The sequence below is a fragment of the Streptomyces sp. NPDC051677 genome, assembly GCF_044453465.1.
In the GTDB taxonomy this organism is placed as follows: Bacteria; Actinomycetota; Actinomycetes; order Streptomycetales; family Streptomycetaceae; genus Streptomyces.
The window spans coordinates 1-56756 of the sequence record NZ_JBITCT010000058.1; the positions used below are offsets into that span (position 1 = coordinate 1).

General features: G+C 71.0%; 47 protein-coding genes, 3 tRNA genes and 2 pseudogenes (1 of these 52 running past the window's edge). 22 read left to right on the top strand and 30 right to left on the bottom strand.

Annotation, left to right across the window (positions count from 1 at the left end; all coding sequences use genetic code 11):
• Positions 1-142 precede the first annotated feature (142 nt).
• From ACIBAF_RS41850 to ACIBAF_RS41860, 3 genes are all read right to left on the bottom strand, one after another.
• Positions 143-937 (bottom strand): hypothetical protein, encoded by a 795-nt coding sequence (locus ACIBAF_RS41850; RefSeq protein ID WP_399470765.1) that lies wholly within the window; start codon positions 935-937, stop codon positions 143-145.
• 841 nt (positions 938-1778) lie between these two features.
• Positions 1779-3281, bottom strand: coding sequence for a recombinase family protein (locus tag ACIBAF_RS41855; RefSeq protein WP_399470767.1), 1503 nt, complete (start codon positions 3279-3281; stop codon positions 1779-1781).
• A gap of 170 nt (positions 3282-3451) precedes the next feature.
• Complete coding sequence (locus ACIBAF_RS41860) at positions 3452-3649, bottom strand: hypothetical protein (RefSeq protein WP_079661282.1); 198 nt, start codon at positions 3647-3649, stop codon at positions 3452-3454.
• A 249-nt stretch (positions 3650-3898) separates the two neighbouring features.
• On the opposite strand from ACIBAF_RS41860, the gene ACIBAF_RS41865 reads away from it, so the two are divergent.
• The 4 genes from ACIBAF_RS41865 (at position 3899) to ACIBAF_RS41880 (ending at position 8490) form a co-directional block, all read left to right on the top strand.
• The gene (locus ACIBAF_RS41865; RefSeq protein WP_399470769.1) at positions 3899-4465 is read left to right on the top strand and encodes a MarR family winged helix-turn-helix transcriptional regulator; all 567 of its coding nucleotides are present in this window, start codon (positions 3899-3901) and stop codon (positions 4463-4465) included.
• A 13-nt stretch (positions 4466-4478) separates the two neighbouring features.
• A complete protein-coding gene (locus ACIBAF_RS41870; RefSeq protein ID WP_399470771.1) occupies positions 4479-7040 on the top strand; it encodes an MFS transporter in 2562 nt (853 codons plus the stop codon).
• 79 nt (positions 7041-7119) lie between these two features.
• The gene (locus ACIBAF_RS41875; RefSeq protein WP_399470773.1) at positions 7120-7941 is read left to right on the top strand and encodes a YceI family protein; all 822 of its coding nucleotides are present in this window, start codon (positions 7120-7122) and stop codon (positions 7939-7941) included.
• A 78-nt stretch (positions 7942-8019) separates the two neighbouring features.
• Positions 8020-8490 (top strand): PPOX class F420-dependent oxidoreductase, encoded by a 471-nt coding sequence (locus ACIBAF_RS41880; RefSeq protein ID WP_399470775.1) that lies wholly within the window; start codon positions 8020-8022, stop codon positions 8488-8490.
• A 53-nt stretch (positions 8491-8543) separates the two neighbouring features.
• On the opposite strand, the gene ACIBAF_RS41885 is transcribed toward ACIBAF_RS41880, so the two are convergent.
• Positions 8544-9308, bottom strand: a complete 765-nt coding sequence (locus tag ACIBAF_RS41885) for a TetR/AcrR family transcriptional regulator (RefSeq protein WP_399470777.1) — start codon at positions 9306-9308, stop codon at positions 8544-8546.
• Between the two features lie 155 nt (positions 9309-9463).
• Here ACIBAF_RS41885 and ACIBAF_RS41890 point away from each other — a divergent pair, with 155 nt between their 5' ends.
• Both ACIBAF_RS41890 and helR read left to right on the top strand, forming a co-directional pair.
• Positions 9464-10717: a glycosyltransferase gene (locus ACIBAF_RS41890; RefSeq protein ID WP_399470779.1), complete on the top strand. Its 1254-nt coding sequence runs from the start codon at positions 9464-9466 to the stop codon at positions 10715-10717.
• 75 nt (positions 10718-10792) lie between these two features.
• Complete coding sequence (helR, locus tag ACIBAF_RS41895) at positions 10793-12979, top strand: RNA polymerase recycling motor ATPase HelR (protein ID WP_399470781.1); 2187 nt, start codon at positions 10793-10795, stop codon at positions 12977-12979.
• An 81-nt stretch (positions 12980-13060) separates the two neighbouring features.
• Here helR and ACIBAF_RS41900 read toward each other — a convergent pair whose 3' ends face one another.
• From ACIBAF_RS41900 to ACIBAF_RS41925, 6 genes are all read right to left on the bottom strand, one after another.
• Complete coding sequence (locus tag ACIBAF_RS41900; RefSeq protein ID WP_399470783.1) at positions 13061-15325, bottom strand: ArnT family glycosyltransferase; 2265 nt, start codon at positions 15323-15325, stop codon at positions 13061-13063.
• The gene (locus ACIBAF_RS41905) at positions 15322-16908 is read right to left on the bottom strand and encodes a glycosyltransferase (protein ID WP_399470785.1); all 1587 of its coding nucleotides are present in this window, start codon (positions 16906-16908) and stop codon (positions 15322-15324) included. The genes ACIBAF_RS41900 and ACIBAF_RS41905 overlap by 4 nt, the downstream gene beginning before the upstream one ends.
• Positions 16909-16922: 14 nt before the next feature.
• Positions 16923-18548, bottom strand: coding sequence for an ATP-binding protein (locus tag ACIBAF_RS41910; RefSeq protein ID WP_399470788.1), 1626 nt, complete (start codon positions 18546-18548; stop codon positions 16923-16925).
• Complete coding sequence (locus ACIBAF_RS41915; protein ID WP_399470790.1) at positions 18545-19285, bottom strand: response regulator transcription factor; 741 nt, start codon at positions 19283-19285, stop codon at positions 18545-18547. The genes ACIBAF_RS41910 and ACIBAF_RS41915 overlap by 4 nt, the downstream gene beginning before the upstream one ends.
• A 253-nt stretch (positions 19286-19538) precedes the next feature.
• Complete coding sequence (locus ACIBAF_RS41920) at positions 19539-20414, bottom strand: DUF2797 domain-containing protein (RefSeq protein ID WP_399470792.1); 876 nt, start codon at positions 20412-20414, stop codon at positions 19539-19541.
• Entirely contained in the window at positions 20338-20760 is a 423-nt protein-coding gene (locus tag ACIBAF_RS41925) for an HGxxPAAW family protein (protein WP_399470795.1), read from the bottom strand. Before ACIBAF_RS41925 ends, ACIBAF_RS41920 begins: the two co-directional genes overlap by 77 nt.
• A gap of 118 nt (positions 20761-20878) precedes the next feature.
• Between ACIBAF_RS41925 and ACIBAF_RS41930 the strand changes: the two genes are divergently transcribed.
• Together ACIBAF_RS41930 and ACIBAF_RS41935 are read left to right on the top strand one after the other, a co-directional pair.
• Complete coding sequence (locus tag ACIBAF_RS41930) at positions 20879-21361, top strand: MarR family winged helix-turn-helix transcriptional regulator (protein ID WP_399470797.1); 483 nt, start codon at positions 20879-20881, stop codon at positions 21359-21361.
• A gap of 128 nt (positions 21362-21489) precedes the next feature.
• Entirely contained in the window at positions 21490-22863 is a 1374-nt protein-coding gene (locus ACIBAF_RS41935; RefSeq protein ID WP_399470799.1) for a YncE family protein, read from the top strand.
• A 208-nt stretch (positions 22864-23071) separates the two neighbouring features.
• Here the strand turns inward: ACIBAF_RS41935 and ACIBAF_RS41940 are convergent, their stop codons facing one another.
• The 5 genes and pseudogenes from ACIBAF_RS41940 to ACIBAF_RS41960 form a co-directional block, all read right to left on the bottom strand.
• Positions 23072-23560: a hypothetical protein gene (locus ACIBAF_RS41940; protein WP_399470801.1), complete on the bottom strand. Its 489-nt coding sequence runs from the start codon at positions 23558-23560 to the stop codon at positions 23072-23074.
• The gene (locus ACIBAF_RS41945; RefSeq protein ID WP_399470803.1) at positions 23557-23940 is read right to left on the bottom strand and encodes a hypothetical protein; all 384 of its coding nucleotides are present in this window, start codon (positions 23938-23940) and stop codon (positions 23557-23559) included. Before ACIBAF_RS41945 ends, ACIBAF_RS41940 begins: the two co-directional genes overlap by 4 nt.
• A gap of 137 nt (positions 23941-24077) precedes the next feature.
• Positions 24078-24422 (bottom strand): annotated as a pseudogene (locus ACIBAF_RS41950) (DUF6221 family protein); the annotation flags it as partial.
• Between the two features lie 263 nt (positions 24423-24685).
• Positions 24686-25156 (bottom strand): NUDIX domain-containing protein, encoded by a 471-nt coding sequence (locus ACIBAF_RS41955; protein WP_399470805.1) that lies wholly within the window; start codon positions 25154-25156, stop codon positions 24686-24688.
• Positions 25157-25158: 2 nt separating this feature from the next.
• Positions 25159-25902: an XRE family transcriptional regulator gene (locus tag ACIBAF_RS41960; RefSeq protein ID WP_399470807.1), complete on the bottom strand. Its 744-nt coding sequence runs from the start codon at positions 25900-25902 to the stop codon at positions 25159-25161.
• 119 nt (positions 25903-26021) lie between these two features.
• On the opposite strand from ACIBAF_RS41960, the gene ACIBAF_RS41965 reads away from it, so the two are divergent.
• The 4 genes from ACIBAF_RS41965 to ACIBAF_RS41980 all read left to right on the top strand — a co-directional run bounded on the left by ACIBAF_RS41965 (position 26022) and on the right by ACIBAF_RS41980 (position 28045).
• Positions 26022-26252, top strand: a complete 231-nt coding sequence (locus ACIBAF_RS41965; protein WP_361707706.1) for a hypothetical protein — start codon at positions 26022-26024, stop codon at positions 26250-26252.
• Positions 26253-26500: 248 nt separating this feature from the next.
• A complete protein-coding gene (locus ACIBAF_RS41970; protein WP_399470809.1) occupies positions 26501-26944 on the top strand; it encodes a glycine-rich domain-containing protein in 444 nt (147 codons plus the stop codon).
• Between the two features lie 70 nt (positions 26945-27014).
• Positions 27015-27851 carry a protein kinase gene (locus tag ACIBAF_RS41975; RefSeq protein WP_399470811.1) on the top strand — a complete coding sequence of 279 codons (837 nt, stop codon included), beginning with the start codon at positions 27015-27017 and terminating at the stop codon, positions 27849-27851.
• Positions 27852-27880: 29 nt separating this feature from the next.
• A complete protein-coding gene (locus ACIBAF_RS41980; RefSeq protein ID WP_399470813.1) occupies positions 27881-28045 on the top strand; it encodes a hypothetical protein in 165 nt (54 codons plus the stop codon).
• Between the two features lie 134 nt (positions 28046-28179).
• Here the strand turns inward: ACIBAF_RS41980 and ACIBAF_RS41985 are convergent.
• Both ACIBAF_RS41985 and ACIBAF_RS41990 read right to left on the bottom strand, forming a co-directional pair.
• Positions 28180-28252, bottom strand: a tRNA-Arg gene (locus ACIBAF_RS41985).
• Between the two features lie 196 nt (positions 28253-28448).
• A tRNA-Ser gene (locus ACIBAF_RS41990) sits at positions 28449-28539 on the bottom strand.
• Positions 28540-28696: 157 nt separating this feature from the next.
• Between ACIBAF_RS41990 and ACIBAF_RS41995 the strand changes: the two genes are divergently transcribed.
• Both ACIBAF_RS41995 and ACIBAF_RS42000 read left to right on the top strand, forming a co-directional pair.
• Positions 28697-29203 carry an SSI family serine proteinase inhibitor gene (locus tag ACIBAF_RS41995; RefSeq protein ID WP_399470815.1) on the top strand — a complete coding sequence of 169 codons (507 nt, stop codon included), beginning with the start codon at positions 28697-28699 and terminating at the stop codon, positions 29201-29203.
• Positions 29204-29626: 423 nt separating this feature from the next.
• The gene (locus ACIBAF_RS42000; protein ID WP_399470817.1) at positions 29627-34507 is read left to right on the top strand and encodes a PAS domain-containing protein; all 4881 of its coding nucleotides are present in this window, start codon (positions 29627-29629) and stop codon (positions 34505-34507) included.
• Between the two features lie 48 nt (positions 34508-34555).
• Here ACIBAF_RS42000 and ACIBAF_RS42005 read toward each other — a convergent pair whose 3' ends face one another.
• Entirely contained in the window at positions 34556-35137 is a 582-nt protein-coding gene (locus ACIBAF_RS42005; RefSeq protein WP_399470819.1) for a TetR family transcriptional regulator, read from the bottom strand.
• 139 nt (positions 35138-35276) lie between these two features.
• Between ACIBAF_RS42005 and ACIBAF_RS42010 the strand changes: the two genes are divergently transcribed.
• The gene (locus tag ACIBAF_RS42010; RefSeq protein WP_399470821.1) at positions 35277-36797 is read left to right on the top strand and encodes an MFS transporter; all 1521 of its coding nucleotides are present in this window, start codon (positions 35277-35279) and stop codon (positions 36795-36797) included.
• A 217-nt stretch (positions 36798-37014) separates the two neighbouring features.
• On the opposite strand, the gene ACIBAF_RS42015 is transcribed toward ACIBAF_RS42010, so the two are convergent.
• From ACIBAF_RS42015 to ACIBAF_RS42040, 6 genes are all read right to left on the bottom strand, one after another.
• Complete coding sequence (locus tag ACIBAF_RS42015; RefSeq protein WP_399470855.1) at positions 37015-38670, bottom strand: long-chain fatty acid--CoA ligase; 1656 nt, start codon at positions 38668-38670, stop codon at positions 37015-37017.
• A gap of 219 nt (positions 38671-38889) precedes the next feature.
• A complete protein-coding gene (locus ACIBAF_RS42020) occupies positions 38890-39438 on the bottom strand; it encodes a SigE family RNA polymerase sigma factor (RefSeq protein ID WP_399470823.1) in 549 nt (182 codons plus the stop codon).
• Positions 39439-39776: 338 nt separating this feature from the next.
• Positions 39777-40946: a lipid-transfer protein gene (locus ACIBAF_RS42025; protein WP_399470825.1), complete on the bottom strand. Its 1170-nt coding sequence runs from the start codon at positions 40944-40946 to the stop codon at positions 39777-39779.
• Complete coding sequence (locus tag ACIBAF_RS42030; RefSeq protein ID WP_399470827.1) at positions 40943-41413, bottom strand: MaoC family dehydratase; 471 nt, start codon at positions 41411-41413, stop codon at positions 40943-40945. The genes ACIBAF_RS42025 and ACIBAF_RS42030 overlap by 4 nt, the downstream gene beginning before the upstream one ends.
• A complete protein-coding gene (locus tag ACIBAF_RS42035; RefSeq protein ID WP_399470829.1) occupies positions 41410-42342 on the bottom strand; it encodes a bifunctional MaoC family dehydratase N-terminal/OB-fold nucleic acid binding domain-containing protein in 933 nt (310 codons plus the stop codon). The genes ACIBAF_RS42030 and ACIBAF_RS42035 overlap by 4 nt, the downstream gene beginning before the upstream one ends.
• 279 nt (positions 42343-42621) lie before the next feature.
• On the bottom strand, positions 42622-42936 hold the full coding sequence (locus ACIBAF_RS42040) for a hypothetical protein (RefSeq protein WP_399470831.1): 315 nt from the start codon (positions 42934-42936) through the stop codon (positions 42622-42624).
• Between the two features lie 337 nt (positions 42937-43273).
• Between ACIBAF_RS42040 and ACIBAF_RS42045 the strand changes: the two genes are divergently transcribed.
• Positions 43274-44191 (top strand): bifunctional DNA primase/polymerase, encoded by a 918-nt coding sequence (locus ACIBAF_RS42045; protein WP_399470833.1) that lies wholly within the window; start codon positions 43274-43276, stop codon positions 44189-44191.
• Here the strand turns inward: ACIBAF_RS42045 and ACIBAF_RS42050 are convergent.
• Positions 44188-44805 (bottom strand): hypothetical protein, encoded by a 618-nt coding sequence (locus ACIBAF_RS42050; RefSeq protein ID WP_399470835.1) that lies wholly within the window; start codon positions 44803-44805, stop codon positions 44188-44190. The genes ACIBAF_RS42045 and ACIBAF_RS42050 overlap by 4 nt on opposite strands.
• A gap of 317 nt (positions 44806-45122) precedes the next feature.
• Positions 45123-45209, bottom strand: a tRNA-Ser gene (locus ACIBAF_RS42055).
• Between the two features lie 369 nt (positions 45210-45578).
• Here ACIBAF_RS42055 and ACIBAF_RS42060 point away from each other — a divergent pair.
• A complete protein-coding gene (locus tag ACIBAF_RS42060) occupies positions 45579-46181 on the top strand; it encodes a hypothetical protein (RefSeq protein ID WP_399470837.1) in 603 nt (200 codons plus the stop codon).
• A gap of 298 nt (positions 46182-46479) precedes the next feature.
• On the opposite strand, the gene ACIBAF_RS42065 is transcribed toward ACIBAF_RS42060, so the two are convergent.
• Positions 46480-47382, bottom strand: a complete 903-nt coding sequence (locus ACIBAF_RS42065) for a hypothetical protein (RefSeq protein ID WP_399470839.1) — start codon at positions 47380-47382, stop codon at positions 46480-46482.
• Between the two features lie 384 nt (positions 47383-47766).
• Here ACIBAF_RS42065 and ACIBAF_RS42070 point away from each other — a divergent pair.
• A pseudogene (locus ACIBAF_RS42070) lies at positions 47767-48048 on the top strand (site-specific integrase); the annotation flags it as partial.
• A 213-nt stretch (positions 48049-48261) separates the two neighbouring features.
• Here the strand turns inward: ACIBAF_RS42070 and ACIBAF_RS42075 are convergent.
• Positions 48262-49809, bottom strand: a complete 1548-nt coding sequence (locus tag ACIBAF_RS42075; protein ID WP_399470841.1) for a S1C family serine protease — start codon at positions 49807-49809, stop codon at positions 48262-48264.
• A 283-nt stretch (positions 49810-50092) separates the two neighbouring features.
• Here ACIBAF_RS42075 and ACIBAF_RS42080 point away from each other — a divergent pair, with 283 nt between their 5' ends.
• The 3 genes from ACIBAF_RS42080 (at position 50093) to ACIBAF_RS42090 (ending at position 53134) form a co-directional block, all read left to right on the top strand.
• The gene (locus ACIBAF_RS42080) at positions 50093-50929 is read left to right on the top strand and encodes a glycerophosphodiester phosphodiesterase (protein WP_399470843.1); all 837 of its coding nucleotides are present in this window, start codon (positions 50093-50095) and stop codon (positions 50927-50929) included.
• Positions 50930-51251: 322 nt separating this feature from the next.
• Positions 51252-51890 (top strand): ATP-binding protein, encoded by a 639-nt coding sequence (locus tag ACIBAF_RS42085; RefSeq protein ID WP_399470845.1) that lies wholly within the window; start codon positions 51252-51254, stop codon positions 51888-51890.
• 278 nt (positions 51891-52168) lie between these two features.
• Positions 52169-53134: a DUF5926 family protein gene (locus ACIBAF_RS42090; protein ID WP_399470847.1), complete on the top strand. Its 966-nt coding sequence runs from the start codon at positions 52169-52171 to the stop codon at positions 53132-53134.
• A 277-nt stretch (positions 53135-53411) separates the two neighbouring features.
• On the opposite strand, the gene ACIBAF_RS42095 is transcribed toward ACIBAF_RS42090, so the two are convergent.
• Both ACIBAF_RS42095 and ACIBAF_RS42100 read right to left on the bottom strand, forming a co-directional pair.
• Positions 53412-54113, bottom strand: coding sequence for a hypothetical protein (locus ACIBAF_RS42095; protein WP_399470849.1), 702 nt, complete (start codon positions 54111-54113; stop codon positions 53412-53414).
• Between the two features lie 56 nt (positions 54114-54169).
• Positions 54170-54835 carry a bifunctional DNA primase/polymerase gene (locus ACIBAF_RS42100; RefSeq protein ID WP_399470851.1) on the bottom strand — a complete coding sequence of 222 codons (666 nt, stop codon included), beginning with the start codon at positions 54833-54835 and terminating at the stop codon, positions 54170-54172.
• 524 nt (positions 54836-55359) lie between these two features.
• Between ACIBAF_RS42100 and ACIBAF_RS42105 the strand changes: the two genes are divergently transcribed.
• Positions 55360-56756, top strand: partial view of a SpoIIE family protein phosphatase gene (locus ACIBAF_RS42105; RefSeq protein WP_399470857.1) — the 5' portion only. It continues 139 nt past the right edge of the window; 1397 of the gene's 1536 nt are visible here — the first part of the coding sequence; its start codon is at positions 55360-55362; the stop codon falls past the right edge of the window.

Here is a 56756-nt window from a genome sequence, read left to right on the forward strand (position 1 = left end):
TTGACCCCGGACGCTGCCCGCCTGAAGCCGCACACGCAGCGGTAGCGGGCCGACGGCTCCCGCACCCAGCGCGCCGCCTGCACGTCGTACGCGCCGAACTCCACGTGAAGCCCCGGTAGCTCGGTAGGCGGCCAGGTGCCCATCACGTGCCTCCGTGGACGCGGTGGCGGTGAGGCCGCTCGCATCGGCAGGTGCCTGTGCCGCAGCCGTCGTCTTCGAAGGCGTGCTCGCCGCCCGCCATGGCGACGCTTTGCCGGGCGGCGGCTTGTCGCCTGTCGGAGGCGCTGCGCTCCTCAGCGATCAACCGAGTGAGGTCACCCTGAGCTTCCATCCGCTTCAGGTAGGCGGCGAGGTTCCGGATGCTTCCGCTGGCTTCGATCTTGGCGAGGATCTTCGTCGTCTCGTCCTCGGTGGCCCCCAGATCCCGTAGCAGCCGTTCCGCACGCGCGCGCGGAGAAGATGAGGTCTGAGGGGATGAGGAGAAGGGGGTAGCGGGGGCTACCCCAGAAGGAGCCGGGGCTACCCCTGAGTGAGCCGGGGCTACCCCTTCAGGGTCGCGAGGGGTAGCGGGGGCTCCCCCTTGATGGGGTAGCGGGGGCTCCTCCTTGCTAGGGGTAGCTGGGGCTACCCCTTCGACCTCGGGCACCCGGAAGGTCATACGACGGCCGGGTACGGCGTACAGGATCCGACCGTCCTTGCCCTTCTTGTCGATGGGTACGCGGAACTCCCACCCGGCCGCAGCGAGCCGCTTCAGCGCGTTCCGTACGACGGTGGTGTCCTTCGCCGCAGTCCACCGGCGCAGGTCCTCCAAGGGCGCGTAGCTCAGGCGTGTCGCGTCGTTGGCGTCGTCCGCGATCTCCAAGGCGACCGCCCGCTGAAGGCCTGAGATCTCCGGCCCGAGTGCTTCCCGGAGCGTGCGGCGCAGTTCGTAGCCCATCACCACCCGCCCCTACGGTCGGGTCCACACACGGGCACGGCCGCATACTCGGCGCGTACCGTGTTGGTGATGAGGTCGCGGACTGCGACGCCGGGGGCCGCCTGTCGGGGGCGGCCCTCTCGGCTGTTCAGGATCATGCCGCCTCACCTCCGCCCTGCTCGGCTGCGGCTACAGGAGGCAGGAGGTCGCGAAGGCGGCCGATCTGGTCGGCAGTCAGTGGCGGAGCGGCCTCGACTACCTGACGGATGTGCTCTGCAAGACGCATCGCGCGAAGGTCACGGCGCAGTTCAGGCAGCCGAGGGTCATCTGCCCCGTGCCACCGTTCGAGGATCGCGATCTTCCCCGCGAGCCGCCGATACGGCTCCGGTTCAACAGCCTTTATTTCACGGGGAGTCGTTTTCGCCATGAGGGCATGTCTCCGGGGGTCTGCCCGGTGAGGCTGACCCAACATGCCCTCGGCTTAGTCCGGGTGTCCGAGGTGCGTCCCGGGCGGCACCGCCGCTCCTCACGGCATCCGCATTCAGGTACTGATCGGAAGTCTATTCGACCGGCAGCCGTATAACTGCCTGGTGAGCATCATTCACCTGCGCCCACATGCTGGCGATGCGCGCATGCCGAGCCTCGACGGGCGCCGCCCCGCACTTGCAACGCCACGTGTACGTGTACACGTACCCGTATCCGTCGCCGTCCGCCTCTGTGTGAGGACGCCTGTAGTCGTCCTGGTCGACGTTGGGCCGTGGCGTCACGCAGAGGCCATCCGACGTCCAATCCGGGTTTCCCAGCGGCATCGTGACGTCGGCGAGATTCCGCCCGCAGCTCAGGTGATAGAGACGCAGCGTCTTCATCCCCTCCACCACTCAATGCGGTCCATAGCGTCCACCTTCCGGCCGCTGCCGATCTGGTGCACGCGCACTTCCCCCAGCACGGACGGTGTGAGCAGGAGTCGGGCGATCGAGCGACGGGAACTGATCGGTGCCGCCTCCCACCTTCGCCACACGTTCACGCCGGGCTGGATCAGGTCACTCAGCGCGGCGGGCAAGGTCAGGTTGCGTACCTCCTCTTCGAGCCGATCAATGTCCGCCTCAAGGCGTTCGAGGCCGCGGGCGATCATCCGCGCTTCAGCGAGTGAGGCAGGCTCCGCGGCCTCCATCACGTCCTTCTCCGCTCGCATCGCAGCTACTTCGGCACGGAGTCTGGCGGCCTTTTCGGAGTCGCCGGGGCTCGCGGCAAAGTCGCGATACACCTTGTCGCTCGCGAGGTAGGCGAGCATGGCACCGATGACGACCTCGTCTGTCTCGGCCTTGTCGATCTTGACGCAGGATCGAAGCGCGCATTGGTAGCGAGGTTTCCCGACGGCCTCCGGGGTGATCGCCTTGAGGATGTCGCCGCAGACACCGCACTTGATGATGCGGGAGATCTCGTGTTTCGCCTTGCCGTTGCGGATGATGGCGCGGCCGGGCGTCGTCAGGGTGCGCTGTACGACGTAGAAAGTCTCCTCATCGATGAGGCCGTCCCAGGTCCCTTCCGTCACCTGGTCCTGGTGTACTCGCTTCCCGGCATACGCCGCCCGAAGTGCCATGCTCCGGATGTGCGGGCCGGTGTACGGGGTACCGCTCTCGTTGAGGATCCCGCGTCGCTTGAAGTCCTCCGAGATGGCCAGGAGTGAATGCCCCTTGCGCAGGCGGACGAAGACCTCGCGCGGAATGTCGCACTTCGCGATCTGCCCGCTCGGCTGCTTCGAGTCGGGTACGAGTGTCTCGTCGGGCGACCACGTGACCAGCTTGCCGGTCTTCGCGTCGTACTCCCCCCGGAAACCGAACGGTGGGCGTCCGTGCGGCCGGCCCTTGGCGGCCTCTGCCGCAGCAGTGCGGCGCGTCCGGGCGGATGTCTTGAGAGCTTCCTGCTCGCTGTCGATGGCGGCCGACTGAAGCACCTTGCGGTCAGCAGGGCGGGCCGGGTTGTACAGGCGGTCATCGACTGTGACGAAGACCTGGACGCCCTTGTCTTCCAGCAGCTCAATGAGGATGGCCCACTCGGAGACTCGACGGGAGCCGCGCGAGTTCTCCCACAGCACCAGGACGTCCGCACCGAAGTCGCTCTCCCGTCCGGTCGGTCCGCTGCGCAGATCGGCGAGCAGCTGCTCGAAGTCGGCACGGCGCTTCGTGGCGAACTTCGAAGCGGACCTGTCGTTGTCCCCGTCGTACGGCTGGGCGAGCTCGATGTCGTGCTCGGCAGTAGCCGCGACGTTGTCGTCGTGCTGCTCCGTGACCGAACGGCGCTGCTTGGAGCGGTCGTCGGACACACGTAGGTACTCGCGCCCCAAGAGGGCGTGCGTCAGCGTCATGGCACAACAATGCCCAGGATCGGGACCCTTGACAAGGCGCGTGCGTCGACGCGTGGCGGGTCCCGCTGGGGATGCGCATCGAGACACGGGACGTGTCGGTGCGGTGGGAGTGAGAAGAGGTCGCGGGGCGCGGTGACGCCGCGGCGCCACCCGGCGTCACCGTGCGGTCGTTACTTCAGCGCCAGCCAGGCGACCGCGGCGACGATCACGACGGCGGCGATGACGCCGACGATCAGGCCGATGCGGGAGCCGGTCGGCGCGGGAGCCGGCTGGGCGGCCCGGGGGGCGCCCTCGTCGACGAACGCGCGGAACATCTGGGTGCTGCCGGCGGGGTCGTGGTTGCCCTGGGGGCCCTGGGTGTTAGCCATGGGCCGAGACACTAGCGAAAACGGGCGGGGCGGCCCAAGTGGGGGTCACCACACGAGCCCTGAAGGGGCCCCGACAACCCGGTGCCTCGACCGGCGACCGAGACACCCCCGCCCACTCCCCCATCTGCACATTTACCCTCGCAATACTTGCCTTTGCCAACTTTTTGCCGCCCTCACGCCGCTTTTATTTGCCTGTAGCAACCAACCGCTCCTATGGTTGCCCCAAGCAACAAAAACAGGAGGTGTGAGATGGCCGGGCAGGCGCAGTACGAGGAGTTGGCGCGTCAGCTCAGTGCCGTCGGGGCCGTGAAGCGGGACCTCGGGCGGATCCTGCCGCCCGACTGCTCCGCCGGCTCGGCCGCCGTACTGACGCTGCTGGGCCGGCACGGCGACATGCGCATGAGCAATCTCTCCGAGCTGCTCGCCGTCGACATGTCCGTGACCAGCCGGCACGCCGCGCATCTCGCCGACCGCGGATGGATCGAACGCTCCCCCGACCCGGCGGACAAACGCTCCCGCATCCTGCGCCTCACCCCCGAGGGGCACGCGATGCTCGCCGAGCTGTCCCGTCGGAGCGCCGACCTGCTGGCGCAGCGGCTGGGCGACTGGACCGACGCCGAGGTCGGCCAGCTCGTCGGACTGCTGACCCGGCTGCGCGCCAGCTTCGGCGACTGCCGGACGGTCCCGCACCGGCCGCAGCCCCCGCCCGCGCCCCCTCCGCCCGCACCCCCGCCTCCCGTTTCCGCCCCCGGTTCCGCCCCCGTCCCCGTGGGCGAACGGACACAGACCACCCGTACACCCGCTCAAGCAACGTAAGAGAAGGAAGCCCATGGCAACGACCACACCAGCCGGTGTGCGGGCTCACGCGAAGCACGGCGGAGGGTCCCACGGCTCTGCCGCGGACGCTCCGATGACGCACCGGCAGATCATGGAGGCGCTCTCCGGGCTGCTGCTCGGCATGTTCGTCGCGATCCTCTCCTCCACGATCGTCTCGAACGCCCTCCCGGAGATCATCGGCGACCTCGGCGGCGGCCAGTCCGCCTACACCTGGGTCGTGACCGCCACCCTGCTGGCGATGACGGCGACCACCCCCCTGTGGGGCAAGCTCGCCGACCTCTACAACAAGAAGGCGCTCGTCCAGATAGCGCTCGTCATCTATGTGCTGGGGTCGGCCGCGGCCGGGCTCTCGCAGAACTCCGGCATGCTGATCGCCTGCCGGGTCGTCCAGGGCGTCGGCGTGGGCGGGCTCTCCGCCCTCGCGCAGATCGTGATGGCCGCGATGATCTCCCCGCGTGAGCGCGGGCGCTACTCCGGTTACCTCGGCGCGACCTTCGCCGTCGCCACCGTCGGCGGTCCGCTGCTCGGCGGTGTCATCACCGACACGAGCTGGCTCGGCTGGCGCTGGTGCTTCTACGTCGGCGTGCCCTTCGCCGTCATCGCGCTGATCGTGCTGCAGAAGACCCTGCACCTGCCGGTCGTGAAGCGGGACGTCAAGGTCGACTGGGCCGGCGCGTTCTTCATCTCGGCCGCGGTCTCGCTGCTGCTGGTCTGGGTCACCTTCGCCGGTGACAAGTACGACTGGCTGTCCTGGCAGACGTACACGATGGTCGCCGGGTCCGTGGCCCTCGCGCTGGTCTTCGTGCTCGTCGAGTCGAAGGCCAAGGAGCCGATCATCCCGCTGCGGCTGTTCCGCAACCGCACCATCACCCTCTCCTCCATCGCCTCCATGTTCGTCGGCGTCGCGATGTTCTCCGGCACGGTGTTCTTCGCCCAGTACTTCCAGCTGGCCCGGGACAAGTCCCCGACCATGTCGGGCGTCATGACGATCCCGATGATCGGCGGTCTGTTCGTCTCCTCCACCGTCTCCGGGCAGTTCATCACCCGTACCGGCAAGTGGAAGGCCTGGCTGGTCAGCGGTGGTGTGCTCATCACGGCCGGCCTCGGACTGCTGGGCACGATCCGCTACGACACGGACTACTGGAAGACCGCGATCTTCATGGCGCTGCTGGGTCTCGGCGTCGGCATGATGATGCAGAACCTGGTGCTGTCCACGCAGAACCAGGTGGACCCGAGCGACCTCGGCTCGGCCAGCTCGACCGTGACCTTCTTCCGGTCCCTCGGCGGTGCGATGGGCGTCTCGGCGCTGGGCGCCGTCATGGCCAACCGCATCACCGACTACGCCAAGGACGGCATCGCCGACCTCGGCCCCAAGTACGCCTCCCTCGCGTCCGGTTCGAGCTCCGACTCCATTCCGGACATGGACAAGCTGCCCGCGCCGCTGCGCACGGTCATGGAGAGCGCGTACGGCCACGGCATCGCGGACGTCTTCCTGATCGCCTCCGGCCTGGCCCTGCTGGCCTTCCTGATCACCCTGTTCATCAAGGAGGTCCCGCTGAGGACCAAGGGCGCGCTGGCGCAGGCCGCTGCCGAGGACGCCCCGGCCGACAGCACGCAGGCCCCGGTCGCCGCAACGGAGGCTCCGGCCGCCGTCGAGGCTCCGGTGACGGTGGAGGAGAAGGTCCCGAGCTGGGCCGTCGCCGCCTCCACCACCGAGGCCGGCGGCGCCGAGGCCACGCAGCGGCTCGCCGCCGTCGCCACCGTCGAGGCCCCCGCCCCGCAGTCGCCCTCGGGCGGCGTCCCGGTGCACGGCTTCGTGCGCGGCGCGGAGAGCGCGCCCGTGCCGCAGGCCGCCGTCACGCTGATCTCGCTCGGCGGACGTCAGCTCGGCCGGTCGGTCTCACAGGCCGACGGCGCCTACGCGCTGGACGCGCCGGGTACGGGCTCGTACGTGCTGATCGCCTCGGCGGACGGCTTCCAGCCGCAGGCCTCGACGGTCGTCGTGAACGGCGAGCCGGTCGCGTACGACATCCTGCTCAGCGGGACCAGCGGGCTCAGCGGTGTCGTGCGCGCCGCCGAGTCGGGCGACGGCGTCAAGGACGCGATGGTGATCGTCACCGATGTGCGGGGCGATCTGCTGGCCACCGCCGCCACCGGTGAGCAGGGCGAGTTCTCCTTCGCGGAGCTGGTGCCGGGGGCCGTGACCGTCGCGGTCAACGCCGTCGGGTTCCGGCCGCGCGCCCTGCCCGTCGAGATCGGCGCGACGGGCGTGACCCGCGCGGAGGTCGTCCTCGACGCGGGCGCCCAGCTCCAGGGCGTCGTCCGGGCGCCGCACGGTCCGCTGGCCGACGCGCGGGTGACGCTCGTGGACGCGGCGGGCAACGTGGTCGGCACCGCCACCACCGGCACGGACGGGGCGTACGCCTTCGCCGACCTCGACGGCGGCGACTACACGGTCATCGCGACCGGCTACCCGCCGGTGGCCACCGCGCTGACCGTCGCGGGCGCCGGCGTCGACGGCCACGACATCGAACTCGCCCACCCCGGCGAGTAGTTCGGATCGCTATAGGCTCCGGCCCGGTGCGGGGGTTCACCCCACGCACCGGGCCGGTTCCAGTTGAGGAGCACATGAGATGGGACTGACCGCGAAGATCCGCACGCGGGACGGGTGGGCCGTGTCGCACGCGGTCGTCACGGTGACCGACATGGCGGGGAGCCAGGTGCTGCGCGCCGAGGCCGACGCGGAAGGAGCCGTACGGGACACGACCGAACTCGCCCCGGGGGCGTACACGGTGATCGTCACGGCCGTCGGGTACGCGCCGATGGCGTCCAGCGCGATCGTGACGGCGAGCAGGCGGGCGGAGGTCGGCATCGTGACCCTGGCCCGGCAGGGCGGCACGGAACTGCCCCCGCCCGGCCCCTGGACCGTCGACCCGGCGCACTCGACCGTCGCCGCGGTCGCCCAGCACCTGGGCATCTCCAGCGTGCGCGGCCGGTTCACGGACTTCACGGCGTCCGTCGAGATCGCTCCGGACGACGTCGCCAAGTCCCGCGTGGAGGCGGTGATCCGGGCGTCGTCCATCGACACCGGCAACGCCATGCGCGACACGCATCTGCGCTCGGCGGACTTCCTGGACGTCGAGACGTACCCGGAGCTCACCTACCGCTCGACCGGTCTGACGCCGGCCGGCCCGGACCGCTGGACCGTCCACGGTGAGCTGACCATGCGCGGGGTGTCCCGTCCGGTGGACCTGGACCTGGCCTACCTCGGCACCGGCTCCGACCCGTGGGGCGGTACCCGCGCGGCCTTCCGGACGACGGCGGAACTGCGGCGCGAGGACTTCGCCATGGACTACAACCAGGTCGTCCAGGCGGGCATCGCGGCCATCGGCACCACCCTGAAGGTCGAACTGGACGTCCAAGCGGTGCAGGGAGAAGCCCTGCCGCAGCAATAGCAGGCCCGGTCGACACCGGCGCAGACGTAGGCACAGCAGGGTCAGCCGAAAGGGGGGCCGCGCGCCTAGGGTGGGCCCATGGCACCGAACATCGCGACGAACACCAAGGTCTCCCTGGACGAGCTGCTGGACTTCGTCCGCCCCCGGCACCGCGCGATCCTGCTCACCCGGCGCGCCGACGGCAGCGCCCAGGCCTCGCCGCTGACCTGCGGGGTCGACGACTCGGGGCGGATCGTCGTCTCGACCTACCCCGAGCGGGCCAAGGTCCGCAACGCCAAGCGGGACGAGCGGGTGAGCGTCCTCGTGCTGAGCGACGACTGGAACGGGCCCTGGGTCCAGATCGACGGCACGGCCGAGGTCGTCGACGCTCCGGACTCCGTGGAGCCGCTCGTGGAGTACTACCGCAACATCGCCGGCGAGCACCCCGACTGGGACGAGTATCGCGAGGCCATGCGCAAGCAGGGCAAGTCGATCATCCGGGTCACGCCCGAGCGGTGGGGACCGGTGGCGACGGGCGGGTTCCCGGCGCGGCTGGTCCAGGAGGACTAGGACGGACGGACCAAGGCAGAACAGGGCAGGCCAGGACAGGTCGCAGGCCCTGGTCAGCCGCGTCTCACCATCGCCTCGATGCCCGCGACCAGCAGGTCCAGGGCGAAGGTGAAGTCGCGGTCCATCATCTCCTCGACCGTGTCGCCGCCGCGGGCCGCCATGAGGCTCTTGGACCGCTCGACGACCTCCGCGGTCTGCGGGGCCTCGGCGCTCGCGCTCAGCGCGTGCCGGAAGTACTCGTCCGGGCTCAGACCGGTGTCCGCGGCGCGCGCGATGAAGTGGCCCTCGATCGTGCCGTAGCCGTACACGAACTGGAAGACGGCCGAGATCGCGCCGGTGATGCCGTGCGCGGGCAGGCCGGTGCGCAGCACGACCTGCTGGACCGTGCTGGAGAAACGCAGGGAGTTCGGGCCGAGGTTGAGGTAGCGGCCGGCGAGCGGGGACAGCCAGGAGTGGCGGACCAGCAGCCCGCGGTACACCGTGGCCAGCGTGCGCAGTTGCTCACGCCAGTCCGCGTCCTCGGCCTGCGGGTCGGGCAGCTCCTCCAGATCGCCGTAGACCCGGTCCAGGGCGAGTTCGAGGAGGTCGTCCTTGGTGTCGACGTACCAGTACACGGACATCGCGGTCACGTTCAGCTCGGCCGCCAGCCGCCGCATGGAGAACCCGGTCAGGCCCTCGGCGTCCAGCAGCCGCACGGTGGTCTCGGTGATCCGGTCCAGGTCGAGCCCGGAGGGCTGCCGCCCGCCCCGCCCCCGCCGACGCGCCTTGCCGTCCAGCCACACGCTGTGCCGGGCGGCATCCTTGGCGGTCTCGGCCATGGCAGGGCACCTCCCGCGAAAAAAGCAAAGGCAAGGAGGTTGCCCACTCCTTGCCACTTTCAACTTATAGCGCACCGGGGGGCTTGCGGCAAGGCCCCCGTCGTGCCGCAGAATCTCCGGCCTGGGCCGCAATCTACGGAAAACGGGGTCGCGAAGTGCGCGTGCTGTTGACGACATGGGGATCGCGTGGGGACGTCGAACCGCTGGCGGGACTGGCGGTGGCGCTGCAGGAGCTCGGCGCGGAGGCACAGGTGTGCGCGCCGCCGGACGAGGAGTTCGCCACGCTGCTGGCGCGGGTCGGCGTGCCGCTGGTGCCGCTCGGCCCGACGGTGAAGTCGGTGGTCGCCGGACCGAAGCCGCCGACGAGGGAGGACGCGTTCCGGCTCGCTCCCGAGCTGGTCGCCGCCCGGTTCGACACCCTCACCGCGGCGGCCGAGGGATGCGACGCGCTGCTGGCGACCGGCCTGATGCCGGCCGGAGCACGGGACGTGGCCGAGAAACTGGGCATCCCCTACGTCCTCGCGTGCTTCCACACCCTGGGACTGCCGTCGCGGCACTTCCCTCCGGGGCAGCGGCCGGGCACGCCGTCCCCGCAGGACGAGACCGACAACCGGGTGCTGTGGGAGCAGGACGCCCAGCGGGTGAACGCGTTGTACGGCGAGGCGCTCAACCGTCATCGGGCGGCGATCGGGCTGCCGCCGGTGGACAACGTCCGCGACCACGTCCTCACCGGCCGGCCATGGCTGGCGGCGGACTCGACGCTGTGGCCGGCGCAGGGCAGGACGGACCTCGACGTCGTGCAGACGGGGGCGTGGATCCTGCCCGACGACCGTCCGCTCCCGGCGGAGCTGGAGGCGTTCCTGGAGGCCGGCGCACCACCGGTGTACGTGGGCTTCGGCAGCATGGCCGCGTACGCCCCGACGGACATCGCCCGGGTGGCCATCGAAACGATCCGTGCGCGGGGCCGCCGCGTGCTCCTCGCCCGCGGCTGGGCGGGTCTGGCCCCGGTCGACGACGGCGACGACTGCTTCGTCGTCGGCGAGGTCAACCAGCAGGCGCTGTTCCCCCGGGTGGCCGCCGTCGTGCACCACGGCGGCGCGGGCACCACGACGACGGCCGCCCGGGCCGGCGCACCCCAGCTGGTGGTCCCCCGGATCGCCGACCAGCCGTACTGGGCGAAGCGGGTGGCCGAGCTGGGCATCGGCGCGGCGCATCTCGATTCGACGCCGACCGTCGAGTCCCTGTCGGCCGCGCTCGAAACGGCCCTGGACCCCGAGACCCGCGCACGCGCGACCGCCATGGCCGCCACGATCCGCACCGACGGGGCGACGGTGGCCGCGAAGCTGCTGCTCGACGCGGCCGGTCGGGACAGCGGAGACGGCCGGGACCGGCCGCCCGCGACCGCGTGAGGTCGGTCACGCCCGTCCGGACGCCCTCTTCCCGCGTGCCATGGTCGTATGCGACCTCTTATCGGAGCTGATCAAGTGAACCCCCTGACCACCAGCGCGTTCGACCTTCCCGACCGTCTTTCCGCCAAGGCCGACCCGGCGCTGATCTCCGACGACGAGCGGCACTTCGCGGCCATCGCGCAGTGCCTCGACGAGGCGATCGCCGAGCTGTCCGACCGCCTCGACACCGAGCGCCGGGCGCCCGGCGGCATGGGCCGGCACGCGATGGACCGGGACACCGAGATCCACCGGCTGACCGGCCGGCTGCGCGCCCTGCGCCGCTTCGGACTGGACCTGTGCCTCGGACACATGGTCGACGCCGACAGCGGCGAGCCCCTGTACGTCGGACGGCTCGGCCTCACCGACAGCGAGGGGCGCCGGCTGCTGGTCGACTGGCGCTCCCCCGCGGCCGAGCCGTTCTTCGGGGCCACCCACGCCAACCCGATGGGGCTGGCCAGCCGCCGCCGGTACCGCTGGACCCGCGGCCGGATCAGCGACTACTGGGACGAGGTCTTCGCCTCGGACGGGTTCGCCGGGCACGCCGCGCTCGACGACCAGTCCGCCTTCATCGCCAGCCTGGGCGCCAACCGGTCGGCGCGGATGCGCGACGTGCTCGGCACCATCCAGGCCGACCAGGACGCCGTCATCCGCGCGGGATCCCGCGGCGCGCTCGTCGTGGACGGCGGTCCGGGCACGGGCAAGACCGTCGTCGCCCTGCACCGCTCCGCCTACCTGCTGTACTCCGACCCGCGCCTCGGGCACCGCCGGGGCGGCGTGCTGTTCGTCGGCCCGAGTCGGCCCTACCTGGGGTACGTCGCCGACGTCCTGCCCAGCCTCGGCGAGGAGGGCGTGCAGACCTGCACTCTGCGGGACCTCGTCGCCGAGGGAGCCACGGCAGCGGTCGAGGCCGACCCGGAGGCAGCCCGCCTGAAGTCGTCCGCGCACCTGGTGAAGGCGATCGAGAAGGCCGTCAGGTTCTACGAGGAACCGCCCGCCGAGGGGATGACGGTCACGACCCACTGGTCCGACGTCCAGCTGACCGCCGGCGACTGGGCCGTGGCCTTCGAAGCGGCGGAACCCGGCACTCCGCACAACGAAGCACGCGAGCAGGTCTGGGCGGAGCTGCTCACGATCATCATGGACAAGCACGAGGCCGGGCCCGACGGCGAGGACGTCCCGCCCGCCCTGCTGCGCAAGTCGCTGCTGCAGAACAGGGAGCTGCTCACCGCCTTCAACCGCGCGTGGCCGCTGCTCGAAGCCGCCGACCTCGTCTCCGACCTGTGGACCGTGCCCGCCTACCTGCGGATGTGCGCACCCTGGCTCGACCGGGACGACGTCCAGCTGCTCCAGCGCCAGGACGCCCAGGCCTGGACGGTGTCCGACCTGCCGCTGCTGGACGCGGCACGGCAGCGGCTCGGCGACCCGGAGACCGCCCGGCAGAAGCGCCGGCACGCGGCGATCCTCGCCGCCCAGCGCGAGCGCATGACCCAGGTCGTCGACAACCTGATCGAGGCCACCGCCAACTCCGGCGCCGACGGTGACGACGGCGAAGGCCTGGTGACGATGTTGCGCGGCGAGGACGCCCAGGTCAGCCTGGTGGACGAGACCGAACTGCCCACGCTCGAGCCGGATCTGCTCGTCGGCCCGTTCGCGCACGTCGTCGTCGACGAGGCCCAGGAACTCACCGACGCGGAGTGGCAGATGCTGCTGCTGCGGTGCCCGTCCCGGAGCTTCACCATCGTCGGGGACCGCGCCCAGGCCCGGCACGGGTTCACGGAGTCGTGGCGGGAACGGCTGGAGCGGCTCGGCTTCGACCGGATCGAGCTGGCCTCCCTGAGCATCAACTACCGGACGCCCGAGGAGATCATGACGGAGGCCGAGCCGGTCATCCGGGCCGCGCTCCCGGACGCCAACGTGCCGACGTCCGTGCGCAGCAGCGGCGTCCCCGTCGTCCACGGATCCGTCGCGGAACTGGGTTCGGTCCTCGACGCGTGGCTCGCCGCGCACGACGACGGGATCGTCTGCGTCATCGGCGATCCGTCCTTCCGGCCGACGTCGTCGCGGGTCCGGTCGCTGACCCCGGAACTGTCCAAGGGGCTCGAGTTCGACCTGGTCGTCCTCGTCGACCCGGAGGGGTTCGGCGAGGGCATCGAAGGGGCGGTGGACCGCTATGTCGCGATGACCCGGGCGACCCAGCAGCTCGTCGTCCTCACCAGCTCCTGAGCACGCCGGGGCATTGAAGAAGGGCGGTGGCACCGAGCCACCGCCCTTCCCTTCTCTTCCCTCGACCGATCTCGGAGCGGGTCAGCCGCTCGCCTTCTGCGTCAGGTCGTAGAAGGTGGCCGAACCGACCGTCACCTTCTTGAAGTTGGCCTCGACCCAGGAGCTGATCTGCGAGGACGTGCCGCTGCTGCTGCCGCCCATGCCACCGCCCGAGCCACTGCCGATGAAGTAGTGGATCTTGCCGTCGGCCACGTACTGCTTGAACTGCGCCAGCGTCGGGGACGGGTCGGTGCCGTTGAAGCCGCCGATCGCCATCACCGCCTCGCCCGTGGCGAGCTGGTAGCTCGCGGCGTTCTGGGCGCCGATCGCGGCCGCGGCCCAGGTGTACTCGCCGGAGTCGGTCTCCAGCAGCTTCTTGGCGTCGTCGGTGACCGACGCGCCGTTGAGCAGACCGCCGACACCGCCACCGCCGCCCATGCCGCCGCCGTCACCGGTCTGACCGCCGGGCATGCCGCCCTGCTGGTTCTGGCCCTGGTTCTGGCCCTGACCCTGGGTGCTGCCCTTGCCGTTCTGCTGGTTCTGGCCGGGCGTGCCGCCACCCGTCTGACCGCCGCCCATCTGACCGCCGCCGGGGAAGCCGTTGCCGTTCTGGGTGTTGCCGTTGCCGTTCTGGGTGTTGCCGTTGCCGTTCTGCCGGCCCTGCTGACCTTGCTGGTTCTGGCCGCCGCCCATGCCGCCGCCGAAGCCGCCCCGGCCGCCGCCCGGACCGCCGCCGCCCATCATGCTCGCGCCGGCCGGACCCGCCGTCACGATGGAGCCGGTGTGGCCCTCCTGCAGCGTGCTGAGGGTGTACGCCGTCGGTCCGGCCAGCGCGGCTGCCAGGCCCACGGAGGCCGCCGCGAGGGCCAGCTGACGGTTGACCCGGCCCGCGAAGGTCAGGCCGAGCGCGGCGACCAGGCCGCCGATCAGGACCAGCCACTTCAGCCAGGGCAGGTAGTCGGGGGTGCGGTTGAGCAGGAAGTACGACCAGGAAGCCGCCGCGACGACCGAGGCCGCGAGGGTGATCGAGGCCCAGATCTCGGACCGCTTCTCCCACAGCAGACCCGCGCCCATGCCGATCACGGCCGCCATGTAGGGAGCGAGGGCCACCGTGTAGTACTGGTGGAAGATGCCCGCCATGTAGCTGAAGACGCCCATGGTGATCAGCAGCGAGCCGCCCCAGACGAGGAACAGACCGCGGGTGACCGAGGTGCGGCGGAACCTCCGGGTGGCCACCAGACCGCCGACCAGGAGGACCAGCGCGGCCGGCAGCAGCCAGGAGATCTGGCCGCCGATCTCGGAGTTGAACATCCGGTCCCAGCCGGTCTCGCCCCACTGGCCCGTGTTGCCGCCGCCACCGCCCCCGCCGACGCTGCCGGTCTCCTCGCCGTTGAGGCGGCCGAGACCGTTGTAGCCGAAGGTCAGCTCCAGGAAGGAGTTGTTCTGCGAGCCGCCGATGTACGGGCGGGAGGAGGCGGGCCACAGCTCGACGATCGCCACCCACCAGCCACCGGAGACGACCAGCGCGGCGGTCGCCGCGGCCAGCTGTCCGAAGCGCTTCTTCACCGGCACCGGCGCGCAGACCGCGTAGACGATCGCGAGCGGCGGGAGGATGAGGAAGGCCTGGAGCGTCTTGGCGAGGAACGCGAAACCGATCGCGACCCCGGCCCACAGCAGCCACTTCGTCCGGCCGTCCGCCACAGCGCGGGCCACCATGGAGCAGGCCACGGCCATCAGCAGGGCCAGCATCGCGTCCGGGTTGTTGAACCGGAACATCAGCGCCGCGACCGGGGTCAGCGCGAGGACCGCGCCGGCGATCAGACCGGCCGCGGGGCTGAACCGGCGGCGCACGGAGGCGTAGACGACGGCGACCGTGCCGACGCCCATCAGCACCTCGGGAGCGAGGATCGCCCACGAGTTCAGGCCGAAGATCCGGACCGACAGGGCCATCGGCCACAGCGAGGCCGGGGGCTTGTCGACGGTGATGGCGTTGCCCGCGTCGAGGGAGCCGAAGAAGAAGGCCTTCCAGCTCTGACTGCCGGCCTGGACGGCCGCCGAGTAGAACGAGTTGGCGTAGCCGGAGGCGCTCAGGTTGTAGAGGTAGAGGAGGAGGGTGGCGGCCAGCAGGCCGAGGAAGGCCGGGCGGGCCCAGCGGGGGTCCTCGGGGCGGCCGCGCCACAGTCTGCGGTGCAGGGGCTGCTTCGGCTCGCCCGACCCGGGGGCCGGGGCGACCGGTTGCCGCGGGGTGACCGGCGCGGTGGCCGGCGGCGCATCCCAGGCGGTCGCCTGGTCGAGGTGAGTGGTCATCGGGCGTCCCCCGGCTCGGTGTCGCGGGGGCGCACCGGCTGCAGCCGCATGGTGGCGTCCCTCCAGGTGCCGTCCGCGGCATCACCGGCGCGGAGCTGAGACGTCGTGTCGTACGTCGACGTCGGGTCGCACGGGGTGCTGTTCTGCTGCTGCGGGACCGAGCGCTGCGGCAGCGGCGCGAAGGGGCCGCCGTTCTGCGCGGACGCGGGCGCCGTCGGGTACGTCGAAGAAGTCGGGTACGTCGGGGATGAGGGGGCGTGCGAGGGGGCGTGCGGGACGACCGGGGTGGTCGGGGCGGTCGCCTGGTCCGCGGGGCTCACCTGGTCCGCCGGGTCGTCGCCGTCCCGCCGGTCGGAGAACACCCACACGCGGAAGAGCAGGAAGCGCAGCACCGTCGCCGCGAGGTTGGCGGCGATGAGGACCGCCAGTTCGGTGGAGTGCGCGGGGTGGGACGTCGCCGCGTTCAGTGCGGCGAGCGAGCCGCTGGTCAGCGCGAGGCCGATGCCGAAGACGACCAGACCCTGCGCCTGGTGCTTGACGGCCCCGCCGCTGCCCCGCACCCCGAAGGTCAGGCGCCGGTTGGCGGCGGTGTTGGCGACCGCGGACACCAGCAGGGCGAGCGCGTTGGCGACCTGCGAGCCGCTGAACTGGCGGAAGCCGCTGTAGAGAAGCAGGTAGAAGAGGGTGGACAGGCCGCCGACGACACAGAAGCCGACGAGCTGGCGGGCCAGGCCCTTGGGCACGTCCTGGATGTCGCGGTCGCGCGGATCGTCGCCGAACGGGCGGGTGAGCCGGTCGAGGGACAGCGAACCGGTGGCCAGGGCCTTGCCCACGCGCCACACCCCTTTCAGGTCGTCGGTCGCCGTCTTCACGATGTGCACCGTGGAGTTCGGGTCGTCGACCCAGTCGACCGGCACCTCGTGGATACGGAGACCGGCACGCTCGGCGAGCACCAGCATCTCAGTGTCGAAGAACCAGCCGGTGTCTTCCACCAAGGGAAGGAGAACTTGTGCGACGTCACGCCGGATCGCCTTGAACCCGCACTGCGCGTCCGAGAAGCGGGCCTGGAGCGAGCCGCGCAGGATCAGGTTGTAGGCGCGGCTGATGAACTCCCGCTTCGGCCCGCGCACCACCCGGGAGCTACGGGCGAGCCGGGAGCCGATCGCCAGGTCGGAGTGGCCGGAGATCAGCGGCGCCACCAGCGGCAGCAGCGCGTTGAGGTCGGTGGACAGGTCCACGTCCATGTACGCGAGGATCGGGGCGTCCGACGCCGACCAGACGGTCCGCAGCGCTCGGCCGCGGCCCTTCTGCTCGAGCCGGAAGTTCCTCACCTGCGGGGTCCGTTCCGCCAGCCGCTGCGCCACCAGGGGAGTGGTGTCGGTCGACGCGTTGTCCGCGATCGTGATGCGGAAGGAGTAGGGGAAGGTACGCGTCAGATGGTCGTGCAGTCTCTGGACGCACGGCCGGAGGTCCTTCTCCTCGTTGTAGACGGGGATCACTACGTCCAGGACAGGCGTACCGGCTGTGGCGGCCGGGAGGTGCTCCCGCGCCGGCAGGGTGCCGGGAGAAGAGTCGGTTCGCATGTCGTCGACTTTCGTCAGGCGCCCTGTTGCACCCATGTGGTGGCACTGTGCTCGACCTGTGAGTCGAGTTGCCAGTTCGTTTCGGGGGCGGGCTGGGGCACGGCGGGGCCGATGGCCGGCAGGTGCACGGTGAACACGGTCCGTCCGGGCACGCTGTCGACGGTGACGGCGCCGCCGTGCGCGGTCGCGACGGCCTGCACGATGGCGAGGCCGAGACCGGTGGAGCCGGAGGCCCGGGAGCGCGAGGAGTCGCCGCGCGCGAACCGTTCGAAGACATGCGGAAGCAGGTCGGCCTGGATGCCCTGACCGTTGTCCTGGACGTCCACGCACAGCCACGGCCCGCGCCGTTGCACGCGCGCGGTGACCGTCGTCCCGGGCGGGGTGTGCGTACGGGCGTTGGCGAGCAGGTTGACGAGGACCTGCTGCAGCCGGGCCGCGTCCGCGGACACCAGGGCGGGCTCGTCGGGCAGTTCGAGCCGCCAGACGTGGTCGCGGCCGGCGGCGCGGGCGTCGCTGACGGTGTCGATGACGAGAGGGACGAGGTCGGTCTGCTCGAACTGCAGCGGCCGTCCGGCGTCGAGGCGGGCGAGCAGGAGGAGGTCTTCGACGAGGAAGGTCATCCGGCCGGCCTCGGACTCGATCCGCCCGAGGGCGTGCCGGGTGTCGGGCCCGACCTCCTCCCGTCCGCGCCGGGTCAGCTCCGCGTATCCGCGGATGGAGGCCAGCGGTGTACGGAGTTCATGACTGGCGTCCGCGACGAACTGCCGGACCCGCATCTCGCTCTCCTGGCGGGCGTGCAGCGCGCCGTGGACGTGGTTCAGCATCCGGTTGAGGGCCGCGCCGACCTGCCCGACCTCGGTGTGCGGGTCCGTCTCGGTCTCGGGCACCCGCTCGCTGAGGTTGACCTCGCCGGTGTGCAGGGGGAGCTCGGAGACCCGGGTTGCGGTGGCGGCGACCTTGCGGAGGGGGCGGGTGGCGACGCCGACCATCACGGTGCCCGCGAGACCGGCCGCGATGAGGCCGGCGACGGTGAGGCTGACCTCGACGAGGATCAGGGTGTTGATGGTGTTGTCGACCTCCGCCGTGGGGATGGCCACGTAGTAGCTGGAGGTGTCGTTGCTGGCGTACTTGACGCGGTAGTCGCCCAGCCCGGGGAGCTCCACGGTGTGCGTCTTCTCGTCCTGGGAGACGGAGTTGAGCACCTTGGTCTGGGCCTCGGTGAGCGGCTTGTTGCCCATCGAGAAGTCGTTCGTGGACTTCACGCCCCGCTCGGCCTCGGTGATGGCGCCGTTCACGACCTTGGCCGCGATGGTGCTGTCCGACTGGGGGCCTTTGACCAGCTGCGCAAGGTCGGTCACCTGCGTCTTGCCCTGTTGCCGGCCAGGCGTGCCGGCGCCGTTCTTCGCCTGGTCCGGCGGCCCTCCGAAGCCGTTGCGGGGCGCGGCCCGCGCCGCGACCTCACCCAGTCGCCCGTCGAGCTGGCCGTACAGGTGGTCCCGCAGCACCAGGGTGGTGACGGTTCCGATCAGCGCGCAGATCACGGCGATCAGGGTCACGGACACGACGACGAGCCGCGTCCGCAGGGTGCGCGGTTTTCCCGCCCGTCTCTTCTGCGCACGCGGCCGTCGTCGCCCGCTCATGACACAGCGGGCTTGATCAGGTATCCGGCGCCGCGCCGGGTGTGGATCATCGGCTCACGCCCCGCGTCTATCTTGCGCCGCAGGTAGGAGATGTACAGCTCGACGACGTTGGCCTGGCCGCCGAAGTCGTACGACCACACGCGGTCGAGTATCTGCGCCTTGCTGAGCACGCGCCGCGGGTTGCGCATCAGGTAGCGCAGCAGCTCGAACTCGGTGGCGGTCAGATGGATGTTGTCCCCGGCCCGCGAGACCTCGTGGCTGTCCTCGTCGAGGGTGAGGTCCCCGACGACGAGCACGGACTCGGAACGCCGGTCGGCTGCGCCGGAACGGCGGATGAGCCCCCGGAGCCGGGCCACGACCTCTTCCAGGCTGAACGGCTTGGTGACGTAGTCGTCGCCGCCGGCGGTGAGTCCGGCGATACGGTCCTCGACGGCGTCCTTGGCCGTGAGGAACAGCACCGGAACGTCCGGCAGGTCACGCCGCAGCCGCCCCAGGACGGTCAGCCCGTCCATGTCCGGCAGCATCATGTCCAGGACGACGGCGTCGGGCCGGAACTCACGGGCGGTCTGAATGGCGCCCGTGCCGTCACCTGCGCTCCGGATCTGCCATCCCTCATAGCGCAGGGCCATGGACAGCAGTTCGGTGATCGACATCTCGTCGTCCACCACAAGCACTCGGACGGGGCTCCCGTCCGGCCTCAGCAGTTCGGTGCGCCCCTGGGGCGAGGTCGTGGTCATGGTGGACACCTTGTCGGGGTCCCCTGAGAGCACTCTTTCACTTATCTGTGATTTCCCTGAGAAACGCACAGGGGCCTCTCAGGCAACACCTGGGAACCCCATGTCCGGCCCTGACACGGCCCTCACACCGCAGGGCGGAATGCCCTCTGGCATCACCTTCACGCCCCGCAGGACCGCCCTTGAGGACCGCCGGCCCCGGCCGGAGGCCTCCGCAGCCTCCCGCACGAACCGCGCTCCGCACTCTCCCGCGCCCTCAGAACAGTCCGTCCTGCAGGTGTCCCGCGCCGGCGTCGAAGTGGCGTACGGGAAAGGCGACTTCACCGCTCCCCACCGGAACCAGCTCCCACCCCCGCAGCAACCGCGTGTCGAGGACGACCGCCCCGCCCGGGGCGGCCAGGTGCAGATCGGGCCCGGCGGCCGCCACCAGTTCCCCGCTCACCGAGCCCCCGGCGACGAGCTCGCTGACCTCGCCGAGGGCGGCCGGCGCCCCGGCCAGCCCGAACGCCCGTACATGATCGACGGGTTGGCAGGGCTCACGTGCCAACGACTCGGGCCAGCCGCCCAGTTCCACAGCCCGCTCGTACACCCCCCGTATCTCACGCGTCCGTTCCTCCTCCGCGTCGGGCAGCGCGGCGCGCACCGCCCGCTTCTCGGCGTACGGAATCCGGTCCGGCACCCGCAGCGCCGCCCGCAGCAGCTCCTCGGCGCGCCGGGCGGCCATCAACGGCCCGACGCCGAGCCAGGTGAAGCAGACCGCCCCCTGCTCCAGCAGCCGCACCGACCCCCGCTCGACGGCCGTGATCCCGACTTTCACCAGCCCGGGCCCGAACCAGGCCAGGTACACCCGATACGGCCGCGGATCGTCGGCGACCCGGTCCGCCGCGACGGAGTGCGCCCGGTCCAGCCGCCCGCACTCCTCGCACCGCCCGCCCGTGCTCCGCCCCGGCACGACGACTCCCCGGGGACACGCATGCCCCCGAGCCCCGACACACTGCCGCACGCCCCCCTCCACGACCCCGAAGGCCACCCGTTTCCCCCAGGACAGCGGGCTACTACGCCCCCCGTCCCACATCAGCACCGGCCCCTCCGCCGACCACCGCAGCCCCGCGCACTTCCATGCCTGTCCCATCACCCGCAACGGTAGGCCCAGGCACTGACAACGCACCCTCGCCCTTGGGCGCGCGCCCCGCGAGCCGGCACCCGACACACCCCGGATGCCCGCCCCGAGCGCCCGGGTCCCGCACCCGCATCCCCCACTCCGCCCGGGGCCGCATCCCCGGCGGCTTGCCCCACCCGGTGAGATGCAGCCCCCAGGTGACCAGCGCGCTCACGCCCACGACGGCGAGGCCGGCGGCGATCAGCACGGGGGAGACGGCGCACACCCCCACCCCCACCACGGCGGTCCCGACGGTCGCGATCCCGACGCCTGTCCAGCCGGCGACGGTGTGCCCTTCGTCGTACTGATGTCCCGACACCCATTTACCTCACGATCTAAGAAGTCGCGAACCTAAACTTCTTACAAGGTAAGACAAACCGAAAGCGGATAACAAGGACCCAGCAAGAACCCACCACGAAAGGGCCCGGGCCCCCGCGATGACCACCACGCCACCCCCTCCTCGCCCCGCCGCGACCCCCGCCCAAGCCCTCTCGGCGATGGACGACCTCATCGCGGCGAGCATGATCGGCCAACAGGAGATGGCCCAGCGCCTCGGCCTGAACGTCTCCGACCTGACCTGCTTCGCCTACGTCATCCAGGCCGGCGAGAACCTCCTCACCGCCGGCGACCTGGCCACCCGCGTCCACGTCACGACGGGCGCGGTCACCGGCATCCTCAACCGCCTGGAACGGGCCGGCTACGTCACCCGCCGCCCCGACCCGGAGGACCGCCGCCGCGTGCGCGTGGCCGCCGTACCGTCGGCGGTGGCCCGGGTCCACGAGCTCTACGCACCCCACTACGACCGCCTGAACGCCCTCTTCGCCGACTACTCGCCCGCCGAGATCGCAGTCCTGACGGACTGGTTCACCCGCGCGACGACGCTGGCGAACGCCTACCGAGAGGAACTCCGCGAGCGTTAGCCGCCGGCCGGACGGAGGAGCCGCTCTCCGCGAGGCGACTGCCCGTTCAGTGACACATGCCCGCCACCCTGCGCTCTTCGAACTGGAGGCCGAAACGGCCGCCCCAACTCCGAGGAGGACTTGTTCACTTGCGCATCCACAAACGCACCGCCGTCGCGGTGGCAGCGGCACTGACCGGCTCGCTGACCCTGATCACGGCCGGGACGGCGACAGCGACAGCGACGGCGACAGCGACGGCGACGGCCTCGACCACGGCCGAGGAGACGAGCGTGGCGCTGCCCAGCTCCTCGTTCCGGGACATCGTCGTCGACGGAGTGCACGACCGGGTGTTCGTCAGCGACCCGACCGGCGCCGGCATCGTCGTCACCGACTACGCGGGCGCGGTCGTCCAGCAGATCACCGCCGAGGAGGGGGCTGCGGGCCTCGTGCTCTCGGCGGACTCCACGAAGCTGTACGTGGCCCTGTCGACGGCCGACGCGATCGCCGAGATCGACACCGCCACCCTCACCGAGACCCATCGCTACCCCACCGGCGCGAACACCTCGCCCCAGAGCCTGGCGATGGCGGGCGGCAAGCTGTGGTTCGGCTACACGGTCGACAGCAGCGGCGGCATCGGCTCGCTCGACGTGGCCTCTCCGGCCCCGGCGGCGACGCTCGTCCCGAGCGGCCGGTACTGGTACTACGCCCCGGCCCTGGCGTCGTCCCCCGCCGATCCGAACGTCCTGGTGGCGGGCGAGGAGGGCGTCAGCCCGGCCACCCTGGCGGTCTACGACACGGCCACCGGCGGCCTGCAGAAGCGCGCCGAGCGCGGCTTCACCTCGTCGCCGTCGATCTCGTACCTCAACGACTTCGCGGTGACGGCGGACGGCCAGAACATCGTCGTAGCGGCCAACAACCCTTCCGACCACCAGATAGTCAGCCTGTCGGACCTTTCTTCGAACGGCTCCTACTCGAGCTGGCAGTTCCCGAACTCGGTGGCCGTGGCGACCGACGGAACGGTGGCGACGGGCGCGTCCGGCGACTTCGTGAAGACCTACCGCCCGGGTTCCACCTGGCCGTCCCTCCACGAGTACGCCGTGACCGACCTCCAGCGCGACGGCCTCGCCTGGGCCCCCGACGAGAACCGCCTCTTCGCGATCACGGGTTCGTCCTACGGCAGCGCCCCCACCCTCCACGTCCTCCCGGACGCCGGAAAGCTGGACACCACCCTCAGCCTCCAGGCCCCGGCGACCTCCCGCAAGGGCCGGGACCTGACCGTCACCGGCCGCCTCTCGGCAGCGGAGCCCTTCCCGGCCGGCACGACGGTGGACGTGACCCGCACGGACACGGAACACCCGACCGGCACCCCGGTCGGCACCTTCGCCGTCTCCACGACGACAGGCGAGTTCACCTTCACGGAAAACCCACGCGAGCCGGGCGATATCACCTACACCGCCACCTACAAGGGCGACGGCCAACACACCCCGGCAACAACCCAGACAACAACGACAATCACCAAGTAACCCTCCAACCACACCGCCAATGGCCCCGCCCCACCCAGGGCGGGCCCCTCGACGCCACCTCCCCCAGAAACACCAAAGGCCCCGGAATCTCTCCGGGGCCTTTGACCTGCGCCGGTGCTGGGTGCTGGCGGTTTGTGGGGTTGCCGTACTTCGTTGCTGTACGGACTGAACGCCTCAGCATCCGTGCTGGGGTACCCGTATGCACGGATCAGATGGCGTCGATCTGCCAGGCGATCACGCCGGTCGATCCCTTGGCACCGTCGACATCAACGCGTATCGGCTCGTGTACGGTGATCCGCTGCTGGACCACTGACTGATCGCACGGCACCTTGGTTTTCGGTCCGGTGCTCGTCGGTGTGAATGTCAGCTGCGCACTGCCGCTGCCGACACACACCAGGTTGAGCCGGTAGGTCTTGCCCTCGCTCAGGCTCGGCTCGGTGTGGATGCCGTCGGCCACCCGCTCCGCGCCGGCCTCGACCATCTTCCCGCTGTGGACAGTGGCAAGGGCCGCTTGCGCCTGCTTGGTGAGCTTCTTCTCGGACGACCCGGTTCCCGCCTGGGATCCATTCGACGCAGGCGACGAGGGAGTTTTGGAGGCCTTACCGTCACCGCTGCCGGACGTACACGAGGTGAGCAGGATTACCGACGCCGCGACAGCGCATCCGGCGAGGCAGGCGCGCGAGCTCAAATAGGTCATGACGCGGTTTCCCAGTACTTCCAGCCAGTCTCGGACGTGGGGAGCGTCGCCGACCCATGAGCGATCTCGACGCCGCCACAACTGCTATCACCGGCGGAACGGTACCGCTTCCAGGTCACCTTGTACCCCCAGGAGCCGTACTGCAGGTGGCCGTACTTGTTCCGGCTGATGTCATGGGAGTAGTTGTGGCCGATGGCGACAGAGACACTGGCGCCGATATTGACGCTGATGGTGGTCTTGGCCTTCGCGAGGATCGCCCCGGCCGACCACTCCCCGCTGGCTGAGAATTCGGCAGAAATGGTCCCGGTCTTGGTAACGGACACGGCAATGGTGCCGCCCGGACCGTCCTTGTACTTGGTGCCATTCCACCAAGAAGGCACGTGGTAAGCCTTCTTCGACGTGATGGTGTACCACGTGGACGGCGTGTCACACAGGGATGGCGCCTTCTCGGCGCTTGTGGTGCGGGCACAGCATCCCCGGCTAACCGGCTTGCTCTTTCCTGCTTGTACTGCTCGGGGTAGCCGGGGTGGTCCCAGCAGGGGAGCGCAAGGTCCAGGAGGTCTTCGCACCGCCAGAGCTCACCATCGAACTGACACTCATCACGGTCATCCCATGGAAGCTTCGGATCACCTACAGCCGGACTGAGCAAATGACGGCCCAGCACGCGCCGCCTGGCCCCCACTTCGCGCAGCACGCGAACCAGATCGTATAGAGCCACGTACTGCGGCTGTGTAGCGGTTGAGGCTTCCCTCAGAGCTAGGGGCGACGCCGATGCCCTGGTGAAGGCTAAATCGAACAGCCCGTATGCGGATTGACCGGACGTGCAGACCGTCGGCGCAGGTGAGAGGCATGCCAGACGCTCCGGCCTGCCCCGAGTGCAGCCAGTCCTGTCCTCGTCCTCTCCATGCGAGTGGTTGAGGGACGGCGTACCTGCCGTTCGCTTGGATGTGCTCCGATCAGCCCGTCTGGTGGCATGAGTCGACCGGCCGCATGATCCTTTGGAGGCCTGCGTGCCGGGACTGTTCCGCTGACATCAGCAACCGGGCCGAGGCGACACACAGCATCCACGGGTGACGCATATGGAATGCACGATGCTTGCCCCCACCAAGTCTAGGGAGATCGAAGTCAGCCCAGATACGGCTGATCGCGATGTTCCAGAAAGTGCCGAAGCCGTAGCTTCTGGGTGTGATGCATGGGCAGATCACGTAGCTCCTCCGCCGAGACGAATCGCAGCTCCGTGGACTCGTGAGAGATAGCGAGTCGTCCGCCAGTTACACGGGCTGTGAAACAGACATTGAACTGTCGACGCACCTCACCGTCCGTGTAGGCAATGACGTGGCGCGGGTCCGTATAGGTCCCGACGAGCCCGGTGATCTCCACGTCCAGGCCCGTTTCCTCTTTCACCTCGCGGACAGCAGTTCCTGGCAGCGAGTCGGTCATATCCATGCCGCCGCCTGGAAGAGCCCAGAGATCGTTGTCTCGTCGGCGTTGCAGAAGAATGCGTCCTTCGTCATCGGTGACCACAGCGGACGCCGCGACGACCAAACTATTGGGCTTCGGGGCGTCCGGATCGTCGTAGTACTCGGTGCGTGCCATGGTCATCCTTCTCGGACTGGCGTCGCGGTCGCCCACACGGCGTCGAAACTGTCGGCGTAGGTGTCGAACATGCCGCCTGGTCCGCTTCGGCGCAGGTGCCAGACCGGGGCAGCGTACGCGTTCACCCCCCAGACATGAGCGTTGACCAGTGACTGATCATCCGCCCGGTAAATCGAGTTGTAGAGCGTTGTGGCGTGGGTCCGCACCTCGATGCCCGGTACCCCCACAAGGGGGCGATAGTGCATCAGCGCGAGACGGCAACGGGACTGGATTCCGTGGCCGAACTGCTCCTCTTCGCCGCGCTGTTGGACGTTGGAGCTGTCCGCGTCTCCGAGTGCGATGCGGACTGCGCAGCCCTCGGCCGCTCGCTCCTTCAAGAGGTCGTTGAGTCTCGGGTACGCCTCGTGCAAGAACACGGCGGCGTACACCAACACATCGATGTGCTCACGAGCCTGGCTCAGCATGTCCACGAAGATGGACACGGGGATGTCCGCCCGCTGGTCGTAGAGGGCCACAAGTTCCGGGCTGACGGCGCGGGCGGGGCGTGCCTGCCTGAGCGATGGCCATAGAGCGTGCACGTCTTCTCCCAGCGTTTCTGCTGCCAACATGGCCGTGGCTCGGCGCGGCGTACGCCCCAGGTTGACCCATCGTTCGACGGACTTGGGATCGACTTCGGCCTTGTCCGCGAGGGCGTTGTACGTCCAGCCGCCGGCCGCCATGGCCGCACGTAACCTCTCGTTTGCCATTTCAATCTCTCCTACCAACCGGGGACGGCACTAGGGACGTTCTATCCGACGCGGGACGTCCCGAAGTGGGGTTTGTCCGTGGTTCCGGCGTCCTGGTGGTCGGCAGGAAGCTCGTTGGCATGGCGAGCAACCAGCAGACCAGGCCAGGCATCGGCGAACTGGCGAAGGACAGTGCCAGCGGACGCATCGGCGTCGTCATGGGGGAGATCGGCGGTCGCGTGCAGATACGGCCAGTCCGTGGTGGCAGGGAGTGGGATGCCATGCCGGGCGTCGTCGTCGCGCTCAGCGCTCGGGAAGAGCTGAGCGCACGGCTGGCCGTGCGGAACGGCAACAGCCGGATCCCGCTGTGATGCGCGCCATCGGCCGGTATGCCGGGGTTCCGTTCATCATCTGCATCGGCGTTCGTGCGGTCTGGTGATCAGCATGGCTCTCGGGACTGGCCAGTAGACCGGCCGCCCCGGACGGGTGCTGATCGCCCGGCTCCCCGTCCCCGTTCGGGGCCGGCCTCCAAGCCCGCTTCCCGATCGCCTCCGAGCCGAGCTCGACGATCAGGACGGGTCGTACATGCCCCGCACCACCTCACCTGAGGAGATTGCACATGACGTCAACGGCGAACGATCTGAAGACCGGTCGCGCGGTGGCTGGTGACGAGTTGTTCGAGAGCCTGGCCCGCTTCGTGGTCATCCACAGCGGGCAGTCCCCCGAGCGTGCTGAGCGGATCGCGGACCAGGCGGTGGCGTTCCTGGTCACGGCGGCCACCGCCACCGTCCCCATGGTCCCGTCCGGCGACGTCGACCTCGGCCTCCACGCGCTCATCCTGCACACGAAGGAATACGCCGGACTGTGCGAGCAGTACGCGGGCCGCTTCCTGCACCACAACCCGACACCCGGCGGAGGGGCCCGTGACCCGGAGAAGGTCGCGGCCTCGGCGCGCGCCATGAAGGCGGCCGGGTTCGTGGTCTTCGACGACCTGTGGACCGCGGACGGCACGAACCTCGCGCAGTGCGACTCGGACTGCGGCCGACCGTACGGTCAGGCGTAGCACACGACAACGGCGACGCGGCCGGCCTCGACTCGTGGTCGGCCGCGCTCGCCCGGAAGGAGAAGAGATCTTGTGCGGCCCAACCCCTGAAGTACCGATCGTGGTGCTCGACGCGCTCATGCCCACGACGCAGCGCCTGGTCATCAACCGCCGGGGCTCCACGGTCTGGGAGGTGGAGAGCCACCGGGGCCACCTCGCCGTGAAGCTCGGCTATCCGGTCGAGGCCACGGCCGAGTGGCCCGCCCAGCCCTGGACCGCCCTGGCGCCCGCACGCGAGGGCGCCGTCCTGCATCGCCTCGGCCTCGACCAGGTCGCGTACGGCGAATGGGAGCACGGCACTTGGAACTTCCAGCCGTGGCACGACGGGCCAGACCTCTACAAGCTGTGGGAGCCGTGCCGTAAGCCGAGCTCGTCCATCCAACCCCACACCAGCGTGGCGCGGGGATGTGCCGAAGTGCTTGCCGACCTCCACGTGCGGGGCTGGGCGCATGGTGACGTGCAGCCCGCCCACTTCATCATCGGGCCGGAACGAACACACCTCATCGACCTCGCCCTGGCCCGGGGCGGACAGGTGCCCCAGGGATACGACTTCCCGTTCCGCGGCTGCCTCGTCCACTACGAAGCACCCGAGATCGCGCGCAGCGTGCTCGACACAGGGGAAGCCGAGCCGACGCAGGAAGCCGACATCTACGCACTCGGGGCCTCGCTGCTCATCTCCGCCACGGGCTGGAGGGCTGTCGAGTACCCGGACGACGCACCGCGCCCCGTGCAGCGGGAGGCGGTGGCCAACGGTCGGCGCCGCCCTGTGAAGGTGCCCGGTGAGCTGGGCGAACTGGTCGACGCGATGCTCAGCCACGCTCCGGGGGATCGGCCCTCCATCTACGAGGTGATCAAAGCCCTGATCTGATCCCGAAGCCCCAACTCGTCTCGCGTCACGTGCGCGGAAGCCGACGACACAAGACCGGACCACCCCTCGGCCTGGACAGCATTCCGGGTGGTCCGGTCGCGGAAGCCCTGATCAGGACCCCGGTGCCGATGGTGCCGGCGCTGACCCTCGCGGCCGCCACGGCTGCCGTGATCGTGGCGGTGATGCTCACGTAGGAGGGGCCGCAGGAGGACCGACGGTCCTCGCACTGTCCGGCAACGGGCTCGCCTCGGGCCCATTGCTGTACTTCGCTGCTGTACGCCCCCGAAACGTCAAAGGCCCCGGATCTCTCCGGGGCCTTTGACCTGTGTGCACTCGGCAGGATTCGAACCTGCAACCTTCTGATCCGTAGTCAGATGCTCTATCCGTTAAGCTACGAGTGCTTGTTATTCGGTTTTTCTGTCTTCGCTCCCGGCTCTTGCGACCCGCTCGCGGCGACAGGAAGAACATTACATGACTGCCGCCGCCATGTGAAATCCGTTTGCCGCACCCCTTGTGACCTGGGGAAATGACTCCTGAGGGCCCTGTGGAGGGACACGACGAAGCCCCGGTCCGAGGACCGGGGCTTCGATGATCGAGCGGAGGCGGAGGGATTTGAACCCTCGATGGGCTTGAAGGCCCAAACCGCATTAGCAGTGCGGCGCCATAGACCGGACTAGGCGACGCCTCCAGCACAACCGCTCGCGTGCGTGCGAGTGGTGCGTGCAGATGATGACACAGTCGAGCGGCGTGTCACCAATCGGCATCCACGGTACTAGGCAGGCGGGCCGCAGGGCAAAGCCGTTGTCGGGGCGCAACGTCGTCGGCGGGGCGGCGTTAGTCCGGTCATGTTCCAGGTCACCCCGCTTCGACGGCTCGCCGTCACCGCCTGTGCCGCCGTGATCGCCTCGGCGGTCGTCGGCCTCGTCCCCACGTCCGGGTATGCAGGGACTGCCGGGACTGCCGTCAGCCTCCTCGCGCCGCCGCCCGTCCGGGACGAGGACCGGGTCTCCGACGATCATCTGACGGTCACCGTGCGGCACGCCGGTGGGCGAGCCGACGGGACGTTCGAGGTGTACTGCCATCCCGGGCGCGGAAATCACCCGGACGTGGGACGCGCGTGTCGCGCCGTGGACCGCAACACCCGGTGGGGCCGGGAAGCCTTCGCGCCGGTCCCGGACGGCGGCGTGTGCACCATGCGGTACGGCGGGCCGGCCACCGCCCATGTCACCGGGCGCTGGGCCGGGCGCCCGGTCGATGCGACGTACGACCGCAGCGACGGCTGTCAGATCGAGCGGTGGGATCGGCTCGTCCCGCTGCTGCCGGACCTGCGCCCGGCCGTCGCCGCCCGCTGACACAGAGCCGTACGACAGAGCCGCACAGCAGAACAGCAGAACAGCAGAACAGCCGAGGCGTACAGCGGAGGCGTAGGGCTGCGGCAGGCATGTGCAGACCTGCCTGGGGCGGTCGGCCCGGTTCCGGTCAGTCGGGGTTTTGGAGCCCTCGGGGGGCTTCCCGGCGGTGGCTCACTGCGGAAGCGCCCGTTCCGTAAAAGTCGCGCGAAGGTCCCGCAAAGCCTGAGCTGCCGGTCGTGCGCTGGGACGCACGGCGACAGGCGAGGACATACGTTCTGTGTCACTTCGTCGTGCGAGCTCCCTCTCATCCGGCGTCGCCGGCGGGACCCCAGCCCTTAGACTCCCTCGCGTGACACGCTGCGGGCCGGTTGGCAAGATGGCCCGAGCGGTCGGCAAGGTGCGGTAACAGGGAGGAAGCGACTCGTGAGCAGCAGGCCATCCCGAGGCGCTGCTCGCCTCGCAGCCATACTCGACGCGCTTCCCGACGCGTTGGTGCTGGTCAACGCCAACGGGACCGTCGTCAACGCGAACACCATCGCGCTCGAGACCTTCGAGACGCCGGGCACGGCTCTGGTCGGGCGTGGGCTGCTCGATCTGCTGCCGGAGTTCGACTCCAAGCTCATCCCCGGCTCGATGCGGCGGCCCGATCACATGGACCCGCGCGGCCGGACCAAGCCGACCCGGATGGTCGCCCGGCGGACGGACGGGTCCGAGTTCCCCGTCGAGGTCACCAGCGCCAACCTCGAGAACGGCCAGCAGGCCTACGACGGCTACGGCTATGCCTCCGCCTCCGACGAGCTGCTGATGCTCGTCGTACGCGATCTGTCGGGCACCGTGGACACCGAGGCCGAGCTGGCGCGTTCGCAGCGGCAGACCGAGATGATCCTGCGGGCCGCGGCCGAGGGCGTCGTGGGCACCGACACCGACGGGCGGATCGTGCTCGTCAACCCGGCCGCCGCCCAGATACTGGGTTACCGGGCGAGTGATCTCGGCGGCAAGGAGCTGCACACCCTCGTGCTGCACTCGCGCACGGACGGATCGCCGTTCCCGTACGACGAGTCTCCGCTCGCCGACACCCTGCGCTCCGGGCGCAAGCACCGGGTGCGCGGGCAGGTGCTGTGGTCCAAGGGCGGGGAGAAGGTGTCCGTCGACCTGACCACCGCTCCCGTGCGCGACGGCGACCAACTCGTCGGCGCCGTCATGACCTTCACCGACCGGCGGCCCTACGACGCCCTCGCCGAGGAGAAGGACGCCGTCGAGAAGCGGCACGAGGAGGAGCTGGAGAAGCTCTCCGAGGAGCACGCCTCCGACCTCACCGCGCTGCGCCAGCAGCACGTCACCGAGGTCGAGGAGCTGCGCGAGCGGCACGAGGAGGAGCTCGCGGCGGGCGAGGAGCGGTACGCCGCGCTCGGGGAGCGGGAGAAGGACCGCTACGAGGCGCTCGCCGGGCGGCACGAGCAGCTGCTCACCCTGCTCGGGGACTCCCTGCGCGGCCCCCTGGACGAGCTGCGCCGCGAGCTGGCCGCGCTCGCCGCGGACGACGCCGGTCAGCTGTGGCCCGAGGCCAACCAGGTGCTCCATCACCTGTCGGCGGGCTACTCGCGGATCACGACGCTCATCGACAACGTCCTCGGCTATCAGCGTCTCGACACCGGCGCGGAGTCGGTCGTCCGGACGAAGGTGATGCTGGACGCCGTCGTCGCCGCCGGTGTCGACGGTGCGGTGGAGCTCATCGGGCCGGGGCGGGTGCAGTTCGCGGTGCACGCGCCGCCCATCGAGGCCGAGGTCGACGCGCGGCTCCTCGCGACCGCGCTCGCGCACCTCGTGGCGGACGTCGCGGGCGTCGACGCCACCGGCAACGCGCCCGTCTCGGCGGGCGGCTACATGGACAACACCGTCGTCGTGGCGGCCGCCCAGCGCGGCGAGGTCGTACGCATCGAGGTGCGCGGGCCGTACGCCGGCGGCGACCGCGTGCACGAGCCGATCGTGCGCGGGATCGTGCGGGCGCACGGGGGCGTGCTCCAGACGCACGAGGTGCCGGGCATGAGCGGCAGCGCGTATGTCCTCGAGGTGCCTCTGGGCGGCGGGGCGGGGGCCGTCGCGGCTCCGGCGGCCATGGCGCTGCCCGCCCTCGCGTCCGGCGCAGGTCCGGATGCGGGCGCCGGCATGGGCACGGGCATGGGTGTGGGCATGGGTGTGGCTTCGGCGGAGGAGACTCCGGGCGAGCAGGGCGCCGGTGGGCGCCGGCGGGCCCGGCGGTCCTCCGTGGACGCCTTCCTGGAGAGTGACGGGCCGGGCGTGGAAGGCGGTGCCGACGCGGAGGCGGCGGTGCCGACCGGACGGCGACGCAGGCGTGCCGCCGCCGCTGCCCCGGCCGGTGAGGAGACGCCGGGTGAGGTGTCGGCCAACGCGGACGCGGAGGGTGTGGACGGCGAGGGTTCCGGCGGCACCGGGCGGCGGCGCGGGCGGTCGGCCGAGGTCGCCGTCGTGGGGGCTGAGACGGGCGTCGAGGGCGGGGTCGGTGAGGCGTTCGGGGCGACGGCCGACGGGGGTGTGAGCGAGGGTGCTGTCGTCACCGCCGCCGAGCACGCGGCGGGGACCGCCGCCTCGGGTACGGGGCTCGGCGGCACCGTTCCGCCGCAGGGCGTACCGGCTCCGGGCGGACGGCGGGCCCGGCACGCGCCGGACGGGGGCCAGCAGCCCCAGAACGCGTTGCCGCCCGCGCTGCCGGCGCTCGCGAGCGCACAGCCGCCTGCCGACGCCTCGCCGACGGGCACGGCCACGGGCACGGGCACGGGCACTGGTACCGGTACCGGTAGTACGGAGGCGGAGAGCGGGCAGCCGACGGGACGCCGTCGGCGTGCGCTGGCCGCGGCGAACGAGCGCGCCGCCGCACAGGAGGCGGGGCCGCGGGCGGTGTTCGCCCTGCCGCCCGCGGAGGCCGACCGGGCGCCGGACGGCTCCGGCGGCACGAGCGCGGCCGACCAGTCACGGGCCGCGGGTCCGATCCCGGCGCAGGGCCCGATCCCGGCGCAGGTCCCGATCCCGGCGCAGGGTCCGATGCCCGCGCATGGGCCTGTTCCGGCGCAAGGTTCTGTTCCGGCGCAGGGGGCTGTTCCGGCGCAGGGGGCTGTCCCCGCGCAGGGGGCTGTTCCGACGGCGGGTCCCGTGCCGGGGCAGGGGCCTGTTCCCGCTTCGGGTCCTGGGTCGGCTCAAGGGCCTCTGCCGGCTTCGGGTCCCCTTCCGGTGGCTGGTCCCCTGCCCGTGTCCGGTCCTCTCCCCGTGCCTGGTCCTCTTCCCGTGTCCGGTTCCCTTCCGGTTCCGGCTCCTGGGGTGGTTCCGGGGGCTGGAGGGGTTCAGGTGCCTGCGCAGACACCGATCCCCGCGCAGGCCCCGATCCCTGCCCAGGCGCCGATCCCTGCCCAGGCGCCGATTCCCGCGCAGGCTCAGGCCCCAGGTCAGGTCCAAGCCCAAACCCAGGCCCCGGCCGCGGCACAGGTGCCGGTTCAGGGTGCCACCGAGGGCCCGGCGGGCGACCACGGGCGGCACGACGCCGTCCCGCACGACCAGGCCGAGGACCACACCCCTCCCCAGCCGCATCCCACGAACGCGCCCACGGGCCGTCGCCGTCGGGCCGTCGCCCAGCCCGCGGAGGCTGTCGGCGTGCCCGGGCAGGGCGTCCCCGCGGTGGTCCAGGCCGCCGTCCCGGCACAGGGTCAGCCCCAAGCCCAGCCCCAAGCCCAGCCGCAGGCACAGGCACAGGCACAGGCCGGCCAGGCCCAGGCAGGGCAGGGCGTCGAGCGGCCCGTCGCCGTACCCCCCGTGTCCGGTCAGGGGCAGCCGCTCCCGGCCGAGGCGGCGCCCGCCCCCGCGCAGGCCACGCCACCCGCCCCGGCCGCGCAGACGCCCGGTGGAGGCACCCCGCTTCCGCCCGAGGCCGTCGTAGGGCAGCCGCGGGCGGCGCAGCCGTTGCCCGCCGAGGCCGCGGCGGGTCTGCCCATGGACCCCAACTCGACGCAGGGGCGGGCGATCAGCGTGCGGACCCTGGGGCAGGGCGTGCCCTTCACCCGGCAGGCCGCGCAGGTGCAGCAGCTCCAGCCGCAGCCCCAGCAGGCTCCGACCACCCCTGCCCCGAACGGCCCCGGTGGTTCCGGGCGGCGCCGCAAGCTGGGCACCCCTCCCGACCCGGCCGCCCGCCCGGAGCAGACGGCACGTCCTGAGCAGACGGCTCGCCCGCATCCGCCGGCCGAGCAGCCCGTCGGACCGCAGGCCCCGCAGGCCTCGGCGCCCCCGCAGATGCCCATGCCGTCGCAGGCCGTCGGGGCGCAGGCGCCGCAGCCCACCGCGGCGTCCGGCCCCGGCCCTACGTCCGCCTCCGCGCCCCTTCCGCATCCCTCCCTCGCCGGTCAGACGCGGCTCGTGCCCGGGGGGTCGGGTGGGTCGGCGACCGAGGGCGCCGGGCGGTCGTACGCCATAGGGGCGCCCGACGAGAACGCCGCCGAGGGGCCCGAGCCATTGGACGGGCCCGGTGGGGCCGTCGAGGTGGCCGATCCGCCGCGGCCGCAGCCGCTGGACGACGAGCTGCCGCCGGAGCCGCTGGACAACCCGCGTCGGCTGCTGGTGTGGCCGGCGCCGGACGTCAGCACGCAGCAGGCGCTCAGCGACCGGGGCTACCGGCCGGTGATCGTGCATTCGCGCGAGGAGGTCGACGCGCAGATCGCCGCCTTCCCGGCCGCGCTGTTCGTCGACCCGCTGACCGGGCCGATCACCCGGACCGCGCTGCAGTCGTTGCGCACGGCCGCCGTCGCCGCGGAGGTGCCGGTGCTGGTCACGGCCGGGCTCGGACAGGCGACCCGGGAGGCGGCGTACGGCGCCGACCCCGCCGTCCTGCTGAAGGCGCTCGCGCCGCGCGACAGCGAGCAGCATCCGCCGCGGGTGCTGCTCATCGAACAGCATGCCGAGATCGCGCTGGCGCTGACCTCCATGCTGGAGCGGCGCGGGATGCAGGTCGCGCGGGCGGCGAGCGACGCGGACGCCGTCACGCTCGCCGGGCAGCTGCGGCCGAACCTGGTCGTGATGGACCTGATGCAGGTGCATCGCCGTCAGTCCGGGATCCTGGACTGGCTGCGGGCGAACGGCCAGCTCAACCGCACTCCGCTGGTCGTCTACACGGCCGCGGTCGACCAGGCGGACCTGCCGCGGCTGGCGTCGGGGGAGACGGTTCTCTTCCTCGCGGAGCGGTCGACCAGCCCCGAGGTGCAGGGCAGGATCGTGGACCTGCTGGCGCGCATCGGCACCAACTGAGCGCCCCGCTTCCTCACGGCCTACTTCGCGGCCTGCCTCCTTCGCGGGCTACTTCGCGATGAGCCTGCGCGCCGCCTCCTTGACGGAGGCGCGCAGGCGGACGCGGTCGGTGTCCTCGGCGCCCGCCAGGATGCGGCTCATCTGGGGGACGACGGTGGTCCAGTTGGCGATCGCGACCAGCAGGAAGAGCAGGTCGGGGGCCGGGATGGCGTCGGTGATCACGCCCCGGTCCTGGCCGTCCTGCACGGCGGCGACCTTGAGCGCGTAGTGCTGCTGGCGTTCCGCCTCGTCGGGCAGCTCGGCGGTGCCGTACTCGATGCCCTCCCAGTAGAGGAGGCGCAGCAGTTCGGGGTGGGCGGCGTGGTAGTCTATCAGCCGGTCGATCCAGCCCTCGATGTCGTCCGGGTCGACGGGGACGGCGGCGGCGAGGTCGACCATGCAGCGGCCGAGGACCTGGGAGAACAGCTCCGCCTTGTTGCCGAAGTAGGCGTAGATGAGCTGCTTGTTCGCCTTGGCCTCGGCGGCGATGCGGTCGATGCGGGCACCCGCGATGCCGTGCCGGGCGAACTCCGCGACGGCCGAATCGAAGATCCGCGCCTTGGTGGCCTCGGGGTCCCTGGTCGTTGCCATGGGCTCATGGTAGCTACGTGATCGGGTACGTAACCAACTAGTTGGTTGACAGGGAATGCGCGCTCGCCGAAGGTGGTTGGACCATCCGTTCCAACCAACTGGTTAGTTACTAGAGTCGGCTCGAAGGAGCATCTCCGCCATGGCGACCTCGCCGTCCCCGGTCACCGCCCCCCAGCCCACGAGCACACCGACCCCACAGACACCGACCCCCGGCCCGACATCCGTCTCGCCCCACGGCCCGACATCCGTCGCAGCCCTCGGCCCGACCGCCGCCTCGCCCCCCGGCCCGACCGCCGCCTCGCCCCATGGCCCGACCGTCGGCCCAGCCGCCTCCCGGGGCCAGGACCGGAGCCGGGGCCGGGGCCAGGACCGGAGCCGGGGCCAGGGCCAGGATCGGAGCCAGGGCCAGGACCGGGGCCAGGGCCAGGACCGGAGCCAGGGCCAGGACCGGAGCCGGGGCCAGGACCGGGACCAGGGCCAGGACCGGGACCAGGGCCGGAACGTCCTCCTCGTCCTCATCGCCCTCTGCACCGCCGTCACGGCCGCCAACATCTACCTCGCGGCCCCACTGCTCCCTCTCATCGCTCACGACTTCGGCTCGGCGCCCTCGGCCGTGGCCTGGATCGCCTCGGTCGCCCAGTTCGGGTACGCGGCCGGCCTGCTCTTCTTCGCCCCGCTCGGCGACCGTGTGAACCGGCGCCGACTGGTCGCCGTCCTCTCGTTGGTCACCGCGGCGGCCCTGGTCGCCGGGGCCTCGGCCGCCGGGACCGGCGCCCTCGCGGCGGCCGTGCTCGTCGCCTCGGCCGCGACCGTCGTCCCGCAGCTCCTCGTTCCGCTGGTCGCCGAACGCGCCCCCGCCGACCGGCGCGCCCGGCATGTCGCCGCCGTCATCGCCGGACTGTTCACCGGCGTCGTCGCCGCGCGGGTCCTCGGCGGACTCGCCGGACAGGCCTTCGGCTGGCGGGCGGTGTTCGTGGGCGCGGCCGTCCTCACGACGGCCCTGGGCCTGACGACCGCGGCCGCCCTCCCCGCCGAACGCCGCCGCGCCCGCAAGGGCCACCTCTTCGCCGGACTCACCGCGATGCCCGGCCTGGTGCGACGCTCGCCCGACCTGTGGCGGGCCTGCGTGCGACAGGCCGGGATGTACGGCGCCTGGAGCGCGCTGTGGACCTCGCTGGCCCTGCTGCTGACGGGCGACGACGCCTACGGCCTGTCGACGGCCACCGCCGGTCTCTTCGGCCTGTTCGGACTGACCGCCAGCGCCGTCGCGCCCCTGGCGGGCGGCCTGGTCGACCGCTTCGGCGCGGCGAAGGTGGTCCGCAACGCGTACCTGCTCGCGGCCGTGTCCGTGCCGCTGTTCTGGCTGGGCGGGCAGGTCCTCGCGGCGCTCTTCGCGGCCGCGATCGTGATCCACGCGGCGCTCGTCGCCTCCCACGTCGCCAACCAGACCCTCGCCCTGACCACCACCTCGGCCCCGGCCACCGCCAACAGCGCCTACGTCGTCGCAGGCTTCGCCGGCGGCGCCACCGCCTCGGCCCTGGCCGGCCTCGCCTTCACCCACGTCGGCTGGACCGGAGTCGTCGCGGTGGCGGCCACATGGCTGCTCCTGGGCTGGACAACCACACTCACCCCCCGCCCCTCCAGTCCCACGCGACGCTGACGACGCCCCACGCCCCCCGCCCCGCCCCGCCCCGCCCCGCCCCGCCCCGCCCCGCCCCGCCCCTGAAGCAACGCCCACCGGGCAGGATCCGCAAGGATCCTGCCACGGCCGGCGGACATGAATGCGGGCGGGAGGGCGTGTTCGGCGCCCAGCCCCCAGGACCGGGCCCAGGGCCCCGAGCCGACCACCGAAGCCAGAGACCGGCTTCGGGGGCGGGTCAGAGTTGGGTGATGGTCAGTTTGCCCTCTGCGTACTGCTTGCGGAGCACCTTCTTGTCGAACTTGCCCACGCTCGTCTTCGGGACCGCCTCGATGATCGTCCAGCGCTCCGGAAGCTGCCACTTGGCGATCTTCCCCTCCTCGGCGAGGAAGGCGCGCAGGGTCTCGAAGTCGGCGGTGGCTCCTTCCTTCAGGACGACCGTGGCCAGCGGGCGTTCGCCCCACTTCGCGTCGGGGACGGCGACGACGGCGGCCTCGGCGACGGCGGGGTGGGACATCAGCGCGTTCTCCAGGTCCACCGAAGAGATCCACTCGCCGCCGGACTTGATGACGTCCTTGGCGCGGTCGGTGAGGGTGAGGAAGCCGTCGGGGGAGATGGTGCCGACGTCGCCCGTCTTCAGCCAGCCGTCCTCGCTGAACTTGTCGGCGGGGCGCAGGGGTTCGCCGTCGGGGCCGTTGTAGTAGGCGCCCGCGATCCACGTGCCGCGTACCTCCAGCTCGCCCGCTGACTCGCCGTCCCAGGGCAGGCGCTCGCCGCCGGGACCGGTGAGGCGGGCCTCGACGCCGGCCGGGAAGCGGCCCTGGGTGAGGCGGTAGCCGAACTCCTCGTCGGTGCCGACCGCGTAGGCCGGCGGGCGGGCGATCGTGCCGAGCGGCGAGGTCTCCGTCATGCCCCAGGCATGGCAGACCCGCATGCCGAGCGCGTCGAAGGCGGACATGAGGGAGGGCGGACAGGCTGAGCCGCCGATGGTGACCTGCGTGAGGGTGGAGACGTTCCGCGGCTTCGCGGTGAGCTCGGCCAGCAGGCCCTGCCAGATGGTCGGGACGGCGGCCGCGTGGGTCGGCTTCTCGCTCTCGATCATCTCGGCGAGCGGCGCGGGCTGCAGGAAGCGGTCCGGCATCAGCATGTTCACGCCGGTCATGAAGGTGGCGTGCGGCAGTCCCCAGGCGTTGACGTGGAACTGCGGGACGACGATGAGCGAGGTGTCCTGGTCGGTCAGGCCCATCGACTCGGCCATGTTGACCTGCATGGAGTGCAGGTAGATCGAACGGTGGCTGTAGACGACGCCCTTGGGGTCACCCGTAGTACCGGAGGTGTAGCACATGGCGGCGGCCTGGCGTTCGTCCAGCTCCGGCCAGTCGAACGTCGTCGGCTTGTCCGCGATCAGCTCCTCGTACTCGTGCACGCGCGCGTGGGCGCCGTCGAGGAGGGAGCGGTCACCGGGACCGGACACGACGACGTGCTCGACCGTGGGCAGCTTCGGCAGCAGCGGCGCGAGCAGCGGCAGCAGGGAGCCGTTGACTATGACGACCTTGTCGGCGGCGTGGTTGACGATCCACACCAGCTGCTCGGCCGGAAGGCGCAGGTTCAGGGTGTGCAGCACCGCGCCCATGGAGGGGATCGCGAAGTACGCCTCGACGTGCTCGGCGTTGTTCCACATCAGGGTGGCCACCCGGTCGTCGCCGCGGACGCCGAGGTCGTCGCGCAGGGCGTTCGCCAGCTGCACCGCGCGCGTGCCCGCCTCGGCGAAGCTGCGCCGCTGCGGTTCGCCCTCACCGGTCCACGTGGTGATCCGCGACCGGCCGTGGACCAGCACCCCGTGCTCGAGGATGCGGGTGACGGTCAGCGGTACGTCCTGCATGGTGCTCAGCACGGCGTCCTCCCAGGGCGGCGACATTGCCTACGCGGTGGTAACGGTTGTGCTGATTCTGCTCACATACCGCTTGGTATGTCACTAGGAAGGGGTGAACGATCGGGTCACGCCGTCGGGCCAAAACCCCACGTCGCCCCGTGTATGCCCCATGTATCCCCCGGCGTCACGCCCACCGTCACGCCCCACGCCAAGCCCCACGCCAAGCTCGACGCCACGCCGCTATCGAACAAGCACCAGCTCAGGGTCCTCGCGCAGCTTGCCGAGCGCCCGCGACACGGCCGACTTCACCGTGCCCACCGAGACGCCGAGCACCTCCGCCGTCTGGACCTCACTGAGGTCCTCGTAATACCTGAGGACGACCATCGCGCGCTGCCGCGCGGGCAGCTTCGTGATCGCCCGCCACATCGCGTCGTGCAGCGCCTGCTGCTCGGCCGGGTCGTCCCCGCCGGGGGCCGGTTCCGGCTCCGGCAGCTCGTCGCACACGTACTCGTCGACCTTGCGCTTGCGCCACTGCGACGTACGGGTGTTCAGCAAGGCCCGGCGGACATAGCCGTCGAGCGCCCGGTGGTCCTCGATCCGCTCCCACGCGACGTACGTCTTGGTGAGCGCGGTCTGCAGCAGGTCCTCCGCGTCGCTCGGGTTCGCGGTCAGCGACCGGGCGGTGCGCAGCAGCACCGGCTGACGGGCCCTGACGTACGACGCGAAGGACGGGTACGGAGCAGGCCGCGTCATACCGTTCGAAGCGCTGGTGCAGACGGGTGTGGTCATGACTCCACGCTAGGTTCGACTGCCGCTCCGGCGGATCGGCCGCAGGTCCCGAAGGGAAGTCCGTCTCAGGTTGTAGGGGTGGTGCCTGCCCCACCTCCTGAAGGTGGACGAACAGGCGTCGACTACTACGGGATGACCCCTGGGTGACCCCCCGACGGAACGATCCGGTCTCCCGCCCACGTCCCGGGTCCGGGCTCCCGCCCACGGCCCGGGCCCGGCTCCCGCCCACGGCCCGGGCCCGGCTCGTGCTCACGGCCGGGGTCCGGGCTCCTGCTCACGCCGGTCCGGGCTCGTGCTCACGGGGCGATCCCGGCTTCGCTCACGCCCGGTCGGGGTGCTCACCCGTCCGACGTCAGGACGAGGCCCGACGTCGGCACGCCGGTCCCCGCCGTCACCAGGGTCCGGCTCGCGCCCGGTATCTGGTTCACAGAGGTGCCGCGCAGCTGTCGTACGGCCTCCGCGATGCCGTTCATCCCATGGAGGTACGCCTCGCCGAGCTGGCCGCCGTGCGTGTTCAGCGGCAGCCGGTCCGCCGCCACGAACGCCGCGGCCTCGCCGGGCGCGCAGAAGCCGAACTCCTCCAGCTGCATCAGCACGAACGGCGTGAAGTGGTCGTACAGGATCCCGACGTCGATGTCGGCCGGCGCCAGCCCGGAGCTCCGCCACAGCTGGCGGGCGACCACGGACATCTCCGCCAGGCCCGTCAGATCGTCGCGGTAGAAGCTGGTCATCTGCTCCTGGGCCCGCCCGGCGCCCTGGGCCGCCGCGGCGACCACGGCGGGCGGATGCGGCAGGTCGCGGGCCCGCTCCACCGAGGTGACGACCAGCGCCTGGCCGCCGTCCGTCTCCTGACAGCAGTCCAGCAGCCTGAGCGGCTCGGCGATCCAGCGGGAGGCCGCATGGTCGGCGAGGGTGATCGGACGGCCGTGGAAGTACGCCGCCGGGTTCGCCGCCGCGTGGCGACGGGCCGTGACCGCGACCGGCCCGAAGGCCTCCTCGGGGGTCAGCCCGTAGGCGTACAGGTACCGCTGCGCCGCCATCGCCACCCAGGAGGCGGGGGTCAGCAGCCCGAACGGCAGCGTCCAGCCGAGCGCCGTCCCCTCCGCCGAGGGCTCGCGATGCCGTACGCCGGAGCCGAAGCGCCGCCCGGAGCGCTCGTTGAAGGCGCGGTAGCAGACGACGACCTCGGCGACGCCCGTCGCCACGGCGAGCGCCGCCTGCTGCACGGTCGCGCAGGCCGCCCCGCCCCCGTAGTGGACCCGGGAGAAGAACGACAGCTCACCCATCCCACAGGCCTGCGCCACGGTGATCTCGGGGCTCGTGTCCATCGTGAACGTCACCAGGCCGTCCACGTCGGCGGGCGAGAGCCCCGCGTCGGCGAGCGCGGCCCGGACCGACTCCACCGCCAGCCGCAGCTCGCTGCGCCCCGAGTCCTTGGAGAACTCCGTGGCCCCGACACCGACGATCGCCGCGCGCCCCCCGAGCCCGTCACGCGCGCGTACGCTCATCGCTCAGCCCTTTCCGACCCTTCACGCCCGTCCGACCCTTCACGCCCGTCCGACCCTTCACGCCCGTCCGACCCTTCAGGCCCGTCCGGGATGGTGACCGTCACGGTCCCGCTGACGTGCCGACCGATCCCGTTGTCGCCGGTGATCCGTACGACGACCAGGTCCGGGTCGCGTACGTCCTCGACCGTGCCCCGCAACACCATCGTGTCCCCTGGGTAGTTGGGCGCCCCGAGCCGGATGGCGACCTTGCGCAGGACCGTGCCGGGGCCGAAGAGGTCGGTGATGTAGCGGCCGACCAGGCCGTTGGTGGTGAGGATGTTCATGAAGACGTCCGGGGAGCCCTTCGCGCGCGCCGCCTCAGGGTCGTGGTGGACGTCCTGGTAGTCGCGCGAGGCGAGCGCGCCGGCGACGATCAGGGTGCGGGTGACCTCGATCTCCAGCGGCGGCAGCTCGTCCCCGGGTTTCACGCGGCCACCTCCCGCGCGCGGAAGACGGGCAGCACCAGCTCGTCGTCGTAGGCCCGGAACTCCAGCTCCACCGGCATGCCGATGCGCACCTTGTCGTACGGCACGTCGACCACGTCACTGATGATCCGAACGCCCTCGGCGAGCTCGATCAGCCCGATCGCGAACGGCGGGGAGAAGGCCGGGAAGGGCGGGTGATGCATCACGACGTACGAGAAGACGGTGCCCTCGCCGCCCGCCTCGACGGTGTCCCACTGCACCGCGCCACACGCGTTGCAGCCGGGGAGCCACGGGAAGCGGAGGGTGTCGCAGGCGGTGCAGCGCTGGATGAGGAGGCGGTGCTGCCGGACTCCCTCCCAGAAACCGGCGTTGTCACGGTTGACGACGGGGCGGGGGCGCAGCTCCCGGGGTTGCCGGGAATCCGGCTGCCGCGGCTTCTTCTGCTGTCGTGCGGCCGGCGCGTACTTCAGGATGCGGAAACGGTGGGTGCCGACGAGGGTCTCGCCCACGCGGACGTCCGTTCGAGTCGTGACGAAGTACCCGGTGCCCAGCTTGGTCGTCTTACGCGGCGAGACCGACTCGATCACCGTGTCGAACGCGACCTCGTCCCCCGGTCGCAGCGGGTGCAGGTACTCCTGCTCGCAGTCGGTCGCGACGACCGAGGTGCAGCCCGCCCCGTCGAGGAGGGAGAGCAGCTCGTCGTAGGCCTGCGCGCGCCCCTGGTGACCGCTCAGGCCGCCCATGATCCATGCCTGGAGCATGGTGGGCGGGGCGATCGCGCGGGGGCCGGTGTACGCCGGATTGTCGTCGCCCATCGCCTCGCACCAGTGCCGGATCATGGGTGCGTTGACGGGGTCCCGGCCGGTGCCGGCGACCGCGGCCGGGCGGCCCACGTGGGCTTTCAGCCGTGGGTAAAGCGGGTCGTCGTCCACCGGCGCACTCCTTTCGAGTCCCTTGCCGGAACAGTTTCCTGACTGTCCGTCAGATATGACTGCCTGTCAATAAAGGCTTCGACCGACGTTCGAAAAACGCGTCTGCGCGGCGGCACCGAAGCACCGCCGCGCAGACGTACTGCACCCCACGAACGACGAACGACGAACTGCGAGCTACCAGCTACGAACTGCGACCTGCGACCTGCGACCTACAACCCGCGAACCACACCCAGTACGGAACCCCCCGGAGGGCCGGCGCAGGACGCCGACCCCCTCAGATCACCACCACAGCGGGGTGAAGGACACCGCCACGTTGCTGTTGCCCTGGTTGACGGCCGTGAACGCGGACCTGTTGACCTGCGCGGTGTTGCTCTGGTTCGAGGCGCCCGAGCCGACGGCGTTCTGCTGTGTGGTGGACGAGTTGCCGTTGTTGTCGTGCCCGACGCCGCTGCCGACGACGCTCGCGACGCCCGCATTCGATCCGTCGTCCGCGAAGCCGCCGTTGTCCGCCGTCGCGACGCCGGTGAAGAGAGCGGCTGCCAGCGGAAGGGCGGAGACGGCGGCGATGACGCGGGCGGTGCGGATGCTTGCCATGTTGTTCCTCCAGAACGCGAAGTATGGGTTCCACCAGGCCAGTTGGCCGACCGTCCCGGCGTTTGTGACGACGTCGCGAGACCAGAGTTGCCCACCGAATCCCCGGCGAACCACCCCGGAAGCCTCGATTCGCACTCAAGCGTGATGACAAGTCGATAAACCCCTAGCACCACTTTTACTGCCCGTTCCCCCATAACCCCCGGCAACTCAGACACCAGCCCCTCAGGCACCACAAGAGACGAACCGTTCCGGCACTTTTCCCGCCCGATCGACCGCCCCCGGGCGCGTCGCACCCCCCCCTCTTCCCTTTTTCGAACATACGTACGACCATGGATCCATGGCCACCACCGACCGGTACCCCCGGCAGGCCACCACGCTGGCCCTCGCCCACGCCCTGTCGGCCGCCGAACGCGGCCTGGCCGTCATCCCCCTGTCCCGAACCAAACTCCCGGCCCTGCGCTCCCCCCACCGTGACGCCCCGCAAACGGCGGGACCGGCGGAACCGGCAGGACCGCCCTGCCGCGGCGAGTGCGGCCGCTTCGGCCACGGCGTGTACGACGCCTCCACCGACCCGGCCCGCGTCCGCGAGCTGTTCGCCGCCGCGCCCTGGGCGACCGGCTACGGCATCGCCTGCGGCCTGCCCCCGCACCACCTCATCGGCGTCGACCTGGACACGAAGTCGGCCACGGACTCCACCGCCGCCCTGCGCGAGCTCGCGCTGCGACACCTCTTCACGATCCCGCCCACGATCGTCGTCCTCACCCCGTCCGGGGGCCGCCACCTCTGGCTCACCGGCCCGCCGGACGTCGTCGTCCCCAACTCGGCCGGCCGCCTCGCCCCCGGCATCGACATCCGGGGCGCCGGCGGCTACCTGGTCGGCCCCGGCTCCCGCACCGTCCACGGCGCCTACGCCACAGCCCCCGGCACCGCCCACCTCACCCCGGCCCCCTGCCCCCGCTCCCTCCTACGTCTCCTCCTCCCGCCGCCCCGCACGTACCACCGCGGACCGGCGGGCGCGGACTCGACGGCGGGCGGCGCACACGGCCGCGGCCTGGTCCAGTTCGTCCTGGCCGCCCACGAGGGCCAGCGCAACACCCGCCTGTTCTGGGCGGCCTGCCGGGCCTACGAGGACGGGATCGGCCCGGAACTGTCCGGGGACCTCGTCGACGCGGCCGTACGCACCGGCCTGACGTCACGAGAGGCACGGGCGACGCTCGCCTCGGCGGCGCGCATGACCCGGGACAACCACACCTAGGGCGTGAAGACCTGCTCCAGCCGGTGGATGGCCCCGTCGTCACCGGTCTCGTACCGGAACACGAGACCGGAGTCGGGGTGCGCGTCGATCCAGTCGATCAACTCCTGCACGCCGATGCGCTGGTTCTCGGCGCCGCTGGTGACGGGGGTGGTGGCGGTGACATACGCGGCCTGGTCCAGGGCCCACCGACTGTCCTCCCCGGTGACGACGAACGGCGCACCGTCCGTGTCCTTCCCCGGGCACCCCCAGACCCCGTGCTGGATGACGAGGTTCACCTTGCCGGTACTCCCGTCCAGCTCCTCGACCCGGTAGACGGCGAACTCGTCGGGGTCGACGTCGTCGGGGCTGGGGGCCTCGTCGGAGCAACCACCGGCGGGCGAGGCGGCGACGGCCGCCCCGGAGACGACGGACCCAGCGGGCGCGGCGGGAGCAGCGGGCGCGGAGGGAGCAGCGGCGGCTGGTGAAGCAGCAGCGCGGGTGCCGCCGGAGTGGGCGCCCGCGGCGCCCCCGGCGCCCCCGGCCGCCGGACCCGACGACGACCCCGCACCCGCGGCGCCCGCCTTCGCCCCGCCGCCTGCCCCACCCCCCTGACACCCGACGAGCACAGCGCTCAACGTGACGACGGCAAGCACACCGACGACGGATCTCAGCCGGTTGACCTTCATTGGGGCGTCCCCCCTGTTCGCAGGCGACCACTCGACCGGCCGCTCTCGAGGCGGGACGGTAACAACGCCCCTGGTCACAGGGCAGCACAGCAAGCCCTTGCGTCACACAGCCGGGACAAAGCCGTCACGGAGCCCGGACGGGTGTGACGGAAGAAGCGGTCAACGAGAGCCCTGTGCCGGGATGACTGGCGGGAGCGGTAGCCGCCGAACAGTCGGGCACGAAAACGGCCCCCGACCGATTTACCTGGTCAGGGGCCGTCCACCTGCGGTGGGTGTGGGATTTGAACCCACGGTGACATCGCTGCCACGACGGTTTTCAAGACCGTTCCCTTAGGCCGCTCGGGCAACCCACCTGTGCCCCTGCCCACCTGGGGCGGAGCGGGTACAGCGTACCGGGCGCGGCCGGTTCACGGGGGGGCGTGGTCTACACGGGGTCCACTGCCCGCCAGTACCGCCCCGGTGGTGTCCACTCCCGCTCATCCTCCATGGGGGGAGGCGGGTGCCGCCGCAGCTTACCCAACACGCTTTCCAACTGTGGTGGTGGGGCGGCGGGCATCGTTCTGGGCCGTTCACCCGCGTTCATGGACGGTTGGCCGCCGATGCCGGGAGGGGCGCTGGTCTCGCCTGAACGCCCGTGAACGGGGCTGAATGAGACGGCGACTGAGACGGGACAGCGCGCAACTCGCGTGACGGCGAGCTTCGGTTGGCGCTAGCGTGCGTCGGTGATCAGCAGTGAGGGAGTACGTCTGGGTGTGGAGGCCGCACGTCGCCTGGCAGAGACAGGTCTCTATGAGTTCGAGCCGGGGCTGACGGACGCCGAGTTCGCGCGCATCGAGCGAGAGTACGGCTTCGAGTTCGCGGACGATCACCGAGCGTTCCTGGCGGCTGGCCTTCCGGTCAACGTTCCTCCCGAGGAGGGGCAGACCTGGTCCAGGCCCTGGCCGGAGTGGCGCGGCGGCGATCTGGCCAGCTTGCGTCGCCAGCTCGACTGGCCGGTCGAGGGTGTTCTCCTCGACGTTGAGCACAACGGGTTCTGGTACGCAGGCTGGGGTGAGCGCCCAGCAGATGGGACGGCGGCACTCGATACGGCGCGGCGTCGTCTGTTGGAAGTGCCGGTGCTGGTTCCCGTGTATGCCCACCGGTACCTTCCCGCCGACCGGGGAAGCTTCGGCCATCCGGTGCTCTCGATGTGGCAGACCGACATCATCTATTACGGCTTGGACTTGGTCGACTACGTGCACCGGGAGTTTGACGAGGGGCGGGGTGAGGTCGAGGAGACCTGGAACCCGAGAGCAACGGTTCCCTTTTGGCGGGACCTCCTCTGACTCATCGGGGTACGCGAACAGCGTCGGAGCTCTCAGCTTGGGAAGCTACGCAGCGCGCGCATGAGCGGATCCAGCGCGCTCTTGAGGCTGCCGAGGAGTAGAGGACGCAGATCCGGCCAGCCACTGAGGCGCCGCCCCGTTGCAGAAGGGTGGCGCCTCATCGCCGGGGATCCGCGCTGACCTCGCCGTAGCGCGCGGCCCGCGTGGTGCTCGGCGACGACGGGCGGCACCACCGGGTCGACCGGTGGTGCCGCCTCGTGTCGCGTGCCCGGAGGGGTGGGCCGCCGGGATCAACGGCTCAGCCGTTGCCGCTCCTGCACCGGTTGGCCGCGTTGCAGCCCCGGGTGTATTCGTTCGCCTGGATCGGCGGGATGTTCAGGCCCGTGTTCCAGTCGAGGTTGGCGCCCGGGTCAGTGATCGGGTTGTAGTGGAAGTTGCGGTTGTAGTTGGGGTTCGGCACCCAGCGTTCATGGCGGAAGGTGAGGCTCTGCAGCTGAAGGTAGCTGCCGGCGGCCCGCGCCTCCACGTGGTAGATGTGCACGCCGGTGATCGCCTGGGGCGGAATCCTGCGGAAGAAGGCCCACTCGTCCTGGCTCCGGTAGGCGTTGTACATGCCGGGGTTCCCACGGAGCTGTTCGGGAACGTGCAGGATGACGTTCGCGAACTGCGGGTTGATCGTGTAGACGAAAGTCCTGGCCTCGACGACCTGGTGCGCGCAGTGCGACGTGACGAGCCATCCGATGACAGGGATGCTCTGGCCGATCGTCCACCCCGCTCCCTGGCAGCGCGGCTGACGGGCGGCGGCGTCGAGGTTGTTGATTCCCTGGCTCCGCGCGAACTGCTCCGCCACGCTCTGCGAACCCGACGTGGAGATGTAGCCGCTGTTGTGGGCCCGGTCTCCGTGCACATGGGCCTGGAGGTCGTAGTTCGTTCCCCGGGACCACAAGCCGTTGTTGAAGATGTCGTTCGGGTGCCGGGAGTCCCCGCGGTACACCACACCGGGCAGCTGGCCCTGGTTCAGCGAGGCGCCGGTCTCGTTCTGCGCGCTCGCGGAACCGGTGGTCGTCACGAGCGCGCCGCTGACGGTCAGCGCCACCAGCAGGAACTGCAGGATGAGCTGGAAGGGCTTCGGCAGCCGGCGCTGTGTGCGCGATCGCGGCGCCCCCCGCTCGGGGACCGCCACGGTGTGTGAGTGGGACATACGTGGTTCTCCAGTGCTCGGCTTGCCGGACCCGGGGATCCGGCCTGACAACACCGAGGCTGGCGAGGCGAAGATTGATTGGCACCCCCTTCCACCAGGGCAAACAATTCCGCGCGGGCTGAGGGTTTTGATTCGCGCAGGTTTCGATTCGCGGGGGGTTCGTTTCGCGGACCGTTCCAGCCGTACCTGGCGGACCTTACGGACCTGGGGCGTGGCCGCCCACCGCCGTTCCTCTCGGTCTACGGCACCGGAGCGGGCGGAGGCGTGAGGTGTGGGGCACGGCCGCCATCGCTTTCCGGGCCACAGATGGCAGCGGCGACAGCGGTGAATCGCACAGCGCCCCACCGCGTGCCCGCATGGCGACTTGGCCGGCGCCTATCCCGGGTGCCTATCCCGCCAGTTCCTGGTACGCCTGATCCGCGAACACATCAAGGAGTTCGGCACAGCCGAGGACGGCCGACTCTTCCGCGCGGCACAGGGCGGCCACCTGCTCTCCAAGGATTAAGGAGAGCTTTGGCAGGCCGCCCGCCTCGCCGTCCTCACGGAGTCCGACACGGCCACGCGGCCGGCAGACCTGCCGTACCCCCTGCGCCACGCGGGCGTCTCGCTCCGGCTTGAGTCCGGCGTCGCACGGCCGAAGTCGCCCGCCGCGCGGGCCACAGCATCGCTGGGCACCTTGGTCATTCGCCCCAGTACTCCGGGTCGGCTCCGGGTCGGCTCCGGATCGAGACCAGCCGTCCAGGCACCCGCGCATCCAGAGATCGACGTGCCCATGAGCATCCGAGTGAGCATCCGAGTCGGGCACGCGCGCGTGGGTGGCAGTTGGTGCTGAACCGGGGAGGCACGCGCGCGTGGGTTCGTTGGGATCGTCCGCTGGTGTCAGCTGTCGCCCTTGCGGGAGGCGAGGGTGAGGTCGACGGTGTGGGACTTGCCGCCGCGCTCGTAGGTGATCGTGACCTTGTCGCCGGGCTTGTGGGTCCAGATCTCGCCGATGAGGGTGGGGCCGCTGTCGATCACCATGTCGTCGAGCTTGGTGATGACGTCGCCGGGCTTGAGGCCGGCCTGGTCCGCCGGGCCGCCCGACTCGATGGCGGGGGCGTTGTTCGCACCCTTGTCGGTGATCGTCGCGCCGCCCGTGGACTCCTGAAGGGAGACGGACGCGCCGATCTTGGCGTACACGGGCTGGCCCGTCTTGATCAGCTGCTGGGCGACGTACTTGGCCTGGTTGATCGGGATGGCGAAGCCGAGGCCGATCGAGCCGGACTGGGTGGTGCCGCCCAGGCCTCCGCCGCCGGTGGACTGAATCGCGGAGTTGATGCCGATGACGTTGCCCGAGGCGTCCAGCAGCGGGCCGCCGGAGTTGCCCGGGTTGATCGAGGCGTCCGTCTGCAGGGCGCTCATGTAGGACGAGGTGCTGTTGGTGCCGTCGGAGGACGCCACCGGGCGGTTCTTCGCGCTGATGATGCCGGTCGTGACCGTGTTGGACAGGCCGAAGGGGGCGCCGATCGCGATCGTCGAGTCGCCGACCGCCACCTTGTCGGAGTCGCCGAGGGCGAGGGGCTTCAGGTCCGACGGTGCGTTCTTGAGCTTGATGACGGCGACGTCGTAACCCTGTGCGTGTCCGACGACCTCGGCGTTGTACTTCTTGCCGTCGGGGAAGGTGGCCGTCACCTTGCCGCCGTCGACCGCGTCCGCGACGACGTGGTTGTTGGTGACGATGTGGCCCTGGGTGTCGAAGACGAAGCCGGTGCCGGTGCCGCCCTCGCCGTTGCTGGACTCGGCCTCGATGGTGACCGTGCTGGGCAGCGCCTTGGCGGCGACCCCGGCGACCGTGCCCGGGTCCCGCTTGACGTCGCCGCCGCTGGTGGAAGCGGAGACGGTGGTCGAGCCGCTGTCGTCGTCGTTCTTGGCGAGCGTGTAACCGAGTCCGCCGCCCAGGCCGCCCGCGACCAGCGCGGCGACGAGGATCGCGGCGACGAGGCCGCCGCGGCCACGGCTCGGCTTGGGCGCGGGCTGCTGGTAGGCGGCGCCCCAGCCGGTCCCGTCCGCCCCGCCGGCCCCACCTGCTCCGGGCTCTCCGGCGCCGACGGCGCCGTACGCGTGCGTGCCCGCGCCGGGGTCGGCGTACAGCGGTGTGGCCGGGGGCGGGGTCGGCCAGTCGTCGGCGGGGGCGGCCGGGGGGTCGTGCGGGGCCGGGGAGGGCGCCTGTGCGGCGGTCGGCGGCGGCCAGTCGCCGTCGGCCGGGGCCGGTGCTCCCTGGGGCGCGGTGGGCGGCGGCCAGCCGGCCTCCGGCGGGCCCGCCGGGGTGGCCGGGGCGGCTTCCGGCGCCTGCGGGGAGGCCGCGGGAGATTCCACCGGCACGGGGGGTGCGGACGGGGCTGGGGGTACCTGGGTGCCCTCGTTCTTGCCCTCGTTCTCGGTGCTCACAGCTCTTCTCCTCGATCCACGGCTGTTGTCGTCGGTCGCACTAGGTCACGCTCGTCGGCGCTCGTCGCGCTTCGTCGCACGCTTTGTCGTCGACCCGGCGCGCTGAAGCTGTGCATGTGCTTTTGTACGTCTCAGCATTTCCCACGGGCCGTCAGAGCACCATAAGCGGTGGCTGTGGGTCCATGGCCATTCTTTATAAGGGTCATTACGTACAATAAGTGCGCATCTTCGAAACATCTCAGAGGGTTCTCAGACGGCCGCGCGCCGGTGGCACGATGACGCGGTGACTCACGCACGGCAGCACCATATTCAAGTCGTCGCTCACCGCGGGGCCTCCGAGGACGCCCCCGAGCACACTCTGGCCGCGTACAAGAAGGCGATCGAGGACGGCGCGGATGCCCTCGAGTGCGATGTACGGCTGACCGCCGACGGCCATCTCGTCTGTGTACACGACCGTCGCGTCAACCGTACGTCCAACGGCCGCGGCGCGGTCTCCGCACTGGAACTCGCCGATCTCGCAGCGCTGGACTTCGGTTCCTGGAAGACGCGGGAGGCGCGCGAGGCCTGGCACGCGCGCGTGGAGGATCCCGACTGGGAGGTGCGGCCCGAGGACCGCGAGGAGACGTCCGTGCTGACCCTGGAGCGGCTGCTGGAGCTCGTCTCCGACGCGGGGCGCCGGGTGGAGCTGGCCATCGAGACCAAGCATCCGACACGCTGGGCCGGACAGGTGGAGGAGCGGCTGTTGGTGCTGCTGAAGCGGTTCGGCTTGGACGCGCCGGCCTCGGCGGCCGAGTCCCCGGTGCGGATCATGAGCTTCTCGGCGCGTTCGCTGCATCGCGTACGAGCCGCCGCGCCGACGATGCCGACGGTCTACCTGATGCAGTTCGTCTCGCCACGGCTGCGTGACGGACGGCTGCCCGCGGGGGTGGGGATCGCCGGCCCGTCGATGCGGATCGTGCGCAATCACCCGGCGTACGTCGAGCGTCTGAAGCGGGCCGGTCACCGAGTGCACGTGTGGACCGTGAACGAACCCGAGGACGTCGATCTCTGTGTCGAGCTGGGCGTCGACGCCATCATCACCAACCGCCCGCGCGCGGTGCTGCGACGACTGGGCCGCTGATCCCGCCCGCCCCTCGGCTTCACTGGGGCCTCGTCTTCACTGGAGCCTCGGCTTCGGCTTCACGGGAGCCTCGGCTTCGACTTCACGGGAGCCTCGGCTTCGTAGAAGCCCCAAGATCGTCCCAGTGGCATCAGAAGTGCTAAGTGGCACCAACAGCACCAGAAGTCCCAACAACACCTCAAGTCCCATCCGCACCTCTTGACCTCACAGCGCGCCTACAGCATCCTCCGTTATCGGCCATATCATCCAAATCAAGCCACTCACTGACAGGCCCCTCACAGGGAGTGCACCGGCGCGTTCGGTCCGTGTCCGACCATTCCGAATGCGTCACGGGACCCGCATTGGCCGGTTTCCGGTACAGGCCAATGGGGCATCCACACCGTGGCGTGGGGCGAAGGAGGTCTCGGGGGTGGCGTTGGTGGTGGCACAGGAGGTGCCCGCGTCGTCGAGCATGGCCGTACCCCATGGTCCTGCGGGCGTGGGGAACGCGAGACACCGCATGCGCGATCAGTTGCGCAGCGGCGGGGTGTCGGAATCGGTCATCGACGACGCCGTACTGATCCTTTCCGAACTTTTGAGCAACGCGTGCAAGCACGGCAGGCCACTGGGCGACGCCCTGGCCGGGGACGGCGACGTCCGGGCCGCGTGGCGTGTCGATCCGGGTGGCCGGCTGGTGGTCGAGGTGACCGACGGCGGTGGCCCGACCCGTCCGGCCCCGGCAACCCCGTCCGTCACCGCGCACGGCGGCCGCGGGCTCAACATCATCACGGCGTTGGCCGACGACTGGGGCGTCCGGGACGACACGCGCGGCGAGGTCACGGTGTGGGTCGTCGTCCACGCCGACGTGTATGACCCCGACGCCGGCTGTCGTCGCGACGACTTCGCGTCCCGGGTCGCGGCCCCGTCGGTGGCGTCGATGCCCGACCTGGGCTTCACGGACGCGTTCGACGACCTGGACTAGGTCCGCGAATCAGCCAGGTCTGCGGATCGGCTGGGTCTGCGGATCGGCTGGGTCTGCCGATCGGCACCAGCCGCACGCGGCCCGGTGAACATCACGGGGGCCATGGCCCGCAGGCCACCCCGGCTCGCCCGGGGGCCCCGGCTTGCCGAATGGGCCCGGCTCGTCCACAGGCCCCCAGGTTGTCCACAGACCCCGGGTTGTCCACAGGTCCCGGTGACGGAGCGTACGAGCGGCTAGGCTCCCGCCCGTACAGACAGCCGTACCCGGGAGACAGCCAGATGGCCAAGAAGCGACCCCAGACGAAGGCCGGACGGCCGCAGCTCACCGACGGCGAGGTCCCGGTCGTCGGCGCGCGGGAGCCCTGCCCGTGCGGCAGTGGCCGCCGCTACAAGGCCTGTCACGGCCGGGCCGCCGCGCATGCCGTGACCGAGCTGGTGCAGCGTCCCTTCGAGGGCCTGCCGGGCGAGGGCGACTGGGTGGCGCTGCGCGAACTGGTGCCGGCCGCCACGGTCGAGCTGACCCTGAAGGCCGGCCTGCCCGAGGGCGTCCCGTCGGTCGTGCTGGCCACGGTGCTGCCGATGGCCTGGCCCGCGCTGCGTCGCGACGACGGCTCGGTGCTGCTCGGTCTGCAGAACGACACGCCGTCGGGCGACATCAGCCGCGACCTGGCGGACACCCTGCAGCGGGCCCTGGAGGCGGAGCCCGGCACCCCGGTGCAGGCGCGCCGTGCCCCGGCCGACGGTCCGCGGATGCAGGATCTGCTCGATCCCGAAGGCGCGTTCGAGCCAGTTGTCCACAGCGGCTTCGAGTTCTGGGTGCCGGACCCGCAGAACGCCGCGCCGGAGGTGGCCGCCTCCCTGGAGCGGGCCAACGCCGCGGCGATCCCGACGGTGAAGCTGACCGGTGTGGACTGCGCGTACTGGTGCGAGACGCCGGACAAGAACCACCTGCGCTGGGTCATGCCGCACCCGGAGGAACGACTTCTGGACGCCCTCGCGCGGCTGCACGCGGCGGGCAGTTCGAGCCTCGGTGAGGGCACGCGGCTGGTGGGTTCCTTCCGGGCGCACGGCCTGACGGTGCCGGTGTGGGACCTGCCGAGCGCGATCACCGCGGACGACGTGGAGAAGCCGGCCGCAGAGTTCGCCGAGCGGCTCGCCACCGCCCTGGCCTCGGACGCGCCGCTCACGGCCGACGAGCGACGCGCGCGTGGCGGCCTGACCAACCGGCAGGTCACGCTCAGCTGACGCACAGAGAGCGAACCCGGCCGCGCTGACCGACCGGTCAGCAGGTCGGGCCTCGGCGGGAATCGTGACTCGGCTCACAACTACCGCTCAGGCAAGGCGAGTCGGTGCCGGAAGAGTCGATTCGGCGGTGTCCGGAAAGCCGATGAAAACAAGAGATCGAATTTGCGTAGCGCCGATCTCTTGTTACCGTTCGAGTAGCCCGGTTGCTGGTGCATCCCCCGTCGCCAGCAACCGGGTTTTTCTGTGCGCGGCTCCGTTTACACGGTGCCAGTGCACGTCAACTGCCCGTATCCGCCTGGGAGTTGCTCCCGGAGCGCAGCAGCAGCGGTCCATCGACGGTCGCTCGGGCAAACTCCGCGACCGCGGTGTAGGCCGCCAGTTCCCCCCGGGTCCGCTCGTGCGGCGTCTCGCAGGTTTCCGGCTCGTCCTCGGCGGCCGTCGCGCAGTTCGTCCGCACCGTGCGGCCCGCGGGCCCCATGAGGCTCAGGACGGCGTCCAGGGCGCGTCCGGTGGCGTTGCGGTAGTAGGTGCGCGCCCAGGTGTCCTCGCCCTGGGACAGCACACAGGTCTGCGCCTCCACGCCGTCGGGGGAGGTGAGTTCGGGGCCGCAGCGGGCGGCAGTGGCCAGGCCCAGGCCGAGCAGCAGCGGGGGTCGGGAGGGTCTGATCGAGGGCGCCTTGGGGTCCGTACGATCGGCGGGTCGCACATCCGCCGCATCCCCCGCGTCCGCCACATCCTCTGCGTCCGCCACATCCTCTGCGTCCGCCACATCCTCTGCGTCCGCCACATCCTCTGCGTCCGCCACATCCTCTGCGTCCGCCACATCCTTCGCCGCGGCCGCCCGGGGGGCTGTCGCGTGGGGATCGGTCGGCTGGGCCGCGCGCCCTTCGTCCCCGACCGGCCCCGCGGACGCCATGGCCAGGGGCAGGGCGATCGCGCCTGCCACAGCGCCCCCGAGGGCGAGGAGACGAAGGTTCATGTAGCGGAAGATAGAGGGCGAACCGGGGCGTCCCGCCCGGCGCGCGCCCGACACCCCTACAACTCGGGGGCGCTCACACCCGTACGAGTGAGGGCGTCGACGACGGCGTCCACCACGGCCTCGACGTCGGGCACCCAGGGCGAGGCCGAGCCGGGCAGCGGCGCGCGCTCCCACCAGACGTCGCCGCGGCCGGTCTCGGACGGGGGCAGGGTGATGTAGCCGCCCTCGCCGTGGAAGCGGAGGGAGCCGGGCACGAAGTCCTTGGCGTAGAGCAGTTCACCCAGCTGCTCCATCGTGTAGGGCCGCACGAGGAGGAACCAGCGGGTGGGCGAGGCGACGACCGGGCCGAGGCGCATGCCCTGCCGGTCGAGCGCCACGAGCGCGCGCGAGGCCGCGAGGGCGGGGAGGCTGACCGCGCAAGGGGCCGTTGCCCCGGTGGCCAGGACGATCGGTGCGGCCGGGCGGTTCGTCCACCACCAGCGCACCATGCGCTCGTCGGTGGTGGCCGCGAGCAGGCCGGGGTCGAAGGGGTGAGCACCGGGGACCGTGCACTCCGGGTCGGGGCAGCTGCAGCGGGAGGTGCTCCGCTGATCCGCCGCCGCCCCCGGGAGGACGGGCCACTGCCATTCCGTCGCGAAGGTCAGGGCCGAGTCGATCAACTCGGGCCGCCCGTCGCTGCGCTGGGACAGGAGCCTGCGTCGCTTTCCGAGGATCTCGCGCATGAGCGCTCGTTCCTTTCCGTTGCACCGCTGGCAACACCGTGGGTCACATCACACCATGCGTCGATCACTTCACTGTGCGTACCTGTTGGCGCATCACACCCCTGTCCGAGACAAGGGGAACCCCTCAGGGTCGAGCGGTGGCTGCTTCCGCGGCCACTCCGTCCGACTTGCGTCCATCTAATGCCTGGGCGTGGCGTGGGGTGGCGAAGTCTGGCGTTTAACGTCGCGCGTATTTCTCTCCGCCTCCGCCACGGGAGGATGGGGCACGGTCGTCGATGACTATGACGCCCGGGCCGGTCACCAGGTTCCGGGATGCTCCCCATGAGCTCCCAACGACCCCTGGCCCTTACCGAGTACGTACCCATCACGACCGCTGTGACGCTCCGTGGAGCAAGGCCAGTCGACCGCAATCACCCGTTACCCGAGTCAGTTTTAAGCCAACTTCGCAATTTCGCAAGGGAGCCGGAAGAACCGTGCGTGATTCTCCCAAAGAGCCCACGGACACCAGTAATCCCAGCAGGACAATGCTGGACATCCCCTCACGAGTGCGTGTACATGTGGAGACACCGCTAGCGGCGCAGAATGACATGGGGGTTTGCGATGCTTTTGAGCAATACGCTCCGGTCCGAGAGCCGGACGCCATGAACGCCCCTCACCCTCCGAAAGTGGCTGGAATCGATTCAACGGTTCCCTCGCCCGCACACACTGTCGCGCCCGCGCCAGGCACCCCGGGGTCCGCGACGGTCCCCCCGGCCTCCCCCGTCCCCACCGGCTCCCCCGTGCCGGCCGCCCTCCTGACCGACCGGCTCGCCGGCTGGGTCTCGGACCTCACGACCCTCCACGAGCTCACCGAACGCCTCGCCCGCACGGACACGCTGTCGGACGCCCTGACGGAGCTGCTGCACGCCGGAGCCGCCCTGGTCGGCGCCCGGCGCGGACTCGTCGTCCTGGAGCCCGCCGACCGGCTCGGACCGGACACCACCATCGGCCTGGGCCTCGGCCGCGCCGACCTCGGCCACATCGAGACCGTCCCGCGCAGCGCCCTGTCGTTCGGCCGGATCCTCGACGGGCTGCCCGGCGGCGAGGGCGAGATCGCCGAGCCCGACCTGTTCGCCGAGGCCGGCATGGACCCGCGCCACCGCGAGGTGGCCGCCCGCCTCGGCTACGCCGCCAGCTACGCGCTGCCCCTGGAGGCGCACGGCGCGCCGGGCCGCCTCGGCGCGGCCGTATGGCTCTACGACGAGCCCGCCGAGCCGGGCGAGCGCCAGCGCCACCTGGTCGGCCTGTACGTACGCCACGCCGCCGAGCACCTGGCCCGGCTGCTGGAGGTCGAGCGCACGCGCGCGTGCATGAGGACGATGGCCGAGGAGCTGCTGCCCTCCCGTCTGCCGCGGGTGCCCGGCGTCCAGCTCGCCGCCCGGCACCGCACCGGCCCGCGCGGGGGCGGCGACTGGTACGACGCGCTGCCGCTGCCGGACGCCGCGCTGGGCCTCGCCGTCGGGTCCGTCACCGGGTCAGGGCCGAGCGCCGTCGCCGCGATGGGCCGGCTGCGCGCCTCCCTGCGGGCGTACGCCGTGATGGAGGGCGAGGATCCGGTCGCGGTCCTGTCCGACCTGGAGCTGTTGCTGCGGCTGACCGAGCCGGCCCGTTCCGCCACCGCTCTGTTCGCCTACTGCGAACCTGCCCTACGCAAGATCACCCTGGCCGGCGCCGGGCACTGCCCACCGCTGCTGGTCGGCGGGCGGCGCACGGAGTTCGTCGAGACCTCCGTCTCCGCGCCGCTGGGCATGCTGGCCTGCTGGGAGGCGCCGAGCGTGGAGCTGGAGGCCGAGCCCGGCGAGACGGTGCTGCTCTACACCGACGGCCTGCTGCACCGGACCGGCGATCCCGTCGACCGCGCCTTCGCCCGGCTGCACGCGGC

Bases quoted from the DNA above. Each gene is read 5' to 3' on its own strand.
- ACIBAF_RS41920 (WP_399470792.1), bottom strand. From the start codon at position 20,414: ATGGGACAGGCATGGAAGTGCGCGGGGCTGCGGTGGTCGGCGGAGGGG.
- ACIBAF_RS41930 (WP_399470797.1), top strand. From the start codon at position 20,879: ATGACCACCACGCCACCCCCTCCTCGCCCCGCCGCGACCCCCGCCCAA.
- ACIBAF_RS42100 (WP_399470851.1), bottom strand. From the start codon at position 54,835: ATGCGCGAGATCCTCGGAAAGCGACGCAGGCTCCTGTCCCAGCGCAGC.
- ACIBAF_RS41965 (WP_361707706.1), top strand. From the start codon at position 26,022: ATGGCGAGCAACCAGCAGACCAGGCCAGGCATCGGCGAACTGGCGAAG.
- ACIBAF_RS41915 (WP_399470790.1), bottom strand. From the start codon at position 19,285: ATGACCACGACCTCGCCCCAGGGGCGCACCGAACTGCTGAGGCCGGAC.
- ACIBAF_RS41970 (WP_399470809.1), top strand. From the start codon at position 26,501: ATGACGTCAACGGCGAACGATCTGAAGACCGGTCGCGCGGTGGCTGGT.
- ACIBAF_RS41900 (WP_399470783.1), bottom strand. From the start codon at position 15,325: ATGACCACTCACCTCGACCAGGCGACCGCCTGGGATGCGCCGCCGGCC.
- ACIBAF_RS41940 (WP_399470801.1), bottom strand. From the start codon at position 23,560: ATGACCTATTTGAGCTCGCGCGCCTGCCTCGCCGGATGCGCTGTCGCG.
- ACIBAF_RS41880 (WP_399470775.1), top strand. From the start codon at position 8,020: ATGGCACCGAACATCGCGACGAACACCAAGGTCTCCCTGGACGAGCTG.
- ACIBAF_RS41860 (WP_079661282.1), bottom strand. From the start codon at position 3,649: ATGGCTAACACCCAGGGCCCCCAGGGCAACCACGACCCCGCCGGCAGC.
- ACIBAF_RS41960 (WP_399470807.1), bottom strand. From the start codon at position 25,902: ATGGCAAACGAGAGGTTACGTGCGGCCATGGCGGCCGGCGGCTGGACG.
- ACIBAF_RS42065 (WP_399470839.1), bottom strand. From the start codon at position 47,382: ATGTCCCACTCACACACCGTGGCGGTCCCCGAGCGGGGGGCGCCGCGA.
- ACIBAF_RS42085 (WP_399470845.1), top strand. From the start codon at position 51,252: ATGCGTCACGGGACCCGCATTGGCCGGTTTCCGGTACAGGCCAATGGG.
- ACIBAF_RS42005 (WP_399470819.1), bottom strand. From the start codon at position 35,137: ATGGCAACGACCAGGGACCCCGAGGCCACCAAGGCGCGGATCTTCGAT.
- ACIBAF_RS41865 (WP_399470769.1), top strand. From the start codon at position 3,899: ATGGCCGGGCAGGCGCAGTACGAGGAGTTGGCGCGTCAGCTCAGTGCC.
- ACIBAF_RS42095 (WP_399470849.1), bottom strand. From the start codon at position 54,113: ATGAACCTTCGTCTCCTCGCCCTCGGGGGCGCTGTGGCAGGCGCGATC.
- ACIBAF_RS42045 (WP_399470833.1), top strand. From the start codon at position 43,274: ATGGCCACCACCGACCGGTACCCCCGGCAGGCCACCACGCTGGCCCTC.
- ACIBAF_RS42040 (WP_399470831.1), bottom strand. From the start codon at position 42,936: ATGGCAAGCATCCGCACCGCCCGCGTCATCGCCGCCGTCTCCGCCCTT.
- ACIBAF_RS41995 (WP_399470815.1), top strand. From the start codon at position 28,697: ATGTTCCAGGTCACCCCGCTTCGACGGCTCGCCGTCACCGCCTGTGCC.
- ACIBAF_RS41855 (WP_399470767.1), bottom strand. From the start codon at position 3,281: ATGACGCTGACGCACGCCCTCTTGGGGCGCGAGTACCTACGTGTGTCC.
- ACIBAF_RS42025 (WP_399470825.1), bottom strand. From the start codon at position 40,946: ATGAGCGTACGCGCGCGTGACGGGCTCGGGGGGCGCGCGGCGATCGTC.
- ACIBAF_RS41905 (WP_399470785.1), bottom strand. From the start codon at position 16,908: ATGCGAACCGACTCTTCTCCCGGCACCCTGCCGGCGCGGGAGCACCTC.
- ACIBAF_RS41875 (WP_399470773.1), top strand. From the start codon at position 7,120: ATGGGACTGACCGCGAAGATCCGCACGCGGGACGGGTGGGCCGTGTCG.
- ACIBAF_RS41955 (WP_399470805.1), bottom strand. From the start codon at position 25,156: ATGGCACGCACCGAGTACTACGACGATCCGGACGCCCCGAAGCCCAAT.
- ACIBAF_RS42010 (WP_399470821.1), top strand. From the start codon at position 35,277: ATGGCGACCTCGCCGTCCCCGGTCACCGCCCCCCAGCCCACGAGCACA.
- ACIBAF_RS42090 (WP_399470847.1), top strand. From the start codon at position 52,169: ATGGCCAAGAAGCGACCCCAGACGAAGGCCGGACGGCCGCAGCTCACC.
- ACIBAF_RS41870 (WP_399470771.1), top strand. From the start codon at position 4,479: ATGGCAACGACCACACCAGCCGGTGTGCGGGCTCACGCGAAGCACGGC.
- ACIBAF_RS41885 (WP_399470777.1), bottom strand. From the start codon at position 9,308: ATGGCCGAGACCGCCAAGGATGCCGCCCGGCACAGCGTGTGGCTGGAC.
- ACIBAF_RS42020 (WP_399470823.1), bottom strand. From the start codon at position 39,438: ATGACCACACCCGTCTGCACCAGCGCTTCGAACGGTATGACGCGGCCT.
- ACIBAF_RS41910 (WP_399470788.1), bottom strand. From the start codon at position 18,548: ATGAGCGGGCGACGACGGCCGCGTGCGCAGAAGAGACGGGCGGGAAAA.
- ACIBAF_RS41850 (WP_399470765.1), bottom strand. From the start codon at position 937: ATGGGCTACGAACTGCGCCGCACGCTCCGGGAAGCACTCGGGCCGGAG.